Source organism: Paraburkholderia sp. SECH2 (assembly GCF_030464795.1).
In the GTDB taxonomy this organism is placed as follows: domain Bacteria; phylum Pseudomonadota; class Gammaproteobacteria; order Burkholderiales; family Burkholderiaceae; genus Paraburkholderia; species Paraburkholderia aspalathi.
The window spans coordinates 1-57671 of record NZ_JALPRH010000008.1; the positions used below are offsets into that span (position 1 = coordinate 1).

At 61.3% G+C, this 57671-nt stretch carries 49 protein-coding genes and 1 pseudogene (1 of these 50 running past the window's edge); 23 read left to right on the plus strand and 27 right to left on the minus strand.

The window, feature by feature from the left end; all coding sequences use genetic code 11:
• Positions 1 to 132: 132 nt before the first annotated feature.
• The 3 genes from M0D66_RS15690 to M0D66_RS15700 form a co-directional block, all read right to left on the minus strand.
• The gene (locus M0D66_RS15690) at positions 133 to 519 is read right to left on the minus strand and encodes a RidA family protein (protein WP_120344304.1); all 387 of its coding nucleotides are present in this window, start codon (positions 517 to 519) and stop codon (positions 133 to 135) included.
• Positions 520 to 603: 84 nt separating this feature from the next.
• Positions 604 to 2085 (minus strand): amidohydrolase family protein, encoded by a 1482-nt coding sequence (locus tag M0D66_RS15695; RefSeq protein WP_211702910.1) that lies wholly within the window; start codon positions 2083 to 2085, stop codon positions 604 to 606.
• 3 nt (positions 2086 to 2088) lie between these two features.
• On the minus strand, positions 2089 to 2979 hold the full coding sequence (locus M0D66_RS15700) for a MurR/RpiR family transcriptional regulator (RefSeq protein WP_200653946.1): 891 nt from the start codon (positions 2977 to 2979) through the stop codon (positions 2089 to 2091).
• 146 nt (positions 2980 to 3125) lie between these two features.
• On the opposite strand from M0D66_RS15700, the gene M0D66_RS15705 reads away from it, so the two are divergent.
• Positions 3126 to 4403 carry an amino acid deaminase gene (locus M0D66_RS15705; protein ID WP_097391271.1) on the plus strand — a complete coding sequence of 426 codons (1278 nt, stop codon included), beginning with the start codon at positions 3126 to 3128 and terminating at the stop codon, positions 4401 to 4403.
• An 89-nt stretch (positions 4404 to 4492) separates the two neighbouring features.
• Here the strand turns inward: M0D66_RS15705 and M0D66_RS15710 are convergent, their stop codons facing one another.
• On the minus strand, positions 4493 to 4990 hold the full coding sequence (locus tag M0D66_RS15710) for a MarR family winged helix-turn-helix transcriptional regulator (RefSeq protein ID WP_093643589.1): 498 nt from the start codon (positions 4988 to 4990) through the stop codon (positions 4493 to 4495).
• Positions 4991 to 5021: 31 nt separating this feature from the next.
• Positions 5022 to 6617: an MDR family MFS transporter gene (locus M0D66_RS15715; protein ID WP_266210976.1), complete on the minus strand. Its 1596-nt coding sequence runs from the start codon at positions 6615 to 6617 to the stop codon at positions 5022 to 5024.
• A gap of 140 nt (positions 6618 to 6757) precedes the next feature.
• Here M0D66_RS15715 and M0D66_RS15720 point away from each other — a divergent pair, with 140 nt between their 5' ends.
• Entirely contained in the window at positions 6758 to 7600 is an 843-nt protein-coding gene (locus M0D66_RS15720) for an EcsC family protein (RefSeq protein WP_093643593.1), read from the plus strand.
• Here the strand turns inward: M0D66_RS15720 and M0D66_RS15725 are convergent.
• The 8 genes from M0D66_RS15725 to M0D66_RS15760 all read right to left on the minus strand — a co-directional run bounded on the left by M0D66_RS15725 (position 7570) and on the right by M0D66_RS15760 (position 18248).
• On the minus strand, positions 7570 to 8547 hold the full coding sequence (locus tag M0D66_RS15725; RefSeq protein ID WP_266210977.1) for an alpha/beta hydrolase: 978 nt from the start codon (positions 8545 to 8547) through the stop codon (positions 7570 to 7572). The genes M0D66_RS15720 and M0D66_RS15725 overlap by 31 nt on opposite strands.
• 128 nt (positions 8548 to 8675) lie before the next feature.
• Complete coding sequence (locus tag M0D66_RS15730) at positions 8676 to 9110, minus strand: CHRD domain-containing protein (protein ID WP_093643597.1); 435 nt, start codon at positions 9108 to 9110, stop codon at positions 8676 to 8678.
• A 382-nt stretch (positions 9111 to 9492) separates the two neighbouring features.
• Positions 9493 to 13290 carry an ATP-binding protein gene (locus M0D66_RS15735; protein ID WP_266210978.1) on the minus strand — a complete coding sequence of 1266 codons (3798 nt, stop codon included), beginning with the start codon at positions 13288 to 13290 and terminating at the stop codon, positions 9493 to 9495.
• Between the two features lie 32 nt (positions 13291 to 13322).
• Complete coding sequence (gene aqpZ / locus M0D66_RS15740) at positions 13323 to 14069, minus strand: aquaporin Z (RefSeq protein ID WP_266210979.1); 747 nt, start codon at positions 14067 to 14069, stop codon at positions 13323 to 13325.
• A 245-nt stretch (positions 14070 to 14314) separates the two neighbouring features.
• On the minus strand, positions 14315 to 14959 hold the full coding sequence (locus M0D66_RS15745) for a response regulator transcription factor (protein ID WP_266210980.1): 645 nt from the start codon (positions 14957 to 14959) through the stop codon (positions 14315 to 14317).
• Positions 14960 to 15070: 111 nt separating this feature from the next.
• Positions 15071 to 15763 (minus strand): response regulator transcription factor, encoded by a 693-nt coding sequence (locus tag M0D66_RS15750; RefSeq protein ID WP_266210981.1) that lies wholly within the window; start codon positions 15761 to 15763, stop codon positions 15071 to 15073.
• Positions 15764 to 15922: 159 nt separating this feature from the next.
• Positions 15923 to 16570 carry a response regulator transcription factor gene (locus M0D66_RS15755; RefSeq protein WP_200653940.1) on the minus strand — a complete coding sequence of 216 codons (648 nt, stop codon included), beginning with the start codon at positions 16568 to 16570 and terminating at the stop codon, positions 15923 to 15925.
• A gap of 355 nt (positions 16571 to 16925) precedes the next feature.
• Positions 16926 to 18248 carry an MFS transporter gene (locus tag M0D66_RS15760; RefSeq protein ID WP_266210982.1) on the minus strand — a complete coding sequence of 441 codons (1323 nt, stop codon included), beginning with the start codon at positions 18246 to 18248 and terminating at the stop codon, positions 16926 to 16928.
• A 98-nt stretch (positions 18249 to 18346) separates the two neighbouring features.
• On the opposite strand from M0D66_RS15760, the gene M0D66_RS15765 reads away from it, so the two are divergent.
• The 7 genes from M0D66_RS15765 (at position 18347) to M0D66_RS15795 (ending at position 25027) form a co-directional block, all read left to right on the plus strand.
• Complete coding sequence (locus M0D66_RS15765; RefSeq protein ID WP_266210983.1) at positions 18347 to 19234, plus strand: LysR family transcriptional regulator; 888 nt, start codon at positions 18347 to 18349, stop codon at positions 19232 to 19234.
• Between the two features lie 488 nt (positions 19235 to 19722).
• Positions 19723 to 20439 (plus strand): c-type cytochrome, encoded by a 717-nt coding sequence (locus M0D66_RS15770; RefSeq protein ID WP_211702902.1) that lies wholly within the window; start codon positions 19723 to 19725, stop codon positions 20437 to 20439.
• Positions 20436 to 21827 carry a cytochrome c gene (locus M0D66_RS15775; protein ID WP_266210984.1) on the plus strand — a complete coding sequence of 464 codons (1392 nt, stop codon included), beginning with the start codon at positions 20436 to 20438 and terminating at the stop codon, positions 21825 to 21827. The genes M0D66_RS15770 and M0D66_RS15775 overlap by 4 nt, the downstream gene beginning before the upstream one ends.
• A 30-nt stretch (positions 21828 to 21857) precedes the next feature.
• The gene (locus M0D66_RS15780) at positions 21858 to 22034 is read left to right on the plus strand and encodes a hypothetical protein (protein ID WP_167378501.1); all 177 of its coding nucleotides are present in this window, start codon (positions 21858 to 21860) and stop codon (positions 22032 to 22034) included.
• 2 nt (positions 22035 to 22036) lie between these two features.
• The gene (locus M0D66_RS15785) at positions 22037 to 22609 is read left to right on the plus strand and encodes a cytochrome c oxidase subunit II (RefSeq protein ID WP_054037650.1); all 573 of its coding nucleotides are present in this window, start codon (positions 22037 to 22039) and stop codon (positions 22607 to 22609) included.
• On the plus strand, positions 22596 to 24221 hold the full coding sequence (locus M0D66_RS15790; protein WP_266210985.1) for a b(o/a)3-type cytochrome-c oxidase subunit 1: 1626 nt from the start codon (positions 22596 to 22598) through the stop codon (positions 24219 to 24221). The genes M0D66_RS15785 and M0D66_RS15790 overlap by 14 nt, the downstream gene beginning before the upstream one ends.
• The gene (locus M0D66_RS15795; protein ID WP_093643618.1) at positions 24218 to 25027 is read left to right on the plus strand and encodes a c-type cytochrome; all 810 of its coding nucleotides are present in this window, start codon (positions 24218 to 24220) and stop codon (positions 25025 to 25027) included. Before M0D66_RS15790 ends, M0D66_RS15795 begins: the two co-directional genes overlap by 4 nt.
• Positions 25028 to 25175: 148 nt before the next feature.
• Here M0D66_RS15795 and M0D66_RS15800 read toward each other — a convergent pair whose 3' ends face one another.
• Positions 25176 to 25646 carry a hypothetical protein gene (locus tag M0D66_RS15800; RefSeq protein ID WP_266210986.1) on the minus strand — a complete coding sequence of 157 codons (471 nt, stop codon included), beginning with the start codon at positions 25644 to 25646 and terminating at the stop codon, positions 25176 to 25178.
• A 397-nt stretch (positions 25647 to 26043) separates the two neighbouring features.
• The gene (locus M0D66_RS15805) at positions 26044 to 27684 is read right to left on the minus strand and encodes a methyl-accepting chemotaxis protein (protein ID WP_266210987.1); all 1641 of its coding nucleotides are present in this window, start codon (positions 27682 to 27684) and stop codon (positions 26044 to 26046) included.
• Positions 27685 to 27989: 305 nt separating this feature from the next.
• On the opposite strand from M0D66_RS15805, the gene M0D66_RS15810 reads away from it, so the two are divergent.
• Complete coding sequence (locus tag M0D66_RS15810; RefSeq protein WP_266210988.1) at positions 27990 to 28790, plus strand: hypothetical protein; 801 nt, start codon at positions 27990 to 27992, stop codon at positions 28788 to 28790.
• A gap of 359 nt (positions 28791 to 29149) precedes the next feature.
• Positions 29150 to 29583: pseudogene (locus tag M0D66_RS15815) on the plus strand (MFS transporter); the annotation flags it as partial.
• A 51-nt stretch (positions 29584 to 29634) separates the two neighbouring features.
• On the opposite strand, the gene M0D66_RS15820 reads toward M0D66_RS15815, so the two are convergent.
• The 6 genes from M0D66_RS15820 to M0D66_RS15845 form a co-directional block, all read right to left on the minus strand.
• The gene (locus tag M0D66_RS15820) at positions 29635 to 30054 is read right to left on the minus strand and encodes a hypothetical protein (RefSeq protein ID WP_266211060.1); all 420 of its coding nucleotides are present in this window, start codon (positions 30052 to 30054) and stop codon (positions 29635 to 29637) included.
• Positions 30032 to 32056, minus strand: a complete 2025-nt coding sequence (locus M0D66_RS15825; RefSeq protein ID WP_266210989.1) for an integrase — start codon at positions 32054 to 32056, stop codon at positions 30032 to 30034. The genes M0D66_RS15820 and M0D66_RS15825 overlap by 23 nt, the downstream gene beginning before the upstream one ends.
• A complete protein-coding gene (locus M0D66_RS15830; RefSeq protein ID WP_266210990.1) occupies positions 32028 to 33668 on the minus strand; it encodes a site-specific integrase in 1641 nt (546 codons plus the stop codon). Before M0D66_RS15830 ends, M0D66_RS15825 begins: the two co-directional genes overlap by 29 nt.
• Complete coding sequence (locus M0D66_RS15835) at positions 33665 to 34864, minus strand: site-specific integrase (protein ID WP_266210991.1); 1200 nt, start codon at positions 34862 to 34864, stop codon at positions 33665 to 33667. The genes M0D66_RS15830 and M0D66_RS15835 overlap by 4 nt, the downstream gene beginning before the upstream one ends.
• 255 nt (positions 34865 to 35119) lie before the next feature.
• Positions 35120 to 35659 (minus strand): single-stranded DNA-binding protein, encoded by a 540-nt coding sequence (locus M0D66_RS15840; protein ID WP_266210992.1) that lies wholly within the window; start codon positions 35657 to 35659, stop codon positions 35120 to 35122.
• A 123-nt stretch (positions 35660 to 35782) separates the two neighbouring features.
• Positions 35783 to 36973 carry an MFS transporter gene (locus tag M0D66_RS15845; protein WP_171925184.1) on the minus strand — a complete coding sequence of 397 codons (1191 nt, stop codon included), beginning with the start codon at positions 36971 to 36973 and terminating at the stop codon, positions 35783 to 35785.
• A gap of 283 nt (positions 36974 to 37256) precedes the next feature.
• On the opposite strand from M0D66_RS15845, the gene uvrA reads away from it, so the two are divergent.
• Positions 37257 to 40130: an excinuclease ABC subunit UvrA gene (uvrA, locus tag M0D66_RS15850; RefSeq protein WP_266210993.1), complete on the plus strand. Its 2874-nt coding sequence runs from the start codon at positions 37257 to 37259 to the stop codon at positions 40128 to 40130.
• A 33-nt stretch (positions 40131 to 40163) separates the two neighbouring features.
• Positions 40164 to 41249: an AI-2E family transporter gene (locus tag M0D66_RS15855; protein WP_093643661.1), complete on the plus strand. Its 1086-nt coding sequence runs from the start codon at positions 40164 to 40166 to the stop codon at positions 41247 to 41249.
• Between the two features lie 54 nt (positions 41250 to 41303).
• Here the strand turns inward: M0D66_RS15855 and M0D66_RS15860 are convergent, their stop codons facing one another.
• On the minus strand, positions 41304 to 43472 hold the full coding sequence (locus M0D66_RS15860; RefSeq protein WP_266210994.1) for a TonB-dependent siderophore receptor: 2169 nt from the start codon (positions 43470 to 43472) through the stop codon (positions 41304 to 41306).
• A gap of 327 nt (positions 43473 to 43799) precedes the next feature.
• Between M0D66_RS15860 and M0D66_RS15865 the strand changes: the two genes are divergently transcribed.
• Complete coding sequence (locus M0D66_RS15865) at positions 43800 to 45035, plus strand: PepSY domain-containing protein (RefSeq protein ID WP_200651391.1); 1236 nt, start codon at positions 43800 to 43802, stop codon at positions 45033 to 45035.
• A gap of 94 nt (positions 45036 to 45129) precedes the next feature.
• On the opposite strand, the gene purU is transcribed toward M0D66_RS15865, so the two are convergent.
• The 5 genes from purU to M0D66_RS15890 all read right to left on the minus strand — a co-directional run bounded on the left by purU (position 45130) and on the right by M0D66_RS15890 (position 50418).
• Positions 45130 to 45999 carry a formyltetrahydrofolate deformylase gene (gene purU, locus M0D66_RS15870; protein WP_054035832.1) on the minus strand — a complete coding sequence of 290 codons (870 nt, stop codon included), beginning with the start codon at positions 45997 to 45999 and terminating at the stop codon, positions 45130 to 45132.
• 116 nt (positions 46000 to 46115) lie between these two features.
• Positions 46116 to 46964 (minus strand): DUF4743 domain-containing protein, encoded by an 849-nt coding sequence (locus M0D66_RS15875; RefSeq protein ID WP_266210995.1) that lies wholly within the window; start codon positions 46962 to 46964, stop codon positions 46116 to 46118.
• 77 nt (positions 46965 to 47041) lie between these two features.
• Entirely contained in the window at positions 47042 to 47656 is a 615-nt protein-coding gene (locus tag M0D66_RS15880) for a LysE family translocator (RefSeq protein ID WP_266210996.1), read from the minus strand.
• Between the two features lie 46 nt (positions 47657 to 47702).
• Positions 47703 to 48269: an adenine phosphoribosyltransferase gene (locus M0D66_RS15885; protein ID WP_266210997.1), complete on the minus strand. Its 567-nt coding sequence runs from the start codon at positions 48267 to 48269 to the stop codon at positions 47703 to 47705.
• Positions 48270 to 48414: 145 nt separating this feature from the next.
• Complete coding sequence (locus tag M0D66_RS15890) at positions 48415 to 50418, minus strand: monovalent cation:proton antiporter family protein (RefSeq protein ID WP_093643673.1); 2004 nt, start codon at positions 50416 to 50418, stop codon at positions 48415 to 48417.
• A 161-nt stretch (positions 50419 to 50579) separates the two neighbouring features.
• On the opposite strand from M0D66_RS15890, the gene kdsD reads away from it, so the two are divergent.
• The 9 genes from kdsD to hprK form a co-directional block, all read left to right on the plus strand.
• On the plus strand, positions 50580 to 51563 hold the full coding sequence (gene kdsD / locus M0D66_RS15895) for an arabinose 5-phosphate isomerase KdsD (protein WP_054035827.1): 984 nt from the start codon (positions 50580 to 50582) through the stop codon (positions 51561 to 51563).
• The gene (locus tag M0D66_RS15900; protein ID WP_093643675.1) at positions 51563 to 52123 is read left to right on the plus strand and encodes an HAD family hydrolase; all 561 of its coding nucleotides are present in this window, start codon (positions 51563 to 51565) and stop codon (positions 52121 to 52123) included. The genes kdsD and M0D66_RS15900 overlap by 1 nt, the downstream gene beginning before the upstream one ends.
• The gene (gene lptC / locus M0D66_RS15905) at positions 52120 to 52728 is read left to right on the plus strand and encodes an LPS export ABC transporter periplasmic protein LptC (protein ID WP_266210998.1); all 609 of its coding nucleotides are present in this window, start codon (positions 52120 to 52122) and stop codon (positions 52726 to 52728) included. The genes M0D66_RS15900 and lptC overlap by 4 nt, the downstream gene beginning before the upstream one ends.
• Before the next feature lie 20 nt (positions 52729 to 52748).
• Positions 52749 to 53420, plus strand: coding sequence for a lipopolysaccharide transport periplasmic protein LptA (gene lptA, locus M0D66_RS15910; protein ID WP_093643679.1), 672 nt, complete (start codon positions 52749 to 52751; stop codon positions 53418 to 53420).
• The gene (gene lptB, locus M0D66_RS15915) at positions 53417 to 54202 is read left to right on the plus strand and encodes an LPS export ABC transporter ATP-binding protein (protein WP_093643681.1); all 786 of its coding nucleotides are present in this window, start codon (positions 53417 to 53419) and stop codon (positions 54200 to 54202) included. The genes lptA and lptB overlap by 4 nt, the downstream gene beginning before the upstream one ends.
• Before the next feature lie 185 nt (positions 54203 to 54387).
• The gene (locus M0D66_RS15920) at positions 54388 to 55905 is read left to right on the plus strand and encodes an RNA polymerase factor sigma-54 (RefSeq protein WP_256455576.1); all 1518 of its coding nucleotides are present in this window, start codon (positions 54388 to 54390) and stop codon (positions 55903 to 55905) included.
• A 170-nt stretch (positions 55906 to 56075) separates the two neighbouring features.
• Positions 56076 to 56432: a ribosome-associated translation inhibitor RaiA gene (gene raiA / locus M0D66_RS15925; protein ID WP_054035819.1), complete on the plus strand. Its 357-nt coding sequence runs from the start codon at positions 56076 to 56078 to the stop codon at positions 56430 to 56432.
• Between the two features lie 317 nt (positions 56433 to 56749).
• Entirely contained in the window at positions 56750 to 57265 is a 516-nt protein-coding gene (locus tag M0D66_RS15930; protein WP_074285509.1) for a PTS sugar transporter subunit IIA, read from the plus strand.
• Between the two features lie 140 nt (positions 57266 to 57405).
• Positions 57406 to 57671, plus strand: partial view of an HPr(Ser) kinase/phosphatase gene (gene hprK / locus M0D66_RS15935; RefSeq protein WP_012431656.1) — the 5' end (the start) only. Its footprint extends 703 nt past the window's final position; 266 of the gene's 969 nt are visible here — the first part of the coding sequence; it begins with the start codon at positions 57406 to 57408; its stop codon lies beyond the right edge, outside the window.

The window sequence follows — 57671 nt, forward strand, 5'->3', positions numbered from 1 at the left end:
GTGCCGCCCCGCACAGGGGCAACACTAATAGACCACTAACAAAACAAGGAAAGGCCAAAGCCCCAGGAACACTGACAAACAAGCGCCGCGCAGGCAAAAAGCCCAATCAGCGCCTACGACGACCAAAAAACCTTAAACCGAAGGCTTCTTATAAGCGACGCAGTCAACCTCAACCCGACAATCAATCACCATCGAAGAAACCACACACGCCCGCGCAGGCGGATTCTCCCCAAAATACTCCCGAAACACCTTATTAAACGAAGCAAAATCCCGCGGATCATCCAGCCACACACCACAGCGGACAACATGCTCCGCCCCATACCCGGCTTCCTTCAAAATAGCGAAAACATTCTGAATCGCCTTGTGCGATTGCTCAACAATCCCACCATTGATCACCTCGCCATTTTCCATCGGCGTCTGCCCGGAAACGAACAACCAGCCATCCGCTTCGACCGCTCGAGCAAAGGGCATATGTTGACCACCCGTACCCTTGCCACCTTCAACGCCATATCGCTTCATCATCCAACTCCTTAAAAAGTCCGGCACGCAGCGCGAGCAACGCCACAACCCCGTGCCACATCAGCCACATCAATCAGAAAAAAATCAAAACGCGCCGTGCGCATCGCCCTTCGACGCCGCACCACGCGCCACAAAGTGCCCTGCCCGTTCGCCAGTCACCGCGCCATCGCGGTAAGCCAACACGCCATTCACCCACACCGCGTCGATTCCATCGGCCGCCTGTTGCGGCTTCTCGAACGTCGCCGCGTCGCGCACTTTGGCCGGGTCGAACAACACCAGATCCGCGTGATAACCGATGTGCACCTCGCCACGCTGCGCCAAGCCAAACCGGCGCGCCGACAAGCTGGTCATCTTGCGCACCGCCTCTTCAAGCGGCAGCAAACCGGCGTCACGTACGTAGTGCCCAAGCACGCGGGGAAACGCGCCCCACAACCGCGGATGCGGCAACGGATCGTTTGGCAATCCATCCGAGCCAACCATCGTCGCGGGATGCGACAGAATGCGCCGCACGTCGTCCTCGGACATGTTGTGATACACCGCGCCCGCCGGCTGCAAGCGCTTGCCGGCCTCCTGCTGCGTGACGCCCCATTCGGCAGCAATCTCGCTGATCAGCTTGCCCGCCATCTCGGGATGCGGCTCGGACCACGTGATCGTGATGTCGATGTCACCCGTCACCTGCTTCACGTCAAGCGTCGACGAACTGCGGTTGTACGGATAGCAATCGCAACCGATCGGCTGCAAACGACGGGCGCCCTCCAGCGACTTCAGCACCTCAACGCTACGCCCCCAGTTCGACGGACCCGCGCACTTCAGATGCGAAATCACCACCGGCACGTGCGCGTGACGGCCCACCCGGTACGCCTCGTCCATCGCGTCGAGAATCGCGTCGAACTCGGTGCGCATGTGCGTGGTGTAAAGCGCGCCTGCGGCGGCAAGCGGTTCGGCCAGCGCCATCACTTCTTCGGTCGGCGCGGAGAAGGCGGAGCCGTAGGCGAGCCCTGAACTCAAACCCAACGCCCCGTTCGACAACGCCTCTTCGAGTTGCGCGCGCATGCCGTCAATTTCCGCCGCGGTCGCCGCGCGATCGAGCCGGTCCATCTGATTGCTGCGCAACGCCGTGTGCCCAATCAGCGCGCCGACATTCACTGCCGGGCGCGCGGCGTTCACCGCTTCGACGTACGCAGCGAAAGTCGGGTACTGGAACGCATCGCGCTCGCCAAGCAGATTCATCGGATCAGGCGGATCGCCCTTCAGCGACACCGGCGACGCGCTGATCCCGCAATTGCCGACGATCACCGTCGTCACGCCCTGCGTGATCTTCGGCAGCATTTGCGGCGAACGGATCACGTGCGTGTCGTCATGCGTATGAACGTCGATGAAGCCTGGCGCCAGCGCGCGGCCGTTCGCCTCGATCACCTCTTCGGCGAGCCAGTTCGACAGATTGCCGATCGCGGCGATGCGGCCGTCGCGGATCGCTACGTCGCGTTCGACCGGCGGCGCGCCCGTGCCGTCGTACAGTTGCGCGCCGACGATCAGCGTATCGGCGGCTTCGGGATGCGAATGCATGGATCAGTCTCCTAACGGTTGTCGGTCGCCGCCGCCACGGTGCGCGTCGAGCGCGTGCTTCATGCGGCGCAGCAATTCGCGGCTCTCGTCACCCTGACTCACGGCAAGTTCGGTGACGAGCACATCGAGCGCCATCATCATCGCGTAGCGCGACGACGACGGCTTGTAAATGAAATCGGTTTCGAAGGCGACGATCGGGATCACCCAATCGGCCAGTTTGGCCAACGGCGAAGCCGGCGCGGTCAGAGCGATCACAGTCGCCCCGTAGCTGCGCGCGATCTTGCAGTTCTCGACCATCTCGGGCACGCGCCCGGTGGTGGACAACGCAATCACCACGCATTCGCGCGACACGGTGCTCGCCACCATGCGCTGCAACAGGCCGTCCTGATAGGTTGCAACCGGCCGGCCGAGGCGCACGAGCCTGAACCGCATTTCGTCGGCAAGCGCGGTCGAGCCGCCGCCCATGCCGAACACGTAGATCATCCGCGCGGCGCGCAGCGTGGCTGCGGCTTCGGCTAAAGGCGCCTGACGAAGAAGTTGGTGGTTATGTGCCAGCGCGGTCTGCAGTTCGTCGAACACGCGGGTGGCAATCGGTTCGGGCGCGTCGGTGGGTCCGCCCGCCTGCAGGAAGCGCTGCCCGACAGCGGCCGCCTGCGCGAGCCGCAGCTTCAACTCCCGCACGTCGCGACAACCCACCGCCTTGGCAAAGCGCGTCACGGTCGCGACGCTCACCTCCGCCTGCTGGGCGAGCGCGCCAATACTGGCGCGCGATGCGCCGGTCAGGTCGTCGAGAATCAGCGCGGCAACCTTCCGTTCGGCCGAACGCAGTTCCGGCGCGCATTCGGCGATGCGCGCGACGATATCAAAGGCCAGCGGTTCGGCGGTTAAGTTCATTGCAGGCTGTGGGGTGTCTCGCGAACGCTTACAAAGCGCTTCCGGAAAACCGTGGTACTAAATAACATTCCTCCAACCATCGTACTTTCGGTAACATGGTAAAGTCAACTTTGATTCGATTTAACTGGACGATGGAGCAGGGAGACATGAAAGTTACAAACTATCAGGGCGCAACGATTGATCCTTATAGCAAGGGCTTGGGCATGGTTCCGGGCACCAGCATCCAACTCACGGATGCCGCGCGCCTCGAGTGGAACCTGCTGAACGAAGACGTGAGCCTGCCCGCCGCAGTGCTGTACGCGGATCGTGTGGAACACAACCTGAAGTGGATGCAGGCGTTCGTCGCGGAATACGGCGTCAAGCTCGCGCCGCACGGCAAGACCACCATGGCGCCGCAACTGTTTCGCCGTCAGCTCGAAACCGGCGCATGGGGCATCACGCTCGCCACCGCGCATCAGGTGCGCGCCGCGTATCACGGCGGTGTGTCGCGGATCCTGATGGCCAACCAGCTAGTCGGCCGCCGCAACATGATGATGATCGCCGAGTTGTTGAGCGACCCGGATTTCGAGTTCTTCTGCCTCGTCGATTCGGTCGAAGGCGTCGAACAACTGGGTCAGTTTTTCACGTCGGTACGCAAGCCGCTGCAGGTGTTGCTCGAGCTCGGCGTGCCGGGCGGCCGCACCGGCGTGCGCGACGAAGCGCAGCGCAACGCGGTGCTCGAGGCGATCGCGCGCTATCCGGATGTGTTGAAGCTGGCAGGCGTCGAATTGTATGAAGGCGTGCTGAAAGAAGAACACGAAGTACGCGAGTTCCTGCAGAGCGCCGTCGCTGTGACGCGCGCGCTCGTCGACGAAGGGCGTTTTGCCCGCACGCCGGCTGTTCTGTCAGGCGCCGGCTCGGCCTGGTACGACGTGGTCGCAGAAGAATTCGTGAAGGCCTCGGAGACCGGCAAGGTCGAAGTCGTGCTGCGGCCCGGCTGCTATCTGACGCATGACGTCGGCGTGTACCGCAAAGCGCAGACGGACATCTTCGCGCGCAATCCGGTCGCGAAGAAAATGGGCGAAGGCTTGCTGCCGGCGCTGCAATTGTGGGCGTATGTGCAGTCGATTCCGGAACCGGATCGCGCAATCATCGGCCTCGGCAAACGCGATTCCGCTTTCGACGCAGGCATGCCGGAGCCGTCACGCCACTATCGTCCGGGCACCGAAGCGCCACGCGATATCGCGGCGAGCGAAGGTTGGGAGATTTTCGGCTTGATGGATCAGCACGCGTATCTGCGGATTCCCGCGGGCGCCGATCTGAAGGTCGGCGACATGATCGCGTTCGACATCTCGCATCCCTGCCTGACGTTTGACAAGTGGCGTCAGGTGCTGGTGGTCGATCCGTCGTATCGCGTCACGGAAGTGATCGAAACGTTCTTCTGATCGTGATGGAAACGGCGCGTTTCACCGCAAGGTGGCGCGCCGTTTGTTGCAGCCTTGCCGCTCAATCGGCAGGTTCAGCCCTCGCTGGCTCAGCGAGCCGGGTCGGCCTCCGCCGTGTCAGACACCTGGGCAGCCGACGCAGCCGCAGCGCCAGTCGCAGCCGCCACTTCGCCAATCCGCACTTCCAGCATCTTCAACGCCCCCGACAACGCGCTCAGCGCTTCGTCCGGTAATGCCGCCATCGTGTCGTGCAAAAAAGCGTTACGACGCGGCAAGCTGGCTTCGGTCGCCGACCGTCCCGCTTCGGTCAACCGCACATTGGTCACGCGGTTATCGCGGGTATCCATGCTGCGAGCAATCCAGCCTAGACCCTCCAGCGTTTTCAGTTGCCGCGTAAGCGCACCCGGATCGACGCGCAAGCGCTCGACCAGCCGCTTCTGCGACGATTCGCCGGCCTGTTCGTGCAGCGCGAGCAGAATGCGCCAGCGCGGCAACGGATGGCCCACGTGAGCTTCGAATGCCGACATGAACGCCCGATAAGTGCGGCCGAACTGCTGCATGACGGCGACGCGGTCCTGTTCTTCCATGATCTGTCAGTAAAACGGTAAGGCTAAAAAATCAATCCGCGTGGATCACCGGCTCGAGCTTGCGCTGAAGCTTGACCGGCGGCACACGCCGGCTTTGCCACACGGACACCACGGCGATGATCGCCGCGAGCGCGAGACCCAGATGAATGGCTGAAACGAGCGACTCGCGCGCACTCTCGAGCAGCATCGCGCCGTTGTGGCCCGCATGCGTCAGCTGGCCGAGCAAGGTGGTTTGCGCATCATGATTGATGAGGATTTGCGGGTCGCCGAGATCGGCGAACCACTGCGACGCGTGATCGTTTTCGAGCGCACTACGCACGCCGCTCGCGTACATATGGCTGATCAGCGTGCCGGTCAACGCCGTGCCGATCATCCCGCCGATCATCCGCAGCGACTGCAGCAACGCGGTGGCGATACCGAGGTGTTCGCGGCCCGCGGTCTGCTGCGCGAAGATCGTCAGATTCGGCATCACGAAGCCGAGACCGAGTCCGCCGAGCACCATGAACGACATCAGCAGCCATTGAGGCATGGCACGCGTCGCGACGACCACGCCGAGGCACGACAGCGCCACCAGCGCGAAGCCGACGTACAGCATCAGATTCGGATTGCGTACACGTGAGACGATGCGGCCATTGGCGATACTGCCGATCGTGATGAATACGACGAGCGGCGTAATGACAAGCCCCGCCTCTTTCGGCGACATCCCGAAGCCGCCCTGAAATAGCAACGGTGCGTAGAACAGCAACGAGAACATTGTGAAGCCGCCCAGCACGGCGAGCGTGAAGAGCGCGGCCAGACTGCGATTGCGAAACATATCCACCGGCAGAATCGCCGTCGGGCAGCGCTTTTCCCACTGCCACAAGCCGTATGCAGAGGCGACGCTCAGCGCAAGCAACGCGAAGGCGCTCAAGGTGACGCCGTGCTTCGGCAGCAACTCGACGAACAATTGCAGCGAACCGAGCGCCACCGCGATCAACAACGCACCCGGCCAATCGAGCCGCATCTTTCCTTCGTGCTCGATGTGCCGCAGATGCGGCAGAAAGCGCCAGACGAAAAATAGCGACAGCAAACCGACCGGCAGATTCACATAGAAAACCGAGCGCCAGCCGTAGTACTGCGTGAGAAAACCGCCGAGCGACGGCCCCACCGCGTTCGCAATCCCGAACGCCGAACTCATCAGCACCTGCCAGCGCAGTCGCACGACCGAGTCGGGAAACAGATCAGGAATGCACGCGAAGGCGGTGCCGACCAGCATGCCGCCGCCGATGCCCTGCAAGCCGCGCGCGAGCACGAGGAACAGCATGTTGTTGGCAGCGCCGCAGAGCACCGAAGCCGCAGTGAACACGACGATCGATGCGATCACAAATGGCTTGCGCCCGTAGTAATCGCCGAGGCGGCCGAAGATCGGCACGGTGATCACCGAGGTCAGCAAATACAAGGTGCCGACCCACGCGTAGAGCTCGAAACCCTTCAGTTCCGCGACGATCGTGGGCAGCGCGGTGCCGACCACGGTCTGGTCTAGTGCGACCAGCATCGAAACGAAGGAAACGCCGAGCATCGCCAGCAGCGACTCACGGAAAGGTAAAACTTGCCCACTCGAGTGGTGGGCCGCGGTATGGACAGCCATTTTTGATGGAGCAACAGTTGACTCGTCAAACGATCGGGAATCATACCATGAGGTGATGCTCTAAGCTGGAACACGCCGGTGCGGCTCGCCGCATCGGCAATCGACTGAAGAATGAACAACACAAGACGCCAGGGAGGCACATGGAGCCGAGTTCGCTCGCAGCACAATCCTTATCGGACGACGACCTGAGCGCGCTGCGACGCGCGAAACACGAACTGGAGAGCCCCGCGCTGGCGATGAAATTGGCGAGCATCGTCGGCTCACCGCTCGAGAAACTGCTCGCGCGCATGCCGGCTTTTGCCAACGAAAAGGTCACGGATGCGACGGAACTCGCGTTGCGCAAATGCCTCTCGATCGCGCTGCGCACGTTGGGACGGCAGGCCGGCGCCTCGCCCCTTGTGGTGCCCGACAAACCGAGCAATCTGCTGCACAAGTTCGCTGTGGCGACCACCGGCGCGGCTGGCGGCGCATTCGGTCTGTTCGCGCTGCCCGTCGAGTTACCGGTCACGACCACGTTGATGTTTCGCTCGATCTGCGACATCGCGCGTAGCGAAGGCGAGGATCTGTCGTCGATCGACACGCAGCTGCAATGCCTGACGGTGCTCGGCATGGGCGGCACCTCGAAGGCCGACGACGACGCCGACTTCGGCTACTTCATCATGCGCGGCGCGCTGGCGCAGGCGGTATCGAAGGCTTCATCCGAAATCGCGACGAAAGGCTTCACCGCGCATGGCTCGGCGGCCTTGCTACGTCTGCTCAACACAATTGCCGCGCGCTTTTCGGTGCAGGTGAGCGAGCAAATCGCCGCCAAGTCGATTCCGGCGATTGGCGCGGTGCTTGGCGCGATGGTCAACACGGTATTCATCGACCACTTCCAGCAGGTCGCGCACGGTCACTTCACCGTGCGGCGGCTGGAGCGGCAATACGGCCTGGAAACGGTCGAAGCCGCCTATCAGGCGATCGACGTCACTTTGGACGGCTGAGCGGTCGTGTCGCGCCCGCTCGTTGTTGCACTCGTCACGCGCCGCACGAAGGCCGCGGCGCGGTCGAGTGCGCGGCCGCCTTCCGGGATGAATGGCGTGAACAAGGGCCAGACGTGCGGCATCTTCTTCCACACTTCGAGTTCGCAGTCGACGCCCGCCGCGCGCGCCTTGTCGGCAACGCGTTGCGAATCATCGAGCAATACCTCGGTGCTGCCCGCCATGATGAAGAGCGGCGGCAAGCCTTGCATGTCGGCATAGACCGGCGAAGCGTAGGGGTGCGTGGCGGGCGTATCGCCGAGATAAACCTGCGCGGCCCGCGCGATGGCGGGACCGCTGAACATGGGATCGAGACCGTCGTTGGTGCGAATGGTGGCGCCGGCAGCGGCGAGATCGGTCCACGGCGAGAACAGCAGGCAGCCTGCCGGCAACGGATCGCCGGCGTCGCGCAAGGCGACTACCGTAGCGAGCGCAAGGCCGCCGCCCGCTGAATCCCCCGCGATTACAATCGACTCGGGCGGCGTGCCGTCCGCGATCAGCTGACGGTAGGCTGCTGTTGCATCATCGAGCGCCGCCGGAAAACGGTGCTCGGGAGCGAGATGGTAGTCGAGGGAAAAGATCGGTGCGTTCGCACGCGTGGCGAGTCCGAATACGAGCGAGCGATGCGTACGCGGCGAACAGAAGTAGTAGCCACCACCGTGGCAATATAGCACGGTCGGGCCATTCCCGGAAGTGGACACGCCGTCGGCGCGCTCGATCCACTCACCCTGCAGCGGCCAATCGTTCGGCCCGTACGACTCGCGCAGACGCCAGCCCCCCGGCACGCGCGGCGACCAGGCGCGCTTGGCTGTCAGCGCACGCGCCTTCTCCACATTGATAGTCGGCTTGAGAGTTTGCGGTCGAAACTGCTTACGCAGATACCAGCAGGCGAGTGCACTTTGCCAACTCATTGGGACACGCTCCTTCGATAGTGTCCCAACATGGTACGTGCGTTCGCCGCCGCGCCAGTGGACGGCGGCTTCTAATCTCGAAAAAGCGCCCGCGCCACCGGGCAAGGCTTTTCTCGTTGTCCTCTTGCCTAGTTCGCCGGCAAAACCTGCCCGCGAATCTCACCCGTCGGATTCTGCTCGGTATGGACGTTGAAGTACCACTGTCCCGCCATCAGGTCCGTCACCTGCTGTTCGGTGAGCGCCGCCGATCCTTTGATCGGGCTCGCCAACGCGTCCTTGCCGATTGGCACCTGGACCTTCGCGTTCTGCCCGACCGGCGCCGGGCCGTGGAAGTGCGCGGCGGTTGCCGGACCACTCAGCCCTTCATAGGTGACCGTCCATTGCAGGGACTTGGTCGACGTATCGAACGTGGCGTTCAACATGCCGTGCCCGTGACTCACGCGCGGCGGCACCTCGCTCGACGGTTCGAGGTCAGCCTTCAACGCCACCGTATCCGCAAAAGCGACGCCCGATGCCAACGCCCACAACACCACAGCAAGATTTAGTTTTCGAAGCGCAATCATGGTCTTCTCCGGACTTTGATGCACCGCCGCACCGACATTTCGGTCACGCGCAGAGCCACCACATACTAGTGCAAATCCGTTACAGCTGTTTGCGTCGGGGTCAAATGACATTGCGGCGATCTGCGCGACGCCTTCTTCGATATTTACAAACAGTTAATTGCGCAATTCGTACTGAATCTTTTGCGCCATCCGGATTATGCTTCCGACTGCGAGAAGTGACTCCTTCATCGAGGGATGTCTCCAAATCTTTAACGCGGCTTCGGCCGCGTTTTTTTTCGTCCTCTCGATTCGCTGCGTGGATTTATTCACGAGCGCGCGTCAATGCGGTCGCGCAAGCGAGGCGTTACAGCCGCGCCTCGGTGCGATGCGGCGTGAAGTAGCGTCATGCAAGTAACGCAGCCTGTTCCTCGATTCCATCCAGCATCGCATTGCACTTGCGCACCAAAGCCAACCCGTCGCTGCGCAAGCGCTCCGGCGTCTTGACGGTGATACCCTGGCGGTAGTCCTCCAACGCGTTGAGCAGCGGCGGGTATTGCAATACGCTCGCAGCTCCCGCCACGCGATGATGCCACTCGCGCAGACGCTCGACCTCGGCGTGTTCGAGTAGCGGCGACAATGCCTGCACGTCTTCGCGCACAGATGACACGAATGAATCGAGCAATGCCTTGACGGTCGATTCGCTTCCCCACAACTGCGTCATATGACTCAGGTCGACAGGGACAAATGGCTCGGCGCCGCCATGCGCATCCTGCCCGAAAACCGGCGGTGCGCTGAGCGTTTCACCGGGAGCCGCTTGCCATGCGCTGTCAGTGCCGAACCAACGGCTCAGGTATTCGCGTAGCGTAGCAAGCCGCGTCGGCTTGACGAGACAGTCGTCCATGCCGGCGTCGCGACATAGCTTCAGGTCTTCCGGCGCGGTGTTCGCGGTAATCCCGAGGATCGGCAAATGGTGCATGCCATCCTGCTCCCGTTCCCGGATACGCCGGGCCAATTCGTAGCCGGACAGGTTCGGCATGTGGCAGTCCGTGATCAGGCATCCATAGCTGGTTTGCTCGAGCGCGGCCAGTGCCTCGACGCCGTCGTTCGCCACGTCGCAGGCAAAACCGAGCAAGGCCAGTTGATGACGAATCAACTCCTGATTGACCGGGTGGTCTTCCGCAACCAGGATGAGCCGTCCGCTGGCAATTGCCCGTTCGCGGTCCGGCGGGACAGCAGCGCCTTCGGCCTTGCGCGGCATGCCGGTGGAATGCGGCGCCATGGATGGCAACCCCGTCATCGCCGCGGCGCACGCCGCACCGAGACCACGCCACGAGATTGGGTTGATACTGACGCGCACGTTGCTGTCGAGGATGCGATAGCCCGTCGGCTTGGGTTTCTCGGTCAGGCAGATGATCCGCGACCCGGGCCTGGCGTTCGTCGGCAGCGCCGCATCTTCACTCACGAAAATCATATCCACGCCTTCCAGGCCGGCGGAATCGCATAGTTCGGCCACATGCGGCGATACGCGACTCAGTTCTAGTCCAAGGGCCTGGCCGAAATGCATCAGCGCCTGTGCGACCCGCGCGTCGTCCGTCGCCACAACGCCGCGCTTGCCGCGCAAGCCGTTCACTGAGTAGTGCTGCGATGCCACTGGCATGGTGAGGCGCACCGTCATGCGTGTACCGACATCAGGTTCGCTATGCAATTCAAGGGTTCCGTTCATCAGATCGATCAACTTGCGGCATATCGTCAGACCAAGGCCGGTACCGCCGAAGCGGCGGGTAGTAGACGTCTCCGCCTGCACGAACGGCTCGAACAACTGCGCCTGCAGCTCCGGCGCAATGCCGATGCCAGTGTCCTCGACAGTCATCTCGATCGTCTGAACGTCGCCGGCCTGATCGACGACCGCGACCTGCACGTCGACCTCGCCCTTCGGCGTGAACTTGATGGCGTTGCCGAGCAGGTTGAACAGAATCTGCCGCAATCGCACGCTGTCTCCACGGAGCGTAGCCGCGACTTCGGGCGCGATATCCACGCGTACTTTCAAGCCCTTTTCGTGGGCGCGGCCCGCGAGTAAACCGACCGCGTTGTCGACCAACTCGCGCATGTCGATCGGTTCGGCTTCGATAGTCAGCCGCCCCGCTTCGATCTTCGAATAGTCGAGCAAGTCGTCCAGAATCTGCAGCAATGCCCCCGCCGACTCGTGGATCATGCTCAACATTTCCCCCTGATCCGCATTGAGCGGCGTGCGCTCCAGCACTTCGACGAGGCCGAGCACGCCGTTCATCGGCGTACGGATTTCGTGACTCATCATCGCGACAAAGTCATCTTTTGCACGCGAGGCGGCTTCTGCCACGTCGCGCGCTCGCGCGAGTTCCTCGGACCGCGCGTGCTCGACGCTCGCGTCCACCCAATAGCCGCTCCAGACAACACTGCCATCGCTCTCGCGACGCGGCACCAGCTCCGCGCGCGCCCACTTGATCTCACACTCGACTTCGAAGCGGAACTCCATATTCACCGGCGTTTCGCAACGCGCCGATCGCTCAAGTTCGGCCAGCACGAAAGGCCGGTCCTCTTCGCAGACACGTCTGAAATCGATTTCTTCGCGGTTCATCGACGAGGCAGGGGCGGCGCCCAGCAGATGTCGTGTGTCGCCGCCGATATACGGAAACGAATACGCGCCGCCCACGGTGCGTCGCAATTGAAATACGACAGCCGGCAATGAGCGCGTGACGTCGAAAAGGCGCCGCTCGGTTTCGCGCGCGAGCATTTCAGCACGCCGGATATCGGTGATATCGACCATGGTTCCGAGCACACAACTGGCCCTGCCGTCGCTGCTATGACATATCCGTGACCAGAACAGGCCGTGCCGCAGGTCACCTGTGCTGCGTTCAAACTCGAGTTCCGCCTGCGCAGGCTCGCCGCCGTTCAGCATCTTGCGTGTGAGGTCATCCAGAACGTGGCTATTGGCTTCACCCCATGCCTGGACCTCGACGGCCGTACGTCCGATCACCGCTTCGCGGCGCAAACCACACACTTCTTCATACGCACGGTTAATCGCGATGTAGCGTCCATCCAGATCTTTGGCGACGAGCGGATAAGGAACCATCTCCATCATGGTTTCCTGAAAGTTAAGCTGTAGCGCCAGTTCGCGTTCGGTCTGCTTGCGCAGCCTGACCTCGCGTTGCAGCAGCAGATACGCGCGTAGCGTAACCAGCAACACGAGACCGATACCAATCAGCAAGGGCAAAAGGCGCACGGCGGTAACGCTCCACGTTCCCGACTCCGCCGTGTTGCCGGCCAGCCCCTTCTGTGGGATGCGCTGCTTCTCGGCTGTCAGTGCGAGGCGCCGCGCAGTGGAGACAGCTTGCGCGTCGAAGCTGCTGGATAGCCAGCGCGCACGGATCGCCGTGTCGTCGGCCGGACTCATGGAAGCGAGCGCACGATCGATCTGGTCGCGTAGCGCCACCCGGCTGCGCGGGACGGCAAAGCGCAAGTCAGCGATTCTGCCGCCTTCCTCGAAAGCAACTTGCAGGCCGCGGAATTCCCCGGTGGCCAGCGCATACTGAACGACCGGAGTAAAGCCGAGATAGGCATCGGCATCGCCTTGTGCGACCGCCTGAAGCGCTGCGTGCGTACTGGCGAAGGTTGCCAGCTGGGCGCGTGGAAAGCGCTCGCGCAACGAACGCTCCAGCGCAAACCCTTTCTCCACCGCGAGGCGCGCGCCGGCAAGCTGGGCAGCGCTCGTGTACACATTGCCGTCGCGACGTACCACCACCGATGCCGACGCCCGAAAGTACGGCGCGCTGAAGCTGAAGCAGCGTTCCCGCTCGGGTGTACGCGCGAGACTCATGACCAGATCGACATTGCCGGCGCAGGCTGCGGCCAGTAGCTGCGGCATGTCAGGGAACACTTTGGACTCGATCACGACGTTCGACCCAACGAGAGCGCGGAGATAGTCGGCGCTCAAGCCGGTTGGTTGACCGTCCTGAAGTCCGTCGAGAGGCAACCATCCATTCGCTAGAACGCCGATGGTCAACGTGGCAGGAAAGGCGCCGCCGACTTGCGGATGCGATGAATCAGCGACAGGCTGGGCCGCCGCCGGCGGCATCAGCGCGACAACAAAGGCGAACATCACGAGCAGACATTGCGATACACGCCGGACCACATGCCGCACCGCGACACCGCGTTGGCGTCTCATGGCGAGCACCATGAAATTAGACGAGGCGACGCTCACGCGACTTCGCCCTGCCCGTGAACGAGCGACGCCGCACGCCGGCTGGACTTGCACCGGAGGAAGGAAAACAGCGCACCTGCAGCGACGCCGCCCAGCAACGGCGCGGCCCAGAACAGCCAGAGCTGGTCGAGTGCCCAGTCGCCGACGAACAACGCCTGACCGGTAGAGCGAGCGGGATTGATCGAACCGTTGGTAACGGGAATCGACACCATGTACACGATCATCAGAGACGCACCGGCGACCAGCGGTGCGATCGGTCGCAACTTTCGCCGGCAGGTCACCATCAGACTCACCAAGACGAAAGCGAACGACAGTGCAAGCTCGACGACCAGTGCGGAATGAAGTTGATAGTCGGCTGGAGAATGTTCGCCAAAACCGTTCGCTGCGAATTCGCTCGCGGCCAGTTCGAAGCCGGGGCGTCCGCTCGCCACGTAAACGAGCAGCGCTGCGGCTGCGATGGCCCCGAGAATCTGGGCAGCAATGTAGGGCAGCAGATCCCGAACCGGGAAACGGTGCGCGACCGTGAAGCCGATCGTGACAGCCGGATTGAAGTGCGCGCCTGAGTAGGCGCCGAACGCATAGCTCGCTGTGACGAGCGCGAGACCGAATGCGAGTGAGACTTCAAGGACGCCGTAACCTTGCTGGACCGCGCCGGTGTTCAATACAATGCTGCCGCAGCCGATGAACACCACCCACGCCGTCCCGACTCCTTCGACCCATAACCGCTTGCCTAGCCCTACCATTCCGCCTCCCAGTATTTGCGCAAATGGCAGACGGTGCTCTACTCCAGCCGCTAGACATTTGCCTGAATTTTCCAGGCTCGGCATTGCTCAGCATGGCGAAATAACTGCCTTCGTCAGGCGGCGTTGGACGTCGAGCCTCAGCTAATTCATAACTATGAAGCGGCAACTTCACCCAACCAATCAGAAGACTCCTAAAATCCTAAGAATCATCACAGGAGTCGCAGTCTAGTTCTCTGACGCAGCTATCAGGTCAACCCAATCTGTCTCGCATAGTCGATAAGGTCGTTTTCAGTCTCGAGCCCGAGCTTGCGCATCGCGCTTCGCTTCTGCGTGCTGATGGTCTTGCCGCTGCGCTGCAGTCGCGCTGCAATTTCGTGGACCGCCAAACCTTGCACATAAAGCTGGAAGACCTCCCACTCACGCGCGCTCAGCACACCCGCGCGCGGCTGTGGCGGCGCATCGCATGCGTCCATCGCAATGCGCGCCTGGTCCGATAGATAAACACGGCCGCCAACCGCTGCCTCGATCGCTTCGATCAACGCCGCGGCGGTATCGCGCTTATCGACGATTCCGGCCACGCCGAGGTGCAACAATCCTGAAAGCATGTGCACATGGCAGATCATCGTCAGTACGACGACGCAGGGGCGCGGCCGCCCCCGCAACAGACGGCGGAGAAACGAGACGGCATTGTTGGCACCGTGGATGCCCGGCATGCCGATATCCGATACGACGACGTCGCACGCATGGGCGTCGAGCAATTCGGCCAGCGTTTCGGTATCGGGCGCCTCACCGACTATCTCGATGTGGGGCGCCGCTTGAAGCAGACGCATCACACCAACACGAACGCAATCGTGATCGTCGGCCACGATGACGCGGATTCTTTGTGTCATTTTTTCTTGTCTTATCGACTGGCACTCCCTGCACGCAACGTGCCTCCCCGGGATGTGCCAAGTACATCTTCTGTTCGCCATGCCACCAGACCGGCATGACATCTCGTCGGCTTAGTGCCGGTTCTGCAGACAATCTTCAGAGATCACACCGTGCTCGACGGCGAAGCGGAACAACTCCGCGTCGCTATGCAGATCGAGCTTGCGCATCGCGGTACATTTCTGAGCGCTGATGGTCTTGACACTGCGCCCGAAGCGCGCGGCGATCTCCGTTACGCCAAGGCCGGAGGCGTACTGCCTGAACACCTCCAGTTCGCGGCGCGACAACATTTGACGGACAAAATCGAGCCGCTGCGCGACTGTTGCATCGGCAATCAGCGATCGCACCGCCGGCCCGAGGTAGCACTCCCGAGCCAGCGCCGTGATGGCTGCCACGTGAATCAGATCGATCCGGTCGCGCTTGCTGATCAGCCCATCGACACCGAGCGCAATGACCTTTCTCAACGCGGCCGCTTCGGTTTCCATCGTGAGTACTACGAGTGCGACTTGGGGATAACGCATCTTGAACTGCCTGACGGCCTCCAATCCGTCGCCGTAGAGGCCCCCTGACATGTACAAGTCCATGAAAACGAGGTCGCATGGAACACGATCAACTTCTCTGAACAGTTCCGTGGCGTCGGCAGCACGACCGACGACTTGCATATCCGGATAGCCCATCATCAGATTCTCGATCGCTAACAGAACCAGTGGATGATCGTCCGCGATGATGGTACGCACAGGTGTACTTGGTTCAACGTTATCGCTCATCGTCTTTTTCTCCCCCGTACCTGAATTCCCTGCCGCTCTCTCCGGAGCAACTGGCCGTGCCGCGATCATTAATCAAATCCTGGCCGATAGACATAAGATCGCTCTTAAATGAGCAATGACCGCACTCTGAAAATTGATTAGATATACGATTTAACTCCATCAAACGCCATGCGCACGAATATAAGCAAAGAGACCGGGATCGTTGGCAACGCCGAGTTTAGCCATTGCTTCGCGTTTCTGACGACTGATAGTGCGACGATGGCATCCGAGCGTCGCGGCGATCTCGGAGATCGATTGGCCACGCACGAACATTCTTATAACTTCTGCCTGTCTGAAGGACAATCGCGATACAGGAGGCAGTTCGCTCGCGTCGTCCCGAGGCAAAGCAAGCGCCTGAATGATGGAGCGGCCGACGTACATGTCACCCTTCCTGCTCGTCTCCATCGCTTGCCAAAGCTCGTCCAACGTTTCCATTTTGCTGAGCACGCTGACTACACCATCTGACACGATGGCGCGCAGAATCGCAGTGTTCGTCAGAGCCGTCATCACAACGATGCGCAACGACGGCCATAAGGATCGGATTCGCCTGACAAGGTCCAACCCATCTTCGACCGTGCCGGATACCTCAGGCATCGTCAGATCGGTAACGAGCACATCGCATAGCGTGCTCTCCAACAGCGTGATCAATGAAGTGGGAGTAGTCGCTTCGCCGACAATGGTGACACCGGCGTGCATTTCCAGCGCGGCCCGAACGCCAAGCAGAACGAATGGATGATCGTCCGCAAGAATGACTCGAAGTTTCGTCATGATTTGTCTCTGCTGTTGTAGGCATACTCAGCAAACGTATAGGGAAATACCGTCCGCTTCATGCGCGCTCTAATGGCCCAGTGGCGTAGGACACCGCACCAAGGGCGGCCATAAAACCACTGCTACAAACCGGAGAAAATCGGAGCACTCTGAAACCCGCTGACAATTTGATAGCCCATTGCGAAACTATCAAAGCAGGAATGCGCAATTATGCAAATCGAATATGCGAGAGTTTTTTCGTCGCTATTTTTTCTTCTGAAAAGCAACATAGCGACGAGAGCGCACCGCCGCTCTCGTCGCATGAAAAATAACGAATTTGACCGGCAACATAACGCCACCGGTCGCTATTACTCCATCACGTGGCATCACAAGCGCGTGCCGCCGTCAGCTTGCTAACGCGAGCCACGCGTGGAAATACCGGCAGCGCGATCAATGCGCACAGACTGGCTACCGCCCACACCATCGGCCACGAACCCACCGACAACAACACCGGAATCGCGAGCGGCGTCAGGAACAGCGTGAGAAAGATACAGGTATTGCCGATCGCGAGTGCGGTGCCTGCACGGCTCGTCCCCGCGAGGGTCGCGAGTTCCGTGAAGGCAACGCCGTGCCAGGCAGATGCGCTTATGCCGCCCAGCACGATCATCAGTGCGACCACAGCCGTCATGGCCGTATGGTGCATGCCGGCCAGGCTCGTCACCAGCGCAAGCGAGGCGAACAGCACCGCGGTCAGCACGCTGCAGGCGCGCATGTAAGCGCGTCGATTGCCGCGCCGGTCGGTCCACGCACCGCTCCAGACCCGCGCAATCGCAGCGCCCGTTTGCACGGCTGCCATCGTCAAACTGATCGCCAGCACACCGGCGCGGCCGAAGTCGTGAAGGAAGACGGTCCCGAATGTCACGATGGCAATCTGCGGCACACACAACGTGCCGGCGCCGAGCGCCACACGCCAGATGCCGATGTCGCGTAACGGCGAGACCTTCGCGGGCGCCGCACCTGCACCGGTAACCGCAGCGTTGCGAGCCGCACCCACACCGTTCCCTTCAACGTGCGAAGGCTCGTGCAGCCACCGCCATGCAAACGCCGCAGTAATCGCACACGCAAGGGCCAGCACGGAGTACGCGCTGGCGAAGCCGAACTTCGAGGCGAGCGCCGGCAAGATCAGCGCACCCAGGCCTCCGCCGGCCGGCACCGCGGTCTGCCGAATGCTCATCGCGAGGCCGCGCTCACCTTCGCGAAACCAGGCCATCACCGCACGGCCACTCGACCCGTTGACGCTGCCGCCGAGCAGGCCGACAAGCAGCAGACCGAGCGCGAGCGTCGCCACGCCCGGCACATGCGCGCCGGACGGAACCACGAACAATGCGAGCCCGGCTAGCGCCGCGGCAGTCGAAAGAAGTCCGAGCAACAGCACGCGGCGGTCGCCCCAACGGTCGGTCAACAAACCCCACGGCAACTCGCTAACCGCAATGCCCAAACCGAGCATGCCGAGCACCAGTCCGAGCCCGTCATTGCCGAGGTGATAACCCGAACGCAAAAACACGGCCGTAGTCGGGATCCCTGAAAAAGCAGCCGAGAAACTCGCGTTCGCCGCAAAGCCCACTCCCAGCACTTTCCACCGATGGCTCGCCGTACGCGCGCCTGGTACCCGCACGGCGGCAATCGAATCGTTTCCCATGACAGCCTCTGCAATGAATGAATTGGAGGTATCCTACGGCTGGGCAAACCATCGGAAAAGCCGGAAAATCAGATGACTTCCATCGGATATACCGAATCATGAGTCAACGCGGATTTGACCTGACTCAACTGCGCACCTTCGTCGCCGTCGCCGAATCGGGCAGCGTCTCGGCAGGCGCGGAGCGCGTGTTCCTGTCGCAGTCATCGGTGAGCGAGCAGTTGAAGAAACTCGAGGAACGCGCCGGCCAGCCGCTCTTCGTGCGCAGCAAGCAGGGTGTGACCGCCACGCCGGCCGGCAGCCGCCTGCTCGATCACGCGCGCCGCATCATCGCCATGAGCGAGGCCGCGTTCGAGGACCTGCAAGGCCGCTCGCTCGACGGCGAACTGCGCATCGCCATCACGGACTACTACCGTCCGCTCGACATCGCGCGCATTCTCAAGACGTTCTCGGAACAGCATCCGCGCTTGAAACTGCACGTCACCGTGCAGCCAAGCGCGGTGATCGATAGCAGCGCCGGCGACGATGCGTCATACGACATTGGCCTCTCGTTGCGGCTCGTCACCGGGAGCACACGCGCCACCAACCGCCGCGGCAGCGCGCAAAGCACCGTGGTGCGGCGCGAGAAACTGCTATGGGTCTGCGCGGCCGATGCCAGTCCGCGGCCGGCCACGCCTTATTCGTTGGTATTGCTACCGTCGAGTTGTCAGTTGCAGCGCTTTGTCGTGAAACTCCTCGATGAGCACAAGGTGCCGTATCTGGTGTCGCATTCGGCCTCCGGGGTGGCTGGCTTGCAACTGGCGCTGAAGGCCGGGCTAGGCATTTCCTGCCTGAACGAATCGTCGATCGGCGGGGGCCTGGTGGCCTGTCCACCGAGCGTCGGGTTGCCCGCACTGCCCGCTGTCGAGTTTCATCTGTTGCCGGGGCGAATCGGCGAAAGCGAACGCGTCAGTAATGCACGCACGGCGTTGATGCATCTCTTCAGTTGACGCGCTCCACGTCGATGCACGCGCTGCGACTCAGAGAACACGACGGAAACGCAGTGCATCAATCGCATTCGGCGATGCAGTCCGCACTCGAACCAAACAAAGAATAAATATTGAAGGCGCTCTAATCGACGCCTATGCTGATCAAATACATCACCGATTGGTCCAGCAAATTTTATTGACGCATCGGATAAATTCCTGCAACCTGCTACACGTCTGCGAGACGCATCAAGCGTTATTAATGCAGCCCGAAAGCCGCCACCCATTGGCGCACTCAGGCAGATCGTTGCTTCATAAAGAAGTTGCATTGCCGCATCGCTTCAATACTGTGCCTCCTTAATAAGTCCGTTTCGATTTGCTGTTCATGCAGTCGTGATGAAAAAGAATTGGCAGGCTTGTCATGCATCGTTCATCGATTTCGATGAGTGAATTCACGAGCGAATGCATGAGAAATAAATAGCGAAAATAACCGTTCCCCGACGAGGCCTGGCGTGCATCGTAGATCTATCGGATTTTCGATTCTGGTGGTGCTTTACGTCATGTGGCGTGGTGCGGCGTTCGCAGCCACAGACGCGTCAGCCGCGATGCCCTCGGCCATGGACGAGCGCGTGCGCGCCTGCACCTCGTGTCATGGCGTGCAAGGCCAGGGCCTGAACAACGATTACTTCCCGCGTATCGCCGGCAAACCGGCCGACTATCTGTTCAATCAGCTGAGCGCGTTTCGTGACGGCGGTCGCACTTATCCGCCAATGGGTTATCTGCTCGCCTTCCTTCCCGACGACTATTTGCGCAAGATCAGCCAGTACTTCGCGGACCTGCAACCGCCCTATCCGAATGCCGATCACACCGACGTGGCACCGGCCGTGCTCGCAGCCGGACAACGACTCGTCACCCAAGGCGACCCTGCACGCAAGATCCCGGCGTGCATCGCGTGTCATGGAGCACGCATGACGGGCACGCAGCCTGGCATCCCGGGCCTGCTCGGCCTGCATGCGAGCTACATCGCCGGGCAGATGGGTACGTGGCGCTCGGGCACACGTCACGCGCTTGCGCCGGACTGCATGCATTCGATCGCCGTCAAGCTGACCGACAAGGACATCACCGCGGTATCGAGTTGGCTCGCGCGCCAGCCGCGCCCTGCCGATCCACGGCCCGCGCCGGCGTCCGCTGAGCGGCTGCCGCTTGCATGCGGGAGCCAACCGCAATGAAGCCGACCCTCCGCTCGATCCGCCCTGTTGCACATGCTATGACGAAGCGCCGTCGCAACGCTGTATTCAGCTTGCTGGTTGCCGCCTTGATCGTCGCCGGCGGCGCCGCGCTTTTCAGCGCACCGCGAGCGCTGTTGATCGCTGAAGCGAGCGCGGCTGAAGCCGTGCCTGCCGCCACAACCGCAACTACCGCAACTACCGCAACTACCACTGGCGACAAAGCCGACACCCGTCCCGACATCGTCAAACGCGGCGAGTATCTGGCGCGCGCCGGCGACTGCGTCGCCTGCCATACCGCGCCTCGCGGCAAGCTATTCGCCGGCGGCCTCGCCATGGATACGCCGTTCGGCACGCTGTATTCGCCGAACATCACACCGGACGCGCAGTACGGCATCGGCACATGGAGCGAGGACGCGTTCTTCAAGATGATGCGCACCGGCCGCACGCCGGACGGCACCCTGCTCTACCCTGCGATGCCGATCGCCCAGTACACCAAGGTCACACGTGAAGACTCGAACGCGATCTTCGCGTACCTGAAATCCGTGGCGCCAGTACGCGAGCCGAATCACAAGCACACGCTGCGCTTCCCGTTCAACCAGCGCAAGCTGCTATATGGCTGGCGCACGTTGTATTTCCGTGAAGGCGAGTTCCAGCCCGACCCGACCAAATCGGTCGAATGGAATCGCGGCGCTTATCTCGTCGATGGACTCGGGCACTGCACGATGTGCCACACCAAGATCAACATGCTCGGCGGTTCGTCGCAAAGCGAGCAGTTCGCGGGCGGTCTGATTCCGGTGCAGAACTGGTACGCGCCCTCGCTCACATCCGACAAAGACGGCGGTCTCGGCGACTGGAGCATCAAGGACATCGTCGATCTGCTGCAAGCGGGCATTTCCGATCGCGGCGCTGTGTACGGACCGATGGCCGAAGTCACCTATCACAGCCTTCAGTACATGACGGAAGATGACGTCAAGGCGATGGCCGTCTATCTCAAGACCTTACCGGACAATCGCGGCCGCAAGTCGGGCCCGTCCGCACCGACCAATACCAACGTGTTTGCGCTCGGCGAAAAGATCTACGCCGACAAATGCGCCCTGTGTCACGGCGCGAACGGCGAGGGTCAGTTGCAGCACTATCCGCCGCTCGCACGTAACCAGTCGATTGAAATGGACTCCGCCGTGAACCCGATCCGCATCGTGCTCAACGGCGGTTTCCCGCCCGGCACGGCGCGCAATCCCGAACCGTACGGCATGCCTCCGTTCGGTCAGGAGTTGAACGATACCGACGCCGCCGCCGTCGTCACCTATATCCGCACTGCGTGGGGCAACCACGGCCAGCCGGTGACGTCGCGCGAGGTCAACGAATTGCGCAAAGCACCGCTGCACTGAACCTGAACTGCTGCACCGGAGAATCTCCAGATGGAAGCGAACGATACCCGCAGCGCGGCCCCACCTACGGATGAAGAAGTGGAACGTGTCGTCGCGGCCGGCCCGCATGGCGCGATCGCCGTGGCCGGCGTCGCCACGCTGATCGTCATGGCGATCTGGTTCGGCTTCTACTTTCTTGTCTTTCTGCCGCGCGGCGTCATCCACTGACTATGTCGACTGATTCCAATCACCAACCGGGCAGCGGTCACGAAGTCGCTTTACGCGCCGAGCGCCGCTGGGCGATTTTCGCCACGGCGCTGATCGTGCTGATGCTCGTCGTCATTGTGTACTCGGGGCTGCATTGGGCGATGATGCCGCCGTCGCGAGTCGAGACGATCGATCCTTCGCGCCTGCAACTGTCGGGCGAATTCGTCGAAGACAACCTCGGCAGCGCCGTCGAGCCGGATGGCTCGGTAGTCGTGCGTTTTGTCGCGCAGCAGTATTCGTTCACGCCTCAATGCCTGCTGGTGCCTGCCGACACGCCGATCACAATACGCACCACCAGCGCCGATGTCGTGCACGGGCTGCTCGTCACCGACACCAACATCAACACGATGGTCGTGCCCGGCTATGTTGCTACGCTGAATACGCGCTTTGACAAACCCGCCGATCACACCATGCCGTGTCACGAGTTCTGCGGCTTCGGCCACCAGACCATGTGGGCGCACGTCAAGGTCATCGACAAAGCCACGTTCTTCGAGCAAGCCCGACAATCACGGAGGCTCAGCTGTGTTTCACGCTAAGCGACTCGTTCTCGCGCATTTCTGGCTGGCCTTCATCGCGTTTCTGATCGCACTGCTGCTCGGCGCGTGGCAGATGCTGGTACGCAGCCCGCTGCTGCCGTGGGTCGGCGACCCCGAGCTCTACTATCGATCGGTGACCGCGCATGGCTCGGTGATGGCTTACGTGCTGCCCACGTTGGTGTCGATGGGCTTCGGTTACGCGATCGTCGAACTCGCGCTCGCGCAGCGGCTTGTCGGTTTGAAATGGGCCTGGGCCGCATTCATCATGCTGGCAGTTGGCGCGGTGATGGCGATGGTGCCTGTCGCGCTAGGCAAGGCATCAGTGCTCTACACCTTCTATCCGCCGATGATCGGCAGTCCGTTCTACTACCTCGGTGTGGTACTGGTGGTGGTCGGCTCGTGGATCTGGGTCGCGCTGATGCACGTGAATCTGCGCATCTGGAAGCGCGCGAATCCCGGCAAGCCGATACCGCTCGCGATGTTCGCCAACGTCGCAGGCGCGTATCTGTGGGCCTGGACCGCGATCGGTGCGGCGCTCGAAATCCTGTTCCAGATCTTGCCCGTCGCTTTCGGTCTCACCAATACGATCGATGCCGGCCTCTCGCGCATCCTGTTCTCGTGGACGCTGCATGCAATCGTCTACTTCTGGCTGATCCCAGCTTACATCGCGTACTACACGCTGGTGCCGCGTGCGATCGGCGGACGGCTCTATAGCGATTCGATGGCGCGCGTGTCGTTCATTCTGTTCCTTGTGTTCGCGATGCCGATCGGCATTCACCACCTGTTCGCCGATCCACAGGTAGGCTCGGGCTTCAAGTTCCTGCATGCGGTGTTCACCGGCATGGTGTCGGTGCCGACGTTGCTGACGGTGTTCACCATCTGCGCTTCGGTGGAAATCGCCGGCAGACTGCGCGGCGGCAAAGGCGCATTCGGCTGGCTGACCGCATTGCCGTGGCAAAACCCGATGATGCTGGTGATCGCGTTTTCGTTCGTGATGCTGGGGCTCGGCGGTGCGGGCGGCCTGATCAACATGAGCTATCAGTTGAACTCGACCGTGCACAACACGCAGTGGGTGACTGGACACTTTCATCTGATTTTCGGCGGGGCGATCGTCATCATGTACTTCGCGATCGCGTACGAACTGTGGCCGCAACTGACCGGCCGTGCGATTACGTCGGTGAAGCTGGTGCGTACGCAACTGTGGCTGTGGTTCATCGGCATGATGGTGGTGACGCTGCCGTGGCATTACGTCGGTCTGCTCGGTGCGCCACGCCGCATGGCCTACTACGACTACAACATGCCGGGGATGGAATCACAGGCGTTCTGGGTAGGGATGTCGGCGGTGGGCGGACTGATCCTGGTGGTGTCCGGCGTGCTGTTCATCTACATCCTCGCGAAGTCGCAATTCGGACCGGAGGTACAGCAACAGAGTTTCCGCTTCGCGAGCGCGGTTCAGCCGGTCGAGCACGTGCCCGCCGCGCTCAATAGTTTCGGCTTGTGGGTGGCGTTGATGATCGGGCTGACGGTCGTCAACTACAGTGTGCCGATCGTTCAGTTGCTCAAATTGCCGCAGACGTCGGTGCCGGCAGTTGTCGTTGGAGCGCAGCGATGAGTCAGGAACGCGTCTTCAGCTTGCGCAATCCGTGGTTCACGGTGAGCCTGGGCGGCACGATTGCGATTGCCGTGGTCGCGATACTGATCGGCTTCGTCTGGTTGCCATCGGCGAATAGCGGATTCAGCGAGCGCGGCTTATGGGCGACGATTTGCAGCGCCGCGGGCGCGCCGTCGAGTTGGTACGGCGGCGCCAATATTGCCGGCCCGGCGCCGAGCGAGGTGGTGGTCTTGCCGCCATTGCGATGGGTGCGCGCAGATGCGAATTCGATTGGCCGCGGCGCGACGATTGCGACGCAGAATTGCTCGATGTGTCATGGCGTGCTGGGCACCGTCCAGGTGACGGCGCCTGCATTGGCCGGGCAGTATGCTGACGTGGTCTACAAAGAGTTGCGCGACTATCAGAACGGTGTGCGGCAAAACGCGGTGATGCAGCCGATTATCGCGGCTCGCAGTGATCAGGATTTGCATGATCTGGCGGCTTACTATGCTTCGCTTTCTCGCGCGCCGGCGGCCGAGGTTTTGCCTACAGGCGTTGGGCCGGATGCGAATGCTGTGAAGCTTGCGATGCAGGGTGATCCGCAGCGGAATATTGCGCCTTGTGCGGCCTGCCATGGACAACTGGATCGTAAGGGGGCGGCGCCCTGGCTTGGGGGACAGTCGTCCATTTATCTCGCTGCGCAAATGCGGGCGTTTGCTGCCGGTGCCCGGCATAACGATATCAATGAGCAGATGCGGAATGTGGCCCGGCAGATGACTTCGGCGGAGATTGATAGCGTCGCTAAGTATTACGCGGCTATGCAGTAATCGTTCGAGTTTGGTTTAGCCTTCGCGGCGCTCAACCGCGAATGACGTGTCAGAAGGCCCGCACTCAGCGGGCCATTTTCTTGCCCAATGTCTTACGCGCAGCTCGGGGCCTTTTCCGTTGCTTCTGCGTGGTGGCCGCTAGTGCCGGTTAATGTGCAGCGCCAGAGACCTGTGCGCCCGCTTCTGCTCGCGACCCGACCTTTGTGCGCACCGGCTTGGGCCGCGCGGCATCCGCGGGTTTCGCGCTCAGCCTGTCATCTGATTTCTTCCGCACCGCCTCGGACAGAAGACTCGCGGCACGTTTGGCGGTGATGCGGCTATGAGGCACGTCCTTCGCATCAAGCGCGATCACCTGGTACAGTTCACGGTCGCATTCAATCTCGCGCTCGTACCCCTCGCCAGTTTCGACAAGCAGTTCCAGCAACGCCTGTTGGCTTTGCCGTTCCTCTCTTGTCATGCAGGGAGTCCTACGTATTGAGGCCGCAAGCGTAACCAGTCGCTTAAGTTGATCCAACTGCCGGTTGCATAAATCGAAAGCTGAGAGCGCGAGTTTCTCGTACTGGAGCGCATCAACGGGCGCGCGTGAGGGTGCTTGAGGGGTCTTGGTAGATTTGCTCATGGTGCGATTTCCGGTTCGTTCCTGAATCGCCCGACACTCGCTGAAAGATGGGGTGAGCGGGCACGTGGCAAGGTTGACAGACCGGGCGAAATACGAAACCGGCGAGCCTCTCGGCTCCCTCACCACGACCCGCCCATTGAACGCGGCGCGCGTAGGTGAGCACTACCCACTTTCGCGGGCAGTGCCGTACTTCGCTGCGGGCTGTCAAACCCGCGCCGTTTTGTCTAACGGCAGGAACAATCTAACGCACCTATTTTTTAAGACGATCAACCAAACAGGCTAAACGCGCGAATTATAACTAATCTTTACATTTGACCTGGCGCGTACCCTGTACTGATTTTCATCCGGCGCACGCAAGCGCTCGATCACCCTTCGGCACGCTACGCGGTCTGCCCTATCAAGCCGCTACAAACTCACCTGCGTTAACCTTCCGCGGCGCAGCCGCAGCCCCACCTCGCCGACCAGCAAGAGAAGTATCCCCGCTCCCCGTCTGAAACACAGCCACCGCCGAAGTCAACCTGCGAGCCTGATCCTCCAGCGAGCTAGCAGCCGCAGCAGCCTGCTCAACCAGCGCGGCATTCTGCTGCGTCACCTCATCCATCTGCGCAACAGCCAGGTTCACCTGATCGATCCCGGTGCTCTGCTCAAGCGCAGCCGCCGCGATCTCACCCATGATCGAACTCACGCGCGAAATCGAATTGACGATCTCGGTCATCGTCGACCCTGAGCGCTCGACCAACTGCGACCCTGCCTGCACTCGCGCCGTCGAAGCATCGATCAACCCCTTGATCTCCTTCGCCGCCGCCGCGCTTCGCTGTGCCAACGACCGCACTTCGCTCGCCACCACCGCAAACCCACGTCCTTGTTCGCCCGCGCGCGCCGCCTCGACCGCCGCGTTCAACGCGAGAATATTGGTCTGGAAAGCAATGCCTTCGATCACGCCGACAATGTCGGCAATCCGCCGCGAGTCGTCGACGATGCCATGCATCGTGCCCACCACCTGCTCCGTCAGATCGCCACCCTGCGCAGCCAGGCTCGACGCACCCTGCGCCAGCGAGCTCGCCTGCTTTGCATTGTCTGCAGTCTGCTTGACCGTCGAGGTCAGCTCTTCGATGCTCGCAGCCGTTTCTTCGAGCGATGCGGCCTGCTCTTCGGTACGCTGCGACAGGTCGGTATTGCCCGCGGCAATCTCGCTCACGCCCGTATCGATCGATTCCGTGCCGTGACGCACGGCATTCACCGTCTCGATCAGCGACTCCTGCATCTTGCGCAACGCCGCGGCGAGACGGCCCATTTCGTTATTGCTCGTCACGTCGATCTGGCTGGTCAGATCGCCATTGGCAATCCGCTGGAACTGCGCGATGGTCGCGTCGACCGGGCTAACAATCGCCCGCACCATCACCGCCCGCCCGATCAATGCACCCAGCAGCGACAACCCCATGCCGACCGCCACCGCAATGCAGATTGCGTAGAACAGATCCTGTGCGTCCTGATAACGCTGCGCACCGTGATCGATTTGCAATTGCTCGAGCGTGAGCATCGCCTTCTCGTACGCGCTATAGAGCGACGGCAGCTTGTGCGCCTGCAACTGCTCGAATGCGTTTTTGTCACCCGCCTTGAGCGCGGCCAGCGCCGGCTCGACACCGTCGTGCAGGAAGGTATCGCGCTTGTCCTGCATGTCCTTGATCAGGCGCTGTTCGTCGGCATCCGTGCTCGCGCGGCTCACATAATGGGCAAGGCGATCATTCGATGCTTTCTGATACTGATCAAAGCGCTTGAGCACCGCGTTCGCGCCGTCCTGATCGTTCAGATCGACCAACGATGCGTATGTCGCCAGCGCCAGACGCAGGCGCAGCAGTTGTCCAGCGCTGCCTTCGAGGTCCGCGACTGCGGGCGTGTCTACGGTGTACATCTGCTGCAGCGACGCGTTGCTCGAACGCAACGACAGCAGTCCGGCGGCGGCGCCGAACAGCAGCACCAGGCCGAAGAACACGATCATCAGGGTAAGGCAGGTTCGAATCGACAAATTTTTCAACATCGGGCTGGTCTCCATTGGGCTGCCTGACCGAATGTTCAGAAAACTCCCCTCGGCCACGCGTGCTGCGCCCAAGCCCATACGGCAAGGTCCGCAACCTTTGATCAAAATTTAAGCGAATGCCACATAGATGGTCTACGGCGGGATTACAAAAAACTTTATGGTTGATGGCGCATACAGTTGCGATACATCAACATACGAGCGGAAGTGGGCCGCTGTTTGGGCAGGGGCATTTGCGGGACTACCCGGGTGGTCGGCAGGCAGTGGTTGGTAGAAAGTGACGAGGCACGCGTCTCCGGAGCATTTCTATGTCAGAAATAGGCTCGGCCCTGCTGGTTTTCGCTTTATTGCTTGTCGGAACCGGCCTAGGCGTCTGGGTGCGACCGTTGCTGCCAGAAGAGCACAAGGCTCACGAAACCGTGCAACTCATCCAGCTGGTTATCGGCATGCTGGTGACGTTTGCCGCTTTGGTGCTCGGGTTGATGACGGCGTCCGCGAAATCCAGTTTCGATACCGAATCGAATGATTTGCGCACCTATGCGGCCGACCTGATCGAGTTCGACACCACCTTGCGGGAATACGGCAGCGATACCGATGAGGCCCGCAACCTGCTGCGGGTGTACACCGCAGCGGCGATTGCATCGACATGGCCGGGCGAGACGGCTCCATCCGGTGACTATCCGAGGAACATCGGCACACAGGACAACTCGCAGAAGCTGGAGAACGTGAGGCTCGGCGACATGCTGACCTCGGTGGGAAGGCAGTTGCGGCAACTGCGAGCGCACGACCCGTTGCAACAGCGCGCGCTCAATGATGCCTTGACGCAATATCGGCGAACGGTGGATGCCCGTTGGAAAATCATCGAGGAAGCGCACAGCTCGATTTCTATGCCTTTTTTGATGACGCTGACGTTCTGGTTGTGCGTGATTTTTCTTAGCTTCGGATTGATCGCGCCGCGCAATGCGTTGGCTTTGGTCACGATCTCGCTTGGGGCAGTTTCTATTGCTTCCGCTATCTACGTGATCGTCGATCTGGATACGCCGTTTTCCGGGCCGATTGTCGTTTCCAGTTCGCCGATGAGAGATGCGTTGGAGCACCTTAGGCGGTGATTTTTTGACTTTGTCGGCGGCGTTTCCCGACTGAGCGCGCGGAGCACACACTTCTTTCCGTCTCATTGATGCTGGTGCGCAAATAAAAAACCCCGCCTCTCGAGCGGGGTCTTTTGCATCGGTCAACTCGCGTGCGGGTCGATCAAAACGGTTCTGTTGCGGAATTCCGTAAACATTTCCGCCCCAAGCACGCTGGGCGGCGCCAGACGCCGCGTGCAGAGCCCGTTTGGTAAAGCTAAGAGTGGACGAGCAAAGGCCTCAGGCTTCGGTCGATGCGCTGTGCGCGCGGGGAGTAACACTAGCGTAGCGCCCCCGAACGCCGCTGTGCAGTCAAATGGTCACGATTTCGATACGTGTTTCGCGCACTTCGCACGCCCACCTTCTGGGCACTGGCCGTCTGCTTTTCGACGTACTATGCGACGTTCACTGCGCTCACCTCCCATCTCGTTCCGCTGATGGCCGAGCGTGGTGTCGCAAACACGGTCCTCGTCATCATAATGGCGCTGATCGGACCCACACAGGTCATCGCGCGGGCTGTCTGGTTCATGTTCGATCGCAAGATCACCATCACGAAGGTCGGATTCGTCGTGGTCACGCTTTTCTCCGTATCAACGGTCATCCTCATCTTCGCGCCGGCAAGTCGGCCGCCCTGTTGTGACTTTTCGCGCTGTGCTACGGCGCAGCCAACGGCATGATGACTATCCTTCGTGGAACTATCGTTCAGCAGTTCCTGTGGACCGAAGGGTACGGCGCGATCAGCGGCATGCTGTCGTTCCCGTCGAACGTAGCCAAGAGCGGCACGCACGTCGCCCGCCCAGATCCGACACGCCTCTGGTCAGTTGCCTTAACGCCGGCTTGCGCTGTCAAGGGGGAGATCAAGCTCTTCAATGTTCAGCCCCTTTCTCGCGCAGTGGAAGGCGATGCGCTGCCAGCGCTGAAGCCACTGCTGCTCAAGCGCTTCATATTGCGTAATCCGTGCGCGCAGGCGCTCGATCGTCTTGTCAAGGTACAGGACCTCATCGCCTTTCACACGGGAGCGCGAGCGGCGGGCCGGCATGGCAAGAGCCCGTTTAGCCTCGAGATACGCCTGCTGGATTTCCGGATGACGGCTCAGTGCCTGCCTTGTAAATCCCGAGAAGGCCTCGACACACTCCCACGTCAGTTTTGTGCCAAGCTCGCCGTTACGCCAACGTTCGAGTTCGGCAACGATACCTGCCGCCTTGCGTTCTCCCAGTTTTCCATTAGCCCGTATGATTTTCGGCACCGTCGCCTCCTTCGTTGATGTAGCGCAGAAGGTCCGGTTCGCTGACGTTGAGCGTTGCAAGCTGGGTCATCAATTGCGTGTACCGGGTGCGCAGATGCCGGAGCCAGTCCGGTGCGACGAGTGCCGGTGTACCGATCTCAGTCTCGACGTTCTGCAGGCTGAGCCGCACGACCGCAGCCTGACGCTTCAGCTCGTCGGTCCGCGAGACGTCACCCTTCAACCAGATGAATTCGTCGCAATTGACTGTGCACTGCAGGTGCTTCGGACACGGTGCCATCTGGAAGTCATGGATGCACATACCCGGTCCGACATCGTGTACAGCATGAATGCGGGCTGTCAGAAACGTGTGAGTCATTTCGACCGGCAACGCTTTCGCCATTTCGGGCACTATGCCACCCATGCGTCCGTCTTCGATGTCTGCTACAACCCTGACCGCTCTTTGTGAGAGCGTGAGGTGCTGGTAAGCACGCGTATCGGCTTCGTATTTACGCCCGAACCACTTCGTCTGCACAAGATCCGATGCACCGCCCTCGTCGAGCAGATGGTTGAGGAAGTGGCGGAATCCGTGTGAGCGCAGGCTGATTGGGTCGCCGCGGCTGTCGAGCACGGAATAGCGTTCGAAGACAGACCGGATCTCGCCGCGTCCGCTCAGGAAGTCCCCTATCTGCTGGTCTGATATCGGACGTGCTGCATACATCAGCGTCGGCCTGTTACCCCGGTGCATCTGGTTGGTGTAGCAGACGCACAGGGCTTCGTGCAGAAGTATGCCCTCGCCCGGTGGCCCAGGAATGACCGGCAGTGTGCAGTGATCATAGGCCAGCCCCCGAAGGAGGCTATCGCGGCCGACGCAACAACTGCGCGCCCGTATCGAGTAGGGAATCCCGCGTATCTTGAGGAACTGTGCAATGTTCAGGCTGTGCAGCCCAAGAATCGCGATCAACGGCCGCCCGGCGATCTCTGCATCAAGCATTGTTCCGGACAGCAGGCGCCCCGTTTCATTGAACGCCCGGGCCACCTGCCTCGCGCCCTCTGTTGCCTCATGCAGTTCGTTGAGTGCTTCCTCGACCAGCGTTACTGTCTCGGTAAGCAGGGGCTTGTCTTCCCATTCAACACATATTTCGTCGGCCCTGCCTTTCAGGCGCGCATAGCGCAGAACCCTGCTGCCGTCCCTGCCCGTTTTCAGGGGGTATTCAGGCAGCGTCAACATCTCCCCTATGCGTAACCCGGTGCAGACCATGATCGTGGCAATCAGGGTCATGATGCGATCACCGCTGACACATTCGGATGGCGGCGCACCGCGCGGGATGTGCTGATAGAGGTACCCGAGCGCGCGAATGGCGTCTTCATCGGGGAGACGATTCTCTGGCCCGATATCGCGATGGTCCTGCTCGACACGATCGGGCGTCAGCCATCTCGGACGAACTTTATGCCGGCATCGCCAGTCCAGGCGCAACCGGCATAGTCCGTTACGATCCAGCGCGTCGGCAAACTCCTCCATATGCCCGATGACCTTGTACGCTGTCGACTCTTTCTCACGCCCTCGCACTCTTGAAGCTGCAGCGTCGAGATGATCGCAGCCCAGCTCGCTGATGTCGTACCCGCAGTCGGCAAGCGCATCGAACACGTAACGCGTTGCGCGCACGAATACCATGTGGCTATTCGATGACTGCCCTCGCTGCCGATGTCTCAGACACACGAGCGACTTGACCACATCTCCAAACACGCCGTGCAGTGGAGCTCCCGGTAAGCGATGTCCGGGACTGTGCCGGGTGAACATCAGCCTCTGTACCGACTTGTCTATCTTGTGACCACGAGTGCGATGCCGGTAAGTCTCTGACACGTCCCAGACCGGACTGCACCAGTCGACACCGGCAAACGGAACTGACGATCTGGCCGCGGCCACGAGCGAAGCCTGATTGACCAGCCAGTTCGCCGACGGCGCACCCACTGCGCAGGCAGGTGCCGCCATCGACTTACGCCTTTTTGCGAGGCTTGCGAACATGTTCTTCAATCTCCTGAACCACCTGCGCAACTGCATAGATAACGTCATCAAGCTGTATCGAAAGCCGTGAGCCATACCGAATCCGGCGATGCTCACGACTGGCGAGAAGTTCGTTGAGCACAGCCTGATGGTCAGCCTCGACGTAAGGCTGGAATTTCGGGCACAGATAGCAGGAGAACGGCGGATCGAGCGTGCACAGTTGCTCCTGTCCGCATGCACCGATTTCAACCGGTCGCACCGCAGACACATCCCCTGTAAACCTGATGCTTTTCTGCGGATCGGAGCCGTTCTCAGCCCATCCGGAAGATGGCACGAGCGTGCCCCGGAACAACCTCATCAGCGGCCCCAGTTTCAACGCTGCGGCCTGATCAAGAATCGTGGTCAACTGCCTGCCCTTTAGCGCGTAGTAGACCCTCACGTGCTGCGTATCCGAGTGATCGAGCATGACTGCGAGCACTTTCCGGCAGACACCTAGTTCGACCATTGTGGTGGCGAAGGTGTAGCGCAGGCGCCGTGGCGTCACATTCAGCGGTCGCATGGTACGCGGCGAGATCAGTCCCGATCTCAACGAGAAGTACCGGAGCAGTTGAGCGAACTGTTTGGATGGGATGTGATACGCGTACTCGCCGATATCTGTGCCGACGCACCACTTGTCCGGCCGGCTTCGCATGAAGAGCGGCCTTGGACAGTCACCGCAGTCAATCGACGCGTTACTCTTAATGAGATCCCGGAGCAACTTCGCAAGATCGTCGCTAATACGCTCCTCTACAAAGACCTGGCGAGGTCCCACACCGGACTTCTTGATACGCGGAACGGACAGTACCCATTGAGGCGGCACGTCATATCCTTCAACGATGTTGCGAAGGTCCGTCTCACGTAGCAGGCAGAAGTTCGCCGGATTCCTGCCAAGGGCCAGACAGAGCGCAACGGCCGAGCGTTGCAGGAGGCGGGACCGTTTCATCGACTGGTCTGCGGCCAGAGCCTTGCTTAATAGCGTCACCTCAGTATCACAGAGCGGTCCACAATCCTCGTCTTCCAGCTCCACCGCCAGTTGCGAAGGTCGGCCTGGAACCCAGATCTCGTTGAGCTCCAGCGCGAATTCGTCATCGAACCCGAGGCACGGCAGCATTTCAGACGACCAGGAGTACCACAGACGCAAGCGATAGAAGTTCGACATCGCCTTGCGGGCCCGCAACCCCTGAATAGCCTTGACCACAAGGGTACGCAGAGCTGGACGCAACCTCTCCGGCTCATTGATGGTTTTCATCATCTGCCAATGCGCGCGCAATTCTTCGAACGACGCATTCGCCCCCCCTCCACGGCCGCTTATAACCGCCGCGGTCCCTGACACCGCGCTGGCGACACTCGCGCTGGCCTGCTGGGTCAACAGCTGCACCGCCCATCTCCTCAACGCATAGTTCACGGTCAGATTGAAATCAGCAAAGTCAGCCCAGTCGATAGACACGTGATCTGTAACGGTATTGAGTCTCCAGCGAGATTCAGCCATATCGATACGTCGGCCGTCCCGGTCAATGACAGAATCGGGCAACGCTGGCAGGTTAAACCGGGCGAGCGTTCCGGCCATCGCCAAGTTGACATCATCGTTCGTCACGTACTGCTCCTCAACGTGTCCCGGCCGAAGAGTGAGGTCTGGTAACGCAGGCTGATCTCACACGATTCCCGTCGGATCGCTGCATCGATGTAGGGAGTCACCGAACCAGATGAACGCCAGCCAAAGAAGTACATCATGTCCTTGTCGATGCGGTCCTCGTCCACGCCGTTGCGCTGCGCTGTCGAGCGGAAGTTGGTCGCGCACGTGCTTCGCAGGGAGTGGGGATGCAGGTCGACGAACTCCGGGTGGACGTGCCCGACCTGGTCGAGCAGACCATTCACACGCACAAGACTCATCGGCTGCCCGTTGCGGCTCAGGAACAGATACGGACTTCTGTTTGCGCCAGGGATCAGCCGCCGCACCCTACAGATGTACTCGTTCAGATATCTGGCAAGCGATACGTCACACGGCAGATGCCGCGATTCAGTTTTTACCTGTGGCTCGTGCCTGCGCGGATCAACCGGATCGTCGGGCGAGCGCTCGACCCGGATTTCGGGAATGGTTCTGGATAGAAGGCAGTCAGACAGACGGAGTTTGAGCAGCTCACCTCGCCTGATTCCAAGCGTGACAAGCATCAGCACAATCAGGAAGTTGCGCTCGCGATAGGGCTTCTTCCAAGGGTTTCCAGCCACGTCTGGATGACAGAACTGCAGCAGACGTTGCAACTGCTCATCCGTGAGCGATGTGGCATGCACCGCAGTCGGTACGCGTGTTCGCGCTGCCGTTGCAAAGCTCCGCTGAATGACTGCCAATCGCTCCCGTGCATCGGCGAGTTGCTGGCTGCCCGGCGCCATCAGTGCCATTGCGCATTCGAGGTGCCAGACGACGCAGCGCAGGGCGACATTAAGCCGGAACACCACCGTGTCTGGCGAGACAACCAGTTTGCGGACCTTGTCCGCCGTCCTGAAGTTGCGACGCAGGCCTGGATAAAGCCTGCTGACGATTTCATCCGGAGTCAGTCCGTCTCCAGAGACAAGCCGTGCCTCGAGAGGAAACGCTTCGGAGCACGCCCATTGCCACATATGTCCCAGCACATGAAGCGTCTTGACGAGGCTGCTGACGGCAAGCCTCGGTCGCAACCGCCGGATCACATAGTTGTTAATCCACGGTACGGGCTGTCGATCTGCATCCAGCAAGATCGGTAACCGCTCCCCGTCTGGGTGGCGAACCGTGACGACATGAAATCGGGCATGCATGGGTTCCTCCCTGATGCTTCCGATTCAACCTAGGCAATGTTTACGACTTTTTCGTGGCAGCGCCCCACGAAGCCCACCTGTCCGGACCGCTAGCGCCGGAAATTGTCGGTAATAGTTACGAACAAAAAATCGCCGGCAGCCGCGGTACCCCTCCGGTAAATGTTGCGGGCCAGGGAATGCCCTGAATCCCAGATATAAAAAGAAAAACCCCGCACAAAGGCGGGGTTGATCTTTACATTCTACGGTTACGAAATCTCAAAACGGAATATCGTCATCCATCTCATCAAACCCACCGCCAGCCGGCGCGCTCGGACGGCTCGAACCGCCACCGCCACCACCGCTGCCGCCACGCGAAGCGCCGCCGCCCGAAACCGCACGGCCGCCACCACCACCACCGCTACGCTCCGACGGCTCGCCGCGGCTGTAACCGCCTTCGTCGCCACCACCACCCGACGAACCGCCACGACCACCCAACATTTGCATCTGTTCGGCGACGATTTCGGTCGAGTAACGGTCGGTGCCGTCCTGAGCCTGCCACTTGCGGGTGCGGATGCGCCCTTCCAGGTACACCGACGAACCCTTCTTCAGATATTCGTTCACGATTTCAGCGAGCCGGCCGAAGAACACCACACGGTGCCATTCGGTTGCTTCCTTCATTTCGCCGGACGTCTTGTCCTTGTACCGATCCGTTGTCGCAAGGCGGATGTTCGCCAGTGCGTCGCCGCTCGGAAGATAACGAACTTCCGGATCGGCTCCGAGATTGCCGACGAGAATGACCTTGTTCACGGATGCCATGAGTTTCTCCTGTTGATTCTGTTACGGGCGGCGCGGCAACGCGCGGTTCGCGTCTCATGGCCGGCAGGCCGGAGACCAGAACTGCGCCTCTGTCCCGCCGCCGGGTGAGTTCTGTGAGTCCTGTTACGCCTTCTTGCGCGGCGGCTGTTTCATATTTGCCGCGATTATAAGCCAGCAAAAGACGAGCCCCGAGCAAGTGAAAAACACAGCGCTCTGACCATCCACTTTCAGCAGCCAGCCGCCGACCACCCCGCCCAGCGCAAGACCAATCGACTGCGTGGTGTTGTACACGCCCGCCGCCGCGCCCTTGCGGGTTCCCGGCGCCAGTTTCGACACCAGCGAAGGCTGCGACGCTTCAAGAATATTGAAGCCCAAAAAGTAAACAAAGAGGATCGCCGCCACAGTCAGAATCGTATGCGGTGCGACGCCCAACAACAACTGTCCGATCAGGATAAGACCGATTGCGGAAAGGAGCACGATTTTCATTTTTCCGCGCTTTTCCGCGGCGATGATCGCCGGGACCATCATCACGAAAGAGAGGCCCATCACCGGCAAATACACCTTCCAGTGCGACGCGACCGGCAGGCCGCCGGCTTCGAGAATACGCGGCACGACGAGAAACAACGCGGTTTGCGTGGCGTGCAGCACGAGCACGCCAAAATTCAGGCGCAGCAGCTCGACGTTATGCAGCACCTCGGCGAACGGCGCACGCACGTGCACGGGTTTGGGCGCATCCGGGACGACCCACAGCACGAGACCAATCGCCAGAATCGAGAAAATGCCGACCAGCGTGAACAGGCCGCTCATGCCGACCCACTGGAACACGATCGGCGCACCGACAATCGCCACCGCGAACGATACGCCAATACTGCCGCCAACCATCGCCATCGCCTTGGTGCGATGCTCTTCGGAGGTCAGGTCGGCGATAAACGCGATCACCGCGGACGACACCGCGCCCATACCCTGAATCACCCGCCCGACAATGATCCACGTCATGTCGTGCGCGCCCGCCGCGACGAAGCTGCCAAGCGCGAAAATCAGGAGACCGGTCGCAATGACCGGTTTGCGGCCGACCTTGTCGGAGATCCAGCCATAAAAGATGTACAGCATCGACTGCGTCACGCCGTACGCACCCAGCGCGATCCCCACCAGCAGCACGTTGTCGCCGCCGGGGATGGTCTTCGCGTAGATCGAGAACACCGGCATGATCATGAAGAGACCGAGCATGCGCAGCGCGAAGATGGCGGCGAGCGACACGGTCGCGCGCATTTCAGGCGCGCTCATGCGTGAGGATGTAGCGGACGGATTGGACATCGGGAACGTTCTTTGAATGAGCGGGGCGGCAAACATACGGCGCGGCATTCGGGCCGGCGGCCTTGCCAGACGCTCGTCCGGCGCCTCGCGGCGCCTTGTACTCGCGAAAAATGGCCCCAGTTAGGCCTCTTTCCCGCGGCGCTGGACCGCAGCCTTACAGCTTGCCTTGCACCTTCTTCGGGCTGTCAGGAAGCCGTAACGGCGGTCTTGAAAAGTCGTTATAGTAGCAGGTTTAGCCTCCTCCTCTTTCCGCCAGGTCACGGGCCAAGTCTTGGAATAACGCGTGGAACAAATCCGTATCCGTGGGGCTCGCACCCACAACCTGAAGAACGTCAATCTCGACCTCCCACGTCACAAGCTCGTCGTGATTACGGGCCTATCCGGCTCGGGTAAATCGTCGCTCGCGTTCGATACGCTCTATGCGGAAGGACAGCGCCGCTACGTCGAAAGTCTCTCCGCTTACGCCCGCCAGTTCCTGCAATTGATGGAAAAGCCGGACGTCGATCTGATCGAAGGCCTGTCGCCGGCGATCTCGATCGAACAGAAGGCGACTTCGCACAATCCGCGCTCCACGGTCGGCACCGTCACCGAAATTCACGACTATCTGCGGCTGTTGTTCGCACGGGTCGGCACGCCGTACTGTCCGGACCACGAAATTCCGCTGGAAGCGCAAAGCGTCTCGCAGATGGTCGACGCGGCGCTCGCGCTGCCGGAAGAGACCAAGCTGATGATCCTCGCGCCGGTGGTGGCGAACCGCAAAGGCGAACACGTCGAGCTTTTCGAAGAGATGCAGGCGCAGGGCTTCATCCGTTTTCGCGTGCGTTCGGGCGGCGGCACGGCCAACGAAGGCGTCGCGAAGATCTATGAAGTCGACTCGCTGCCCAAGCTCAAGAAAAACGACAAGCACACGATCGACGTGGTCGTCGACCGGTTGAAAGTGCGCGGCGATATGAAGCAGCGCCTCGCCGAATCGTTCGAAACGGCACTGCGTCTCGCCGACGGCCGCGCGATCGCGCTCGAAATGGATACGGACAAGGAACATCTGTTCAGCTCGAAGTTCGCCTGCCCGATCTGCTCGTATTCGCTGCAGGAACTGGAGCCGCGCCTCTTCTCGTTCAACAACCCGATGGGCGCGTGCCCGGAGTGCGACGGCCTCGGCCAGATCACCTTCTTCGATCCGAAGCGGGTTGTCGCGCATCCGTCGCTGTCGCTGGCAGCGGGCGCGGTGAAGGGCTGGGACCGGCGTAATCAGTTTTACTTCCAGATGCTGCAGAGTCTCGCGGCGTTCTACGAGTTCGACATCGACACGGCCGTCGAAGACCTGCCCGAGAAAGTCCGCAAGATTCTGCTGTTCGGTTCGGGCAAGCAGGAGATTCCGTTCTCATACATCAACGAGCGCGGCCGCACTTCCGTGCGCGAGCATGTGTTCGAAGGGATCATCCCGAACCTGGAGCGGCGTTATCGCGAGACCGATTCGGTTGCGGTACGTGAAGAGCTCGCCAAGTATCAGAACAACCAGCCCTGCCCCGCTTGCGCCGGCACGCGGCTGCGTCGGGAAGCGCGTTTCGTGCGGATCGGCTCGAACAGCGACGCGCGCGGCATCTTCGAAATCAGCGGCTGGCCGTTGCGCGACGCGCTCGGCTATTTCCAGACCTTGCGGCTCGAGGGTTCGAAACGCGAAATCGCCGACAAGGTCGTCAAGGAAATCGTCGCGCGACTCATGTTCCTGAATAACGTCGGGCTCGACTACCTGTCGCTCGAGCGCAGCGCGGAAACGCTGTCGGGCGGTGAAGCGCAGCGGATTCGCCTCGCCTCGCAGATCGGTTCGGGTTTGACGGGTGTGATGTACGTGCTGGACGAGCCGTCGATCGGTCTGCATCAGCGCGACAACGATCGCCTGATCGCCACGCTCAAGCATTTGCGCGACCTGGGCAACTCGGTGATCGTCGTCGAGCACGATGAAGACATGATTCGCATGGCCGACTATGTGGTCGACATGGGGCCGGGCGCGGGCGAACACGGCGGCATGGTGATCGCCGAAGGCACGCCCAAGCAGGTCGAGGCGAACGCGGCATCGATGACCGGGCAGTACATGTCCGGCGCCCGCAACATCGAATTCCCGGACGAGCGCAAGGAACCGGACGAGCGCCGTCTGCGCATCGTCGAGGCATACGGCAACAATCTGCAGCACGTCTCGCTCGATCTGCCGGTCGGCTTGCTGACCTGTGTGACCGGCGTGTCCGGTTCGGGCAAGTCCACGCTGATCAACGACACGCTGTACCACGCGATCGCGCATCACCTGTATGGCTCGTCCACCGAGCCGGCGCCGTACGAATCGATCGAAGGCCTGGAGCATTTCGACAAGGTCATCAACGTCGACCAGTCGCCGATCGGCCGTACGCCGCGCTCGAATCCAGCCACCTACACGGGCTTGTTCACGCCGATCCGCGAGCTGTTCGCGGGCGTGCCTGCGGCGAAAGAACGCGGCTACGAAGCGGGCCGCTTCTCGTTCAACGTGAAGGGCGGCCGCTGCGAATCCTGCCAGGGCGACGGCGTGCTGAAGGTGGAAATGCACTTTTTGCCGGACGTCTACGTTCCCTGCGACGTCTGTCACGGCAAGCGCTACAACCGCGAAACGCTGGACGTCCAGTACAAAGGCAAGAACATCAGCGAAGTGCTCGACATGACGGTGGAGAATGCCTACGAGTTCTTCAAGCCGGTGCCGGTCGTCGCGCGCAAGCTGAAAACCTTGCTGGACGTGGGTCTCGGCTATATCCGGCTGGGCCAGTCGGCCACCACTCTGTCGGGCGGCGAGGCACAGCGCGTCAAACTTTCGTTGGAACTGAGCAAGCGCGACACGGGTCGCACGCTATACATCCTGGACGAGCCGACCACCGGTCTGCACTTTCACGACATCGCATTGCTGCTGGAAGTCATTCATCGTTTGCGAGACCAGGGTAATACCGTCGTGATCATCGAGCATAATCTCGATGTAATAAAGACCGCCGACTGGGTCATCGATCTCGGCCCCGAAGGCGGTGCAGGCGGCGGTCAGATCATTGCGCAAGGCACGCCGGAGCAGGTTGCCAAGTCGAAGGCAAGTTTTACCGGTAAGTATCTGGCGCCTCTGCTGAAACGCATTGCCAGTAGAAAGTAACGCTGCACAACACGGTTGGAGACTGAATAAGCCATGGCCAAGCGGAATCAGGCGAGCGACGACGGGCAAGTGCGGGACCTACGCCCACGCCCGGTCAGGCTGACTAGCGACATGAGCCTGCCGAAGCTGTCGGCGGTCGAAATCGGCAGTTACGTGCTGATGCTGATCGGAATGTGGGCGGTCATCGAACTGAAGCTGCTCGGCGCCTTGCTCGCCGGGCTGCTCGTGTTTCAACTCGTGCACACCATCGCGCCGCGCATCGAGCGGCATATGTCGAGTCAGCGCGCGCGCTGGCTCGCGGTGGTAATCCTCTCGGCCGTGATAGTCGGTGCATTGACGGGACTGACGCTCGGCATCATCGAACATTTCGAGAACGACGTGCCGAGCGTGCAGAAACTGCTCGACCAGGCGATGCAGCTAATCGACCAGGCGCGCGGCCGGATTCCGCAATTCGTCGCCAACTATCTACCGGTCGATACCGACCAGATGAAGGCCAAGGCGGCCGAGCTGATGCAGACTCACGCGAACATGCTGCAGCAAAGTGGCAAGACCGCGGCGCGCGGCTTCACGCACATTCTGATCGGCATGATCATCGGCGCGATCATCGCGGTCGGGGCGCAGAAGCATATGCAACGGCTGCCGCTGTCCACGGCGTTTGTCACGCGCGTGACACGTTTCGCCGACGCCTTCCGCCGCATCGTGTTCGCTCAGGTGAAGATTTCCGCGATCAATGCGGTCTTCACCGGCATCTTCCTGCTGGTGGTCCTGCCGATCTTTCACGACACGCTGCCGCTCTCCAAAACGCTGGTGCTGGTGACGTTTATCGTCGGCTTGCTGCCGGTGATCGGCAATCTGATCTCGAACACGATCATCGTCGCGGTGGCGCTCTCGGTGAGTTTTCCTGCTGCGATCATGTCGTTGGTATTCCTGATCCTGATTCACAAGCTGGAGTACTTCCTGAACGCGCGCATCGTCGGAGGGCAGATCGAGGCGCGCGCCTGGGAACTGCTGATCGCGATGCTCGTGATGGAAGCCGCGTTCGGCATTCCTGGCGTGGTTGCGGCGCCGATCTTCTATGCGTATATCAAGCGGGAATTGATTTATCTGCGGCTGGTGTGAGCGGGTAGCAGCAAGCGGAAAAAAAACGGCACCTGGGTGCCGTTTTTTTATGCATCAGAAGTCGATGCGTGCGTTCAATGACAGCGTGCGCGGATCGCCCGGCGTCACGTAGTCCGCGTACTGATATTCCCAGTAACGGCGATTGAGCAGGTTGTCGATCGCCGCGCGGAACGTCACATCGTAGCCGCCGATGCGCGTGGCGTAGCTCGCGCCGAGATTGACCAGCATGTAGCCCGGCGCGTTCAGATTGGCGCTGGGACGCACGTTGGTATTGCCGGTGAACTTCGCGTCGGCGCCGATACGCAACCCCGGCACATACGGCACGGAGTACGTCGCATGACCCGCCACGACGAACTGCGGCGCGCCGGCCACGCGATTGCCGTTGTTGGCCGCACCCTTCTCGTACTTCGTGTTGATCCACATGAGGTCGCCGCCGACATTCCAGCTCGAGCCCAGACGTACATCGCCGCCGAACTCCACGCCCTGAAAGATCGACTCACCGTCTTGCGTAAAGACGTTCGAACTGTTTGCATATGCCGAGCCGCGTTCGATCCGGAACAGCGCGGCCGTCGCGCTCCAGCGCGCATGCTCGCTCTTGATCCCGACTTCGTACTGCTTGCTGCGCAGCGGCTTGAGCAACTCGCCCCGGTTCGCGTACGTGTCGCCCACGACGGTACCCGCCTCCAGCGATTCGACGTAACTGGTGTACAGCGTGGTGGTCGGCGCCAGCTTGAACATCAGCGCGACGGACGGCGTCACGACACCGTTCTGACGATACGTCGAGAGCGTCGCGCCAGTGGTCGAATAGCCGTGCTGTTCGTAGTTCGTGTAACGCACGCCGCCGAGTACCGACCAGCGCTGCGTCAACTGGATCGTATCGCTCGCAAACAGTGCCTTTTGCGTGATGTCGCTGTCGCGGTACGTGTAGTAATTCGACGCGCTGTTGAAAGTATTGGTGTTCGGCTGATAGATGTTGCCGGTGCCGATCTGACCGAAGAAACTGTTCGCGCCGTAGTCGTTGGTTTGCCGCTGATAGGCCGCGCCGAACACGAGCTGATGCTGGAACGGCCCGGTTTTGACGTTACCTTCCGCCGACACCTGCCACAAGCTCAGCTGATGCCCTTCCTTGCCGGCGAAGCGGGTATCCGTGTAATCGCCTGCGCTGTTTTGCAGGTAGTACGTGCTTTCGTTGCGATCGCGCGAGCTTTTGCTGTAGCTGTAGTTTGCGTTGAGCGTCCAGTCCTGGCCGAGGTTGTATTGCACGCCTGCGGTGTAGAGCTGGACGTTCGTATTCAGATGCTGATCGGGGCCGGAGAGGTCGTCTGTGCCACCGCTCAGCGTATGCGGCAAGCTCGTGCCGGAATATTGCGCCGTCGAGATCGCCCCGGTGATACCGCTCGAACGACGCTGCTGATACAGCGCGCCGAAGGTCGCCTTGAGGTCGCGGGTGATGCGGGCGTCGAGCGCCAGCGAAACAGCATCGCGCCGCACGTTACCTTCGTTGTAGGTCTTGCCTTCTTCGTGCGTCGCGTTCAGGCGGTAGCCGAACATGTCGTTCGGGCCGACACGTCCGCCGAGGTCGGCATGCTCGCTCCATACGCCGTCGGTCTGATAGCCGACGTCGACGCTGCGTACTGGCGTGCTCGACACCGGCGGCTTTTTCGTCACGTAGTTGACCACGCCGCCCGGCGCGCCAAAGCCGTACATGAAACCAGTCAGCCCTTTCAGCAATTCCACTTTTTCGAGCTGCTCGTACGGCATCGTGATGCCATAGCTGTTGAAGGGCATGCCATCGATCTTGAACCCGGACTGCCAGTCGAGTTGCATGCCGCGCACCGTCACGTAGGTGGCCCATGCGTTGTAAGCGTTGCCGTTGTCAGATACGGAGGCGTCGGTGGCGAACACGTCGCCGAGCTTGGACGGCTGGCGATCCTGCAATTCTTCGCTGGTAACCACGGTGGTGGAGAACGGTGTGTCGAGTTGCGAGCGCGCGCCGAGCGCCCCGCTGCTGACGTCTTCTTTCAGATGCTGTGGCGTGTCTTGCGTCGCCGTGACCTTGACTGTCGGCAGCGCTTTTTCGCTTGCGTCCGGCGTCGCCTGCGCGATGGACGCCTCTTGCGCCCACGCCCCATGACTTGCCGCGAATGCCAGACACGCCGCCACGTGCAGTGGCCGCACCGTCAGCCGCTTCTTCGGCTGCTTTACCCCGTTTTTTACGCTCATCGCTGATTCCGTTTTCTTCGACACCCATATCAAATGAGAATAATTCCCATTCACACAGGTCGCGATGATGCCGAAGAAATTATGCTAATTGTAAGGTTTGATATGCGACATTTTGTCGCACACGGCGAATCCGCACCGCCTAAAAGCCGTGCCAGATAAGGGTCTACGCGATGCGCGCAAGTGACTTGCCTGAGCGGCCCCGCGCCATGCTTACGAGAAACTTGCAGCCGATAGCACGATTCCATAAGATGAGAACAATTCCCATTTGCACCTAGCCTTTGCCGTGACACCCCGTCAGAATTCCCGCCGCATTTCGCCGGCTCGCCCATGAGGCGGCAACTCGTCCGCCTGCACCGCTGGTTCGGTGTCGCCATTGCGTTGTTTCTGTTCGTCGCCGGCCTGACCGGCGCGATCATCGCGTGGGATCACGAACTCGATGCGGCGCTGAACCCGTCGTTCTTCAAAGCGCGCACCGCCGGTCCGGCGCTGTCCGGACTCGAACTGGCGCGCCGCGTAGAAGCCGCCGATCCGCGCCTGCAGGTGACGTATCTGCCGCTCGACGCCGAACCCGGCCACACGCTGCAGATGATGGTGCTGCCGCGTACCAACCCCGCGACGAAGCAGCCCTACCCGCTCGACTTCAACCAGATTGCCGTCGACCCCGCCACCGGCGACATCCAGGGCCGGCGCGAATGGGGCGCCGTTTCACTCGCGCGGCTCAATCTGATTCCGTTCATCTACAAGCTGCACTACACGTTGCATTTGCCGTTCACCGGCGGCGTCGATATCGGCACGTGGCTGATGGGCATCGTTGGAATCGTGTGGCTGTTCGATAGCGTGGTCGCCCTATGGCTGTCGTTTCCGAGCCTCAAGGCATGGCGCAAGTCGTTTGCATTCCGCCTCGGACGTGGCGGCTATGCGCTCACTTTCGATCTGCATCGTTCGGGCGGCGTGTGGATCTGGGGCCTGCTGGTGATCGTCGCGCTAACGTCGGTATCGATGAATCTCTCCGGGCCCGTGGTTCGGCCAGTCGTGTCGCTAGTCTCGAAGCTCACGCCTGATCCGATCAACAACCCCGAAATTCTGCGTGCGCCGCAGCCCGGCGACCAGGTGCTGAGCCGCGAGCGCATCGTGCAGCTAGCCGAGCAAGCCGGTAAGGCGCAGAACCTGAAGGTGCCGCCAGGCGGCGTCTACTACGCGGAATTCCTGCATGCCTACGGCGTCGGCTTCTACGCGACCGGCAACGATCACGGTGATCTCGGCCTGGGCAATCCGTGGATGTATTGGGACGCGGCCACCGGCAAGCAACTCGGCGCGCAGATTCCTGGCAAGGGCACAGCGGGCGACATCTTCATGCAGGTGCAATTCCCCCTGCACTCGGGACGCATCCTCGGTATCGGTGGACGGATTCTGATTAGCGCGATGGGGATTGCAGTCGCCGTACTGAGCGCAACGGGACTACTGATCTGGCTGAAGAAACTGAATGCGCGCCGCCGTTCCGCACAAAACGCACGGCTCGCGCCGGACGCGCGGAATGCGAGTGGCTCCGCAATGCGCTCTTGATCTGAAGAGGGAGCGCCGACTCATTCGGCGCAAGCTTGCAGCGGGGTGATGCGGCCACGGCTTGACCGCCCCACTGCAAGCACATCAACTACGTTTAACGAAACACCACCGTCTTGCTGCCGTTCAACACGACGCGATGCTCGACGTGCCACTTCACCGCACGCGCAAGCGTCACGCACTCGACGTCGCGGCCGATTGCCGTCAGTTGCTCCGGCGTCATGCTGTGGTCGACGCGCTCCACACCTTGCTCGATGATCGGACCTTCGTCGAGATCTGTCGTTACGTAGTGGGCCGTTGCGCCGATCAGCTTCACACCTCGGTCGAATGCCTGGTAATACGGCTTCGCGCCCTTGAAGCTCGGCAGGAACGAGTGGTGAATATTGATCGCGCGGCCGGCGAGCGATTCGCACAGTTGCGGCGACAGAATCTGCATGTAGCGCGCGAGCACTACCAGATCCGCTTGATGCTCGTCGATCACTTCAAGCACGCGCGCTTCCTGCGCGGCCTTCGCGTCGGGCGTGCCGCCCATCAGCGGGAAGTGATGGAACGGAATGTCATAGCTGGCCGCGAGCTGATAGAACTCCTTGTGGTTCGAGATGATCGCCGGAATCTCGATACCCAATTGACCGGTGCGATAGCGGAACAGCAGGTCGTTCAGGCAATGGCCGATCTTCGACACCATGATGACGACGCGCGGCTTCACCGACGCATCGTGCAATTCCCAGCGCATACCGAACTGCTCAGCGAGCGTGGCGAACGACGTACGCAACACGTCCTGGCCCGGATCGCCGCCGACCTGCTGAAAATGCACGCGCATGAAGAACTCGCCGGTGCGGCTATCGCCGAACTGCGCGGAGTCGAGAATATTGCTGCCACGCTCGAACAGAAAGCCCGAAACCGCGTGGACGATGCCGGGCCGGTCGGCGCACGACAGTTTGAGGATAAAGCTGTGATCGGTCGACATGACCTGGGTGACTCCCTTCTTCAGTGCGTAGTTTGTTCGGTGTGTCTTATTCGATGCAGCGTGCTACAGCGTGATCTGGCTTGTCCGCCGAACCTGCACCCGCGCCTGACTAGCGCTTATGCAAGCACCGGTGGCGCGAACAGCGTCTCGATGCCCGGACACGCGTCTTCGTCGATCCAGCGGCGGCGCAGCAGGCAATCCAGCGTAGCCAGACTCGCATCCACGGTCATCGCGCCTTCTTCGATCCAGCCCGCCACTTCGTCGATGCGCGCGAGCCGGTGTTCACCCACTTCGCCGTCCTGATTGCGCGGCGCGAAATCGGCCGGCAGCGCGAGGTCGTAGATAAAAATCTGTTCGGCCTGCGTGCCTTCCGGCAACGATTGCAGCACATGCGCAGTGCGTCCAGCCGTGGCACGCGCGGCGATCTCCTCGGGAATACCGGCTTCTTCCCAGCACTCCTTGATGATCGTCGCCTCGATGCCGAAGCCCCAGCCAATCCCGCCTGCGACGACATTGTCGAGCATGCCCGGGTCGGTGGCCTTGGTGTCGCTGCGGCGCGCGATCCACAATTGCGGCGCGCCATCCGCGTATTCTACGACGCCGTTCAGATGCACCGCGTAGGTCATCGTGCCGAAGAAGCGCGACGCCGCGCGTTCGATGCAGGCGAGCGGCGGTGCATCGAACGCATTGCGGATCGCGTAAGTCTCGTTGCGCCAGCCGGGAATGCGGCCCTCGGCGGCAAGTGCGCCAATCACGGAACCGAGCGCCGCGCTGCGCAGATCGACAGTGTTGAACGCGGGCGCGAGCGTGACGCGCGTATTGTCGATTTCAAACACATCGGGCCAGCGCGCGAGCAAGGGCACATCAGTCGAGCGAATCCAGCCGACCTGCTCGGCGTCGATCCAGAACGGCAGATGCGCGTCTATGTCGAAGCGACGCGCGGCGGTGATGCAAGGCAAAGTCATTCAAAACTCCAAACTGGTCTTCAGCTGCGTTCGGTTGGTGTCAGCCAGCGTAGCGGTGTCCTGTCGATTCAATAGCCTCAATCGCGCAAGGCGACGCGAATCCCGATTGCAATGAACGTCGCGCCAGCAAGCCGATCGAGCCACACGCCCACGCGCGGCCGGCGCTTCAGCCAACCGCCGATCATCCCCGCGCACACGCCGAACAGCGAAAACACCACCACGGTCTGCAACATGAACAACACGCCGAGTTCGAGCATCTGCGCCGTGACGCTTTGCGTGCCGTGCGGTTGCACGAATTGCGGCAGGAACACGACGAAGAACAGCGTCACCTTCGGGTTCAGCAGATTGCCGAGCACGCTCTGGCGAAACACCGCCTTCAACGGTTGCGGCGCGCGCTCGTGCGCGGTGGCGAGACCCTGGCTGCGCAGCGCCTTGATGCCGATCCAGATCAGATAGGCAGCGCCCGCCAGCTTGATCACTTCAAACGCAACCGGCGACGAACGCAGCAACGCGGCTACGCCAAGCGCGGCCAACGTGGTGTGGAACGTGATGCCGGCGGCAAAGCCGAGCGCGGCGACGAGACCCGCCGCGCGGCCTTGCGAGATACCGCGCGCGAGCACTTGCAGATTGTCGGGGCCGGGCGCCATCGTGATGGCGATCGAGGTCGCGAGGAACAACAGGAAGTTGGGCATCTTTTCTTACCTTCGTTGTGTGCAGGAAGAAGTTGGCATTCCGCGTTCAATGGCCGGCGAATTCAGTCACCGTATAGAGCGGCAGGCCCGCTTTGCGCAGCAAGGCCGAGCCGCCGAGGTCAGGTAAATCGATAATCGCCGCCCCTTCGATCACCACCGCGCCGAGCCGCTCGAGCAGAATCTTGCCGGCCATCATTGTGCCGCCGGTGGCGATCAGATCGTCCATGATCACGACGCGGTCGCCCGGCTTGCAGGCGTCCTCGTGAATCTCGACGGTCGCGGTGCCGTATTCCAGCTCATAGGATTGCGCGACCCGCTTGTACGGCAGCTTGCCCTGCTTGCGGATCGGAATGAAGCCGAGGTTCAGCTCGTAAGCCAGAATCGGCCCGATGATGAAGCCGCGCGCATCCAGCCCGGCGACGTAGTCGAGCTTCGCATCGATATAGCGCTGGACGAACAGATCGATTAGCACGCGCAGCGACTTCGGCTCCTGCAGGAGCGGCGTGATATCGCGAAACTGCACACCCGGCTGCGGCCAGTCGGGCACCGTGCGGATATGGCTTTTGATGTAGTCGGCCGCATCGAGCGGCGCGCTCGCGAGCGCGTTGGACATGATGTCTCCGGATGGACCTCGGCGGGTCCGATGAAAGGCTAAATCAGGTTCGGCCGGCGAGGCGCAAGCGGCTCAGCCGTGGCCGGCAACGCCGGCCTCGCCGAAACCACACCCAGGCAACGCCACGCCGGTCGCACCGTTGTTGCTAGGCCGCAGCGGCGCCCGCGCGGCGATGCTTCGAAAGCAGTTCTTCGGCTTCGGCCAGCTGTTCGGGCAGACCGCGCAACACCACGATGTCGCTCGCGCGCAGCTTGGTGGACGGGTCCGGCTCGACGCCGCGAATGCCGTGCCGCCGAATGGCCGTCACCTCGACGCCCAGATCGAACAGGCCCAATTCCGCCAGCGTTCGGCCCACCGCGTCCGAGTTTTCGTCGACCGGCACCGATTGTAGCCGCACCTGTTCGTGGCCGTCGTCGTCTTCCATGTCGTCCGCGCCGTGGAAATAGCCGCGCAGCAGCGCGTAGCGCTCGTCGCGCATTTCCTCGACCCGCCGCACCACGCGCCGCATCGGCACGCCCATCAGCACCAGCGTGTGCGAGGCCAGCATCAGACTGCCCTCGACGATTTCCGGAATCACTTCGGTCGCGCCGGCGGCCAGCAGCTTTTCCAGATCGGCGTCGTCGACGGTACGAACGATCACCGGCAGCGTCGGCTCAAGCTCGTGAATATTGTGTAGCACGCGCAATGCCGACGGCGTGTTCGCATAGGTAATCGCGATCGCCGCGGCGCGATGGATACCGGCGGCAAGCAGCGATTCGCGCCGCCCCGCATCGCCGAACACCACGGATTCACCGGCCGCGGCAGCGGCCTGCACGCGATCGGGGTCCAGGTCCAACGCGACATAAGACAAGCCTTCGTGCTCCAGCATGCGCGCCAGATTCTGCCCGGCCCGGCCGTAGCCGCAAATGATCACGTGACCGCTTTGCTTCAGGCTCTGCGTTGCAATACGCGTCATCTGCAAGGACTGCATCATCCATTCAGTCGACGACAACCGTAGCACGATTCGATCGGCGTTCTGGATCATGAAGGGCGCGGCCAGCATCGACAGCAGCATCGCCGCGAGAATCGCCTGCAACAGGGTAGCGTCGACGAGATGCTTGTCGAGAATCAGGTTCAGCAGCACGAAGCCGAACTCACCGGCTTGCGCGAGGCCGATACCGGTGCGCATCGCGACACCCGGCGACGCACCGAACAGGCGCGAGAGCCCGGTCACCATCACCGCCTTCAGCAGGATCGGGCCGACCAGGAAGCCGAGCACGATGAACGGATGCTCCCAGATCACACGCGGATTCAGCAGCATGCCGGTCGTGACGAAGAAGAGGCCTAGCAGCACGTCGCGAAACGGCTTGATGTCCTCTTCCACCTGATGGCGGTACGGCGTTTCGGCGATCAACATGCCGGCGATGAACGCGCCGAGCGCGAGCGACAGGCCGAACTTATCCGTGATGAACGCCGCGCCGAGCGTCACCAGCAACAGATTGAGAATGAACAATTCCTGCGAGCGGCGGCGCGCGACCACGTTGAACCAGCGCGTCATGAAGCGCTGACCCACTATTAACAATAGCGCTAACGCCACGACGATCTTGATCGCGGCCACCCCGAGCGCGCTGACGAGATCTTTCGAATCGCCGCCCAGCGCCGCGATCACGATCAACAGCGGCACCACCGCCAGATCCTGGAATAGCAGCACACCGAAGATGTTGCGGCCGTGCTCGGTTTCGATCTCGAGCCGCTCAGCGAGCATCTTGCTGACGATCGCCGTCGACGACATCGCCAACGCGCCGCCCAGCGCCACGCTCGCCTGCCACGTAATGTGCACCCAGCGTTCCAGCACGAAGCCGAGCGTGACCGCCACGGCAATCGTGCCAATCACCTGCAACAGGCCCAAGCCGAACACGAGCCGGCGCATCGAACGCAGTTTGGAAAGCGAAAACTCCAGCCCGATCGAAAACATCAGGAACACAACGCCGAACTCGGCCAGGTTCTGTGCGCCCACCGAATCGGGAATCAAACCGAACGCGTGCGGCCCGACGACGATGCCGACCGTCAGATAGCCCAGCATCGGTGGAAGATTCAGAAAGCGAAAAGTCACCACTCCGGCCACTGATGCCAGCAGCAGGAATAGCGTCATTTCGAGGGGGGAAATCATCGGCTAAAACGCATCGGTAAAGCGTCCTCGTTCGTCAGCGGAACCGCGCACGAGAAAGGCCGTGCGACAAGGTTGAGGGGCCGGTAAAGGCAGCAATAAAGACAGCGGCTTGGCACAGCAGGCCCGGCGCGGCGAACAAGCGCCTTTGCTATACTCCGCGAATGATAGCGAAAATCAATGGCGACCGGGCACTCGCGCTCGCTCGCGACGTGCTCGACATCGAAGCGGACGCCGTGCGCGCGCTTCGCGATCAACTCGACGATGGTTTCGTCGGGGCGGTCGACTTCATCCTGGGTTGCCGTGGACGCGTTGTCGTTTCCGGCATCGGCAAATCCGGCCATGTGGCCCGCAAGCTCGCGGCCACGCTCGCCAGCACCGGCACACCGGCGTTCTTCGTTCACCCGGCGGAAGCGAGTCATGGCGACCTCGGCATGGTGACGGCAGACGACGTGTTCCTCGCGCTGTCCAATTCCGGTGAAACTGAAGAACTCGTGGCGATCCTGCCGCTCATCAAGCGGCTCGGCGCGAAGCTGATTGCAATGACGGGCCGTCCGTCGTCGAGTCTCGCACAACTGGCCGACGTGCATCTGAATTCTGGCGTGTCAAAAGAAGCCTGTCCGATGAATCTTGCGCCCACCGCCAGCACCACCGCCGCGCTCGCGCTCGGCGATGCGCTCGCGGTCGCGGTGCTGGACGCGCGCGGCTTTGGCCGGGACGACTTCGCCCGTTCGCATCCGGGCGGCGCCCTCGGCCGCCGCCTGCTGACTTATGTGCGCGACGTGATGCGCACCGACGACCAGGTGCCGAAGGTGACGCCTGACGCAACCGTGCGCGACGCGTTGTTCCAACTGACCGCCAAACGCATGGGCATGACGGCGATCGTCGATCACAACGATCACGTGACCGGCATCTTCACCGACGGCGACTTGCGCCGCGTGCTCGAACGCGACGGCGATTTCCGCGAACTGTCGATCGCCTCTGTCATGACCGCCGGCCCGCGCACCATCGGTCCGGATCAACTTGCTGTCGAAGCCGTGGAACTGATGGAGCGCCACCGCATCAATCAGATGCTGGTCGTCGACGAAGCAGGCAAGCTGATCGGCGCACTCAACATGCACGACCTGTTCTCGAAGAAGGTGATCTGATGCCCGTCGCCCCCCTTACCGCCACTGAACGCGCAAGCCGCGTCAAGCTGATGATTTTCGACGTCGACGGCGTGCTGACCGACGGCGGCCTGCTGTTTACGGCGGAAGGCGACACGATGAAGGGCTTCAACTCGATGGACGGCCACGGCATGAAGCTGCTGCGCCAGGCCGGCATCGAAACGGCGATCATCACCGGGCGCAAGTCGGGCATCGTCGCGGTGCGGGCGAAGGAAATGAACATCGCCCACGTCTATCAGGGCGTGCAAGACAAACCCCAGGCGTTCGCCGACCTGCTCGAGCAAACCGGCATGACTGCGGAACAATGCGGCTATATGGGCGACGACTGGGTCGATCTCGGCGTAATGCTGAAGGTCGGTTTCGCGGCGGCGCCGGCCAATTCGCATCCTGAAGTGATCGCGCGCGCCCATTGGGTCAGCGAGGCGCGCGGCGGCCACGGTGCGGCGCGCGAAGTCTGCGACACCCTGCTGCGCGCGCAGCACAAATATGAGGCGCTGCTCGCGGCAGCCTGTAGCGGCGAACAGCGAGGCCTCGTCGGATGAATCGGTTTCGCTGGACCTCACTGATTCCGCTCGTCGCGATGGCCGCGCTCGCCGGCATTACATGGTGGCTGCTGCAAGCCACGCTGCCGCGGCAGAACGAAGGCGTGCTGCGCCCCAAGGAGCACACGCCCGACTACTTCGCGGACAATTTCTCGGTTTCCGAGCTCGATCAGTCGGGCTCGACGCAATACCGTCTGACCGCCCAGTCCCTGATTCACTACGAGGATGACGAGCTGAGCGACCTGGTCAAGCCGGCCATGCGCGCCTTTCAGCCCGGCAAGCCGATCGTCACCGCGACCGGAGACACCGGCACGGTGAACGGCGACGCCTCGATCGTCAATCTGTACGACAACGCGCGCATCGTACGGGCGGCCGGGAGCGGCGATCCGCAGATGCAGGCAGATTCGCAGCATTTTAGGGTGCTGGTCAACGACGATGTGATCGAGACCGAAAAGCCGGTTAAACTTCAGCGCGGCATGTCTGTGATGACTGCCAGCGGCATGAACTACAACAACGTCACCCGGGTGATGCAGCTGTTCGGCAATGTAAAGGGCGCGATTGCCGCGTCCGAAGGCTCCGTCAGCTCGCCCAAGCAACCCGGGTAATCCATTCCAGGCGTGACTGCATGAACGAATCGTTCCCCCGTTTTGATACCGGCCGCTCGCGCACCCTGTCCGCGTGCCGCGCCGGACTCGCTGCGCTGCTCGTCGCGCTGCCGCTTGCCGGCTTCGCGCCGCTTGCGCACGCCGACCGCGCCGATAAGGACAAGCCGCTGAACGTCGAAGCGGACAACATGACTTACGACGACCTCAAACAGGTCAACATCTTCACCGGCCACGTGGTCGCCACCAAAGGCACGATCGTGATCAGGGCCGATCGGGTCGAAGTGACGCAAGACCCACAGGGCTATCAGTACGCCACCGGCACGTCGAGCGGCGGCAATCTGTCGTATTTCCGCCAGAAGCGCGAAGGCCTCGATGAATACATCGAAGGCACGGCCATCCGGATCGACTACGACGGCAAGCAGGATCTGACCACGCTCACCACCAACGCCACCGTCAAGCGCCTGCAAGGCCTCTCAACGGTCATGGACCAGGTGCACGGCAGCGTCATTACCTATGACGGCCAGAGCGACTTCTACACCGCTAAGGCGGGTAAGGACGTCGCCGGCCCGGGCAACCCGACCGGCCGCGTGCGCGCCATGCTGGCGCCGCGCAATGGCGGCGCAGCGCCCTTGAACGGCGCGTCGGCCACGCTCGCGCCGTCCACCACGATCCAGGGAGCACCGAACCAGTGAGTTCCTCCGCGTCCCTCCCCAATCGCAAACCGGCCGGCACCAGCAGTTCGCTGGTAGTCCGCAACCTGAAGAAACGCTACGGCTCACGCACGGTCGTCAAAGACGTCTCGCTCGACGTGAAAAGCGGCGAAGTGGTCGGCCTGCTCGGTCCCAATGGCGCTGGCAAGACCACCTCGTTCTATATGATCGTCGGCCTCGTGCCGCTCGATGCAGGTGAAATCGACCTGGACGGCAAGTCGATCAGCTTGCTGCCGATTCACAAGCGCGCATCATTGGGCTTGTCGTATCTGCCGCAGGAAGCCTCGGTGTTCCGCAAGCTCAGCGTCGAGGAAAACATTCGCGCGGTGCTGGAATTGCAGGTCGAAGACAACGGCAAGCGGCTCAGCAAGGAAACCATTACGAACCGCACCGAGGCCTTGCTCGACGAACTGCAGATCGCTCACCTGCGTGAGAATCCGGCGCTGTCGCTGTCGGGCGGCGAGCGTCGGCGGGTTGAAATTGCTCGTGCATTGGCCACCAATCCGAGCTTTATTCTGCTCGACGAACCGTTCGCGGGTGTCGATCCGATCGCGGTGCTGGAAATCCAGAAGATCGTTAAATTTCTGAAGCAGCGCAATATCGGCGTGCTGATCACCGACCACAATGTGCGCGAAACCCTCGGCATCTGTGACCACGCCTACATCATCAGCGACGGCAGCGTGCTGGCCGCCGGTGCGCCGAGCGACATCATCGAGAACGAAAGCGTGCGGCGCGTCTATCTGGGCGAGCACTTCCGCATGTAAGTGCACAAAGGATTGCCGGCGGTGCGAGCGTGCATCCGCCGGCCCCTTTGCGGCATCCGCACATCAGCATTTTTGACCTGGGCCGTCCCGCGCCCAGCGCCGCCGAAAACGGGCGCACGCGTAATTGCGAATGTCGCAATGTATCGCGGTCGTGGCAAACTCTCTACAATGAATCTCAACTTGCCATGAAAGCCAGCCTCCAACTCCGCCTATCGCAGCATCTTGCGCTGACCCCGCAACTGCAGCAGTCCATCCGGCTGCTTCAGCTGTCCACGCTCGAACTGCAGCAGGAAGTCGCAATGGCGATCTCGCAGAATCCACTCCTCGAGAATGAGGACGACTGGATCGCGAGTCCCCTGCGTGTGGCGGCCGACGGCTCACTGATCGCCCAGTCGCCCAATTCCTCCCCACCGTCCGACCAGATGGGCGGCAATACGTCGTCTTCGTCCACCAGCAGCAGCGAGCGCGCCGAGAACGGCGAGCCGCAAGGTGTCGACGAATACAACGGCCTCGCGAGCGACAACAACGGCGACGCGTCGCAATGGGATCTCGGCGACTACGGCCGCTCCGGCAATGCCTCGGACGACGACGATCTGCCGCCGCTGCAAATCCATGAATCGAGCACCTCGCTGCGCGATCACCTGATGGCGCAACTTCGCGTCACCCAGGCGAGCCAGCGCGACCGTGCGCTGATCACCTTCCTGATCGAATCGCTCGACGACGACGGCTATCTTGCCGCCACGCTCGAGGAAGTGCTGACCGATCTGCCCGAAGAGCTCGAGGTCGATCTCGACGAAATGAACGCCGCGCTAGCGCTGTTGCATAGCTTCGACCCGGCAGGGGTCGGCGCGCGCTCCGCGTCCGAGTGTCTCAAGCTGCAATTGCTGCGGCTCGACCACTCGTCTACACGCACGCTTGCGCTCGACATCGTCGCCCATCATCTGGAACTGCTCGCGGCGCGCGATTTCACGCGCCTGCGCAAACACCTGAAGGCGAACGACGACGATCTACGCGATGCGCATGTTTTGATCCGCTCGCTCGAGCCGTTTCCCGGCGCCGCTTATGGCAAGGCGGAAGCGGACTATGTCGTGCCGGACATCATGGTGCGCAAAACGGCACAGGGCTGGCAGGCGGAACTCAATCCGGAAGTGGTACCGAAGCTGCGGATCAACCATCTGTACGCGAATATTTTGCGTAATAACCGGGGTGATCCCGGCAGCGGATCGTTGCGCCAGCAACTGCAGGAAGCACGCTGGCTGATCAAAAATATCCAGCAGCGTTTCGAAACGATCCTCAGGGTCGCGCAAGCCATTGTCGAGCGTCAAAAGAGCTTTTTTGTCCACGGCGAAATTGCCATGCGCCCCTTGGTTTTGCGAGAAATTGCTGATACGCTGGGCCTACACGAGTCAACTGTCTCCCGTGTGACAACCGGTAAATACATGCTGACCCCATTCGGGACGCTTGAATTTAAGTACTTCTTCGGATCACACGTTTCGACTGACACGGGCGGCGCGGCGTCTTCCACGGCGATTCGCGCGCTCATCAAGCAACTGATAGGAGCGGAAAACCCGAAATCTCCTCTTTCAGACAGCCGCATAGCCGAACTGCTGGCGGAACAGGGCTTCGTGGTCGCACGGCGTACCGTTGCGAAGTATCGCGAGGCCCTCAAGATTCCGGCAGTCAACCTGCGCAAGTCTCTGTAGCCCGCCGCCTCCCGCGACGGGCATTTACCGGCCGCTCCGCAGTTGGCGGACAGGCCGGCCGATGCGACCTGCCAGAAGTCAGTCACCGGGGGGCGACTCAGGCAAGCCGACAGATCGACCGGACCTTCGTCATCGTGCGGAACAAGCGGCCTCTAGCTTGGAGAAGCACTATGAATCTGCAGATCAGTGGACACCACCTCGAAGTAACGCCTGCGTTGCGCGAATACGTGATCACCAAACTGGATAGGGTGCTAAGACATTTTGATCAGGTCATCGACGGCAGTGTGGTCCTCTCGGTCGACAACCACAAGGAAAAGGAAAAGCGTCAAAAGGTTGAAATTAACCTGCATCTGAAGGGCAAAGATATCTTCGTCGAGAGCTGTGACAGCGATCTTTACGCTGCGATCGATCTGATGATCGACAAGCTCGACCGGCAAGTGATACGCCATAAAGATCGCCTGCAAGGCCATCAGCACGATGCGATCAAGTACCAGCCGGCACCAATCCTGGACGTGCCGCCGCAATAAGGAAGATTAGAAGGCCTGCTTTACTTTCCTTCGTTTTCCTCATTCGCCCGCATTTGCCTGCATTTGCGTATCCCCAGCCAAACCGCCCGAGACCGGGCGGTTTTTCGTTTCGGGGCGCCTTTTTCAGGCAGCCGGGCAGACCGGATCAATCCTGCGAAGAAACCCATGATGCATGGATGGCGCGCCGCACCATCCGTGGCTACCCTGTTCTATAATGTTCCGGTTACCATCGGGGTCAAGTTAGCTCAAACGGAAATCGGTCGGCCGGAGTCCTGCGCTTTCGGACTTCAACGCACGTCGCCGTGAGCATCAAACGAATGGAACATCACTCAAACGCCCCAGCGAGGAGAACCCAGGCCACGTTTTCGCCTGTCAACATGAATCGTTTAGCCAAATTTCTTCCCCTCGAGAACGTCGTCGTCGGACTATCGGTCACCAGCAAGAAGCGCGTGTTCGAGCAAGCGGGCCTGATCTTCGAGAACCAGAACGGCATCGCCCGTAGCACGGTCACTGACAATCTGTTTGCGCGCGAGCGCCTCGGATCGACGGGGCTTGGTGAAGGCGTCGCGATTCCGCATGGCCGGATCAAAGGCTTGAAGCAGCCGCTCGCCGCATTCGTCCGCCTTGCCGAACCCATCCCCTTCGAATCGCCCGACGGTCAGCCGGTCTCGCTGCTGATCTTCCTGCTCGTGCCTGAGCAGGCCACCCAGCAGCACCTCGAAATTCTCTCGGAAATCGCCCAGTTGCTGTCCGATCGCGAAGCCCGCGAGCGCCTGCACACGGAAGAAGACCGCGAATCGTTGCATCGCCTGCTCACTCAGTGGCAACCTTGATGCATCGGCGGTTATCCGCACGTCGCCTATTCACCCGGCTTCCCGCCTGCAGGCGGGTACAGCCAGGCGAGGTGCGCGGTCCGCGTTAACGAGGCCGCATCCTTTCCCAAGCAAGCGGTCCACACGGGAGTCACCGACTCATGGATACGTCCAGCATCAACGCCCAGAGCATTTTCGACGACAACGCCGCCATGCTGAAGTTGAGCTGGCTGACGGGGCATGAAGGCTGGGAGCGCGGCTTTTCTTCGGAATCGGTCGCCAATGCCACGTCGAGCGCCGACCTTGTCGGCCACTTGAACCTGATCCACCCGAACCGGATCCAGGTGCTCGGCGACGCCGAAATCGACTACTACAAGCGCCAAACCGACGAAGACCGCTCGCGCCACATGGCCGAGCTGATCGCGTT

Coding starts and splice junctions, on each gene's coding strand:
- M0D66_RS15860 (WP_266210994.1), bottom strand. CDS start 43,472: ATGAGCGTAAAAAACGGGGTAAAGCAGCCGAAGAAGCGGCTGACGGTG.
- M0D66_RS15865 (WP_200651391.1), top strand. CDS start 43,800: ATGAGGCGGCAACTCGTCCGCCTGCACCGCTGGTTCGGTGTCGCCATT.
- M0D66_RS15880 (WP_266210996.1), bottom strand. CDS start 47,656: ATGCCCAACTTCCTGTTGTTCCTCGCGACCTCGATCGCCATCACGATG.
- M0D66_RS15720 (WP_093643593.1), top strand. CDS start 6,758: ATGGAGCCGAGTTCGCTCGCAGCACAATCCTTATCGGACGACGACCTG.
- M0D66_RS15825 (WP_266210989.1), bottom strand. CDS start 32,056: ATGTTCGCAAGCCTCGCAAAAAGGCGTAAGTCGATGGCGGCACCTGCC.
- M0D66_RS15730 (WP_093643597.1), bottom strand. CDS start 9,110: ATGATTGCGCTTCGAAAACTAAATCTTGCTGTGGTGTTGTGGGCGTTG.
- M0D66_RS15755 (WP_200653940.1), bottom strand. CDS start 16,570: ATGACGAAACTTCGAGTCATTCTTGCGGACGATCATCCATTCGTTCTG.
- M0D66_RS15775 (WP_266210984.1), top strand. CDS start 20,436: ATGAAGCCGACCCTCCGCTCGATCCGCCCTGTTGCACATGCTATGACG.
- M0D66_RS15745 (WP_266210980.1), bottom strand. CDS start 14,959: ATGACACAAAGAATCCGCGTCATCGTGGCCGACGATCACGATTGCGTT.
- M0D66_RS15710 (WP_093643589.1), bottom strand. CDS start 4,990: ATGGAAGAACAGGACCGCGTCGCCGTCATGCAGCAGTTCGGCCGCACT.
- M0D66_RS15700 (WP_200653946.1), bottom strand. CDS start 2,979: ATGAACTTAACCGCCGAACCGCTGGCCTTTGATATCGTCGCGCGCATC.
- M0D66_RS15715 (WP_266210976.1), bottom strand. CDS start 6,617: ATGGCTGTCCATACCGCGGCCCACCACTCGAGTGGGCAAGTTTTACCT.
- M0D66_RS15705 (WP_097391271.1), top strand. CDS start 3,126: ATGAAAGTTACAAACTATCAGGGCGCAACGATTGATCCTTATAGCAAG.
- kdsD (WP_054035827.1), top strand. CDS start 50,580: ATGATAGCGAAAATCAATGGCGACCGGGCACTCGCGCTCGCTCGCGAC.
- purU (WP_054035832.1), bottom strand. CDS start 45,999: ATGTCGACCGATCACAGCTTTATCCTCAAACTGTCGTGCGCCGACCGG.
- lptA (WP_093643679.1), top strand. CDS start 52,749: ATGAACGAATCGTTCCCCCGTTTTGATACCGGCCGCTCGCGCACCCTG.
- M0D66_RS15765 (WP_266210983.1), top strand. CDS start 18,347: ATGAGTCAACGCGGATTTGACCTGACTCAACTGCGCACCTTCGTCGCC.
- M0D66_RS15845 (WP_171925184.1), bottom strand. CDS start 36,973: ATGTCCAATCCGTCCGCTACATCCTCACGCATGAGCGCGCCTGAAATG.
- M0D66_RS15920 (WP_256455576.1), top strand. CDS start 54,388: ATGAAAGCCAGCCTCCAACTCCGCCTATCGCAGCATCTTGCGCTGACC.
- M0D66_RS15800 (WP_266210986.1), bottom strand. CDS start 25,646: ATGAGCAAATCTACCAAGACCCCTCAAGCACCCTCACGCGCGCCCGTT.
- M0D66_RS15885 (WP_266210997.1), bottom strand. CDS start 48,269: ATGTCCAACGCGCTCGCGAGCGCGCCGCTCGATGCGGCCGACTACATC.
- M0D66_RS15810 (WP_266210988.1), top strand. CDS start 27,990: ATGTCAGAAATAGGCTCGGCCCTGCTGGTTTTCGCTTTATTGCTTGTC.
- M0D66_RS15930 (WP_074285509.1), top strand. CDS start 56,750: ATGGAACATCACTCAAACGCCCCAGCGAGGAGAACCCAGGCCACGTTT.
- M0D66_RS15840 (WP_266210992.1), bottom strand. CDS start 35,659: ATGGCATCCGTGAACAAGGTCATTCTCGTCGGCAATCTCGGAGCCGAT.
- M0D66_RS15760 (WP_266210982.1), bottom strand. CDS start 18,248: ATGGGAAACGATTCGATTGCCGCCGTGCGGGTACCAGGCGCGCGTACG.
- M0D66_RS15785 (WP_054037650.1), top strand. CDS start 22,037: ATGTCGACTGATTCCAATCACCAACCGGGCAGCGGTCACGAAGTCGCT.
- M0D66_RS15780 (WP_167378501.1), top strand. CDS start 21,858: ATGGAAGCGAACGATACCCGCAGCGCGGCCCCACCTACGGATGAAGAA.
- M0D66_RS15725 (WP_266210977.1), bottom strand. CDS start 8,547: ATGAGTTGGCAAAGTGCACTCGCCTGCTGGTATCTGCGTAAGCAGTTT.
- M0D66_RS15890 (WP_093643673.1), bottom strand. CDS start 50,418: ATGATTTCCCCCCTCGAAATGACGCTATTCCTGCTGCTGGCATCAGTG.
- M0D66_RS15795 (WP_093643618.1), top strand. CDS start 24,218: ATGAGTCAGGAACGCGTCTTCAGCTTGCGCAATCCGTGGTTCACGGTG.
- M0D66_RS15855 (WP_093643661.1), top strand. CDS start 40,164: ATGGCCAAGCGGAATCAGGCGAGCGACGACGGGCAAGTGCGGGACCTA.
- M0D66_RS15835 (WP_266210991.1), bottom strand. CDS start 34,864: ATGCATGCCCGATTTCATGTCGTCACGGTTCGCCACCCAGACGGGGAG.
- M0D66_RS15805 (WP_266210987.1), bottom strand. CDS start 27,684: ATGTTGAAAAATTTGTCGATTCGAACCTGCCTTACCCTGATGATCGTG.
- lptC (WP_266210998.1), top strand. CDS start 52,120: ATGAATCGGTTTCGCTGGACCTCACTGATTCCGCTCGTCGCGATGGCC.
- M0D66_RS15690 (WP_120344304.1), bottom strand. CDS start 519: ATGAAGCGATATGGCGTTGAAGGTGGCAAGGGTACGGGTGGTCAACAT.
- M0D66_RS15875 (WP_266210995.1), bottom strand. CDS start 46,964: ATGACTTTGCCTTGCATCACCGCCGCGCGTCGCTTCGACATAGACGCG.
- M0D66_RS15900 (WP_093643675.1), top strand. CDS start 51,563: ATGCCCGTCGCCCCCCTTACCGCCACTGAACGCGCAAGCCGCGTCAAG.
- M0D66_RS15695 (WP_211702910.1), bottom strand. CDS start 2,085: ATGCATTCGCATCCCGAAGCCGCCGATACGCTGATCGTCGGCGCGCAA.
- M0D66_RS15735 (WP_266210978.1), bottom strand. CDS start 13,290: ATGAGACGCCAACGCGGTGTCGCGGTGCGGCATGTGGTCCGGCGTGTA.
- aqpZ (WP_266210979.1), bottom strand. CDS start 14,069: ATGGTAGGGCTAGGCAAGCGGTTATGGGTCGAAGGAGTCGGGACGGCG.
- raiA (WP_054035819.1), top strand. CDS start 56,076: ATGAATCTGCAGATCAGTGGACACCACCTCGAAGTAACGCCTGCGTTG.
- M0D66_RS15750 (WP_266210981.1), bottom strand. CDS start 15,763: ATGAGCGATAACGTTGAACCAAGTACACCTGTGCGTACCATCATCGCG.